The following is a 42,334-nucleotide window of genomic DNA, read 5'->3' on the forward strand; positions in this document are numbered from 1 at the left end:
GGGCACCGTTACCCGCGCCTGGGTGCGCCCCGGTGTGGGGACGGCCGGGGGGAGGGCCCAAGGGGGGGCGCCGGGGGGTCGGGTGGCCCGCCGTTCGCGTGCCCGGGCCGTCCGCGACCGCGGGCTTCGACCCGGGCCGCGCCCCTGGCCACGACCCCGGGCGACGACCCGTCAACCGGGCCGCCGCGGCGGCCGGTACGCCCCAGGTGCTACCCGGACCGGCCCGCGGGTAGCCCCGCGGTAGGGGGCGAGGACCGGTCCACGGTGTGACGCCGCGGAGGGGTCGCACTCCGTACCGTCGGGGACGGGCAGCGGAACGGTTCCGCGGGGGACGCCCTGGGGACGCCCGTCCGCAGCGGATGCGGACGGGCGGCCCCACCAGGACGGCCTCGCCAGGACGGCGCAGAGCCGGGACGGGATCGAGAACGATGGCACGGATGACAGCGGGGCGCACGACCGGACGGACCCCGGAGGGGGCGGCCGGCGGCCCGCGGGCAGGACGCCGGACGGGACGGCCGTCGCACCGCGGCGGGCGCCCGACCGGGAAGGCGGCCGCGGCCCGCACGGTGGCCGCCACCGTGGTGGCGCTCGCGGTGGCCGCGGGGGCGGCGGCACCGGCCCTGGCCGCGCCCGGCGACGCACGCCGCCCCGGGGCGAACCGGCTGGACGGCGTCTGGCAGACGGACGGCTACGGGACCGTCCTGGAGATCGCGGGCGGGAAGCTGACCACCTACGACCTGACCCGGGTCAGCTGCACCGAGGGCGGCGGCCCGGGCCGGCAGTTCGGCGAGCCCGGACGCGACGGGGCGACCCGCTACGGCCCGGAGGGGTCCGCCTTCGCCGAACTGACGATCACCCCGCAGGGCCGGCACCGGGCCGTCCAGCAGGAGGACTCGTCCGTCGGCACGAGGTCGCTGAACCGGCTGCCCGGACTCCCCGCGCTCTGCCGGGAGCCGGTGGAGGACGACGGCCCGCTCGCGGTCTTCGACCGGTTCTGGGCGACCTTCGAGGAGAACTACCCCTTCTTCGCCGCCAAGGGCGTCGACTGGCATGCCGTGCGGGACACCTACCGGCCGCAGGTCACCGCGCAGACCGGACCCGACCGGCTCCAGCAGATCTTCGCCGAGATGCTCGCCCCGCTGAACGACGCGCACGTCGCACTGCGGCGCCCCGTCGGCGGCAAGCCGACGACGGTCTTCTCCGGCTCCCGGCCCGGCACCGTGATGCCGACCCCGGACCTGATGGTGCAGGCCGGCAAGCCCGTCGCCGCCCAACTGCTGGCGCCCGAGCGGACCTTCGGCAGCGGCATGCTGGGCGTCGGCGAACTCCCGGGCGGCCTGCGCTACCTGCGGGTCAGCCTGTTCGGCAACTACGTCCCGGACGGCAGCCACCAGGACGACACGGCCGAACTCGACCGCGCCCTGGACGCCCTGCTCGCCGACCGCGCCGGGCTGCGCGGCCTGGTCGTCGACGTCCGGGTGAACGGCGGCGGCTCGGACGCCCTCGCCCTGCAGATCGCCTCCCGGCTCACCGACCGGCCGTACACCGCCTACCGCAAGGTCGCCCGGAACGACCCCGCCGCCGCCCGCCGCTACACCCGGCCGCAGCCGATCGCCGTCCGCCCGGCCGCCGGCCCGCGTTGGACCGGCCCGGTGGCGGTGCTGACCGCCGGGAGCACCGTCAGCGCGGGCGAGACCTTCACCCAGGCGCTGATGGGCCGCAGCCCGCACGTCACCCGGATCGGCGAGAACACCCAGGGCGTGTTCAGCGACGTCCTGGTCCGCAAGCTGTCCGCGGAGTTCACCGCGGTGCTGCCGAACGAGAAGTTCCTCGCCCCGGACGGCAGCAGCTTCGACGGCCCGGGCATCCCGCCGGACGTCCGCACGCCGGTGTTCACCCCCGAGGAGCTGAACGGGCTGAAGGACTCCGCGCTGACCCGGGCCCGCCGGCTCCTCGGCGGCTGAGCCGGGCCCCCGGCAGTTCCCCGGCGGCCGACCCGGGCGGGTCCGGCCACCGGCGCCGGCACCCGGCCCGCTCCCGGCTACATCAGGTCCACCGCCTTCAGTTCGCCGTCCAGCTCCAGCCAGCGGGTGATGCCGATCCCGCGCAGGAACGGCAGGTCGTGGCTGGCGACGATCAGCGCGCCCTGGTAGGCGGCGAGCGCCTGGGTGAGCTGGCGGACGCTGGCGAGGTCGAGGTTGTTGGTCGGCTCGTCGAGCAGCAGCAGCTGCGGCGGCGGGTCGGCCAGCAGCAGGGCCGCCAGGGTGGCCCGGAACCGCTCGCCGCCGGACAGGGTGCCGGCGAGCTGGTCGGCCCGGCCGCCGCGGAACAGGAAGCGGGCCAGCCGTGCCCGGATCGCGTTGTCCCCCGCGCCAGGGGCGAACAGCTTGACGTTCCCCGCCACGCTCAGCGTGTCGTCCAGCAGGTCCAGCCGCTGCGGCAGGTGGCGCAGCGGCACCGGCGTGGTGACCTCCCCCTCCAGCGGGGCGAGTTCACCGGCGATGGTGCGCAGCAGGGTGGACTTGCCGGCCCCGTTGCGTCCGACCAGGGCGATCCGCTCGGCGCCGCGCAGGTCGAGGTCGGCCGTCGTCCCGTACGGCAGCCGGACCCGGTCCAGCGTGAGGACCGTGCGGCCGGCCGGGACGGCGGTGCGGGGCAGGTCGATGCGGATCTCGGCGTCGTCGCGGACGGCCTCCTCCGCCGTGGTGAGCTTCTGCTTGGCCTCGGCCAGGCGCTCGGTGTGCATGGTCTTCAGGCGACCCGCCGTCTCCTGGCCCTGGCGCTTGAGCTTGCCCGCGAAGATGTGCGGGTCGTTGCGGGTGACGGAGCGCTTCTTGCCGTAGCTCGCGCTGCGCTCCAGCTTCACCCGGGCATCGGCGAGGTCCCGCTTCTGGCGCTGGACGTCGGCCTCGGCGGCGCGCACCATCCGCTCGGCGGTCTCCTGCTGGGCGGCGACCGTCCGCTCGTAGTGCTCGAAGTTGCCGCCGTACCAGGTGACCTCGCCGTCCCTCAGGTCGGCGATCTGGTCGACGTGCTGGAGGAGTTCGCGGTCGTGACTGACGATCAGCATCACCCCGCCCCAGCCGGCCACGGTCTCGTAGAGCCGCCCCCGGGCGGCCCGGTCGAGGTTGTTGGTCGGCTCGTCGAGCAGCAGCACGTCGGGGCGGCGCAGCAGCAGGGCGGCCAGCCGGAGCAGGACGGCCTCGCCGCCGGAGAGTTCGCCGGTGGTGCGGTCCAGCCCGAGGCGGGCCAGGCCGAGCCGGTCGAGGGTGGCGCGGGCGCGCTCCTCGACGTCCCAGTCGTCGCCGACGGCGTCGAAGTGCCGCTGGTCGGTGTCGCCGGCCTCGATGGCGTGCAGCGCCTCCCGGGCCGCCCGGATACCGAGCGCCTCGTCGACCCGCAGACCGGTGTCGAGGGTGAGGCCCTGCGGCAGGTAGCCGAGTTCGCCGCCGACCCGGACGCTGCCGGAGGACGGGGTGAGCTCGCCCGCGATCAGACGCAGCAGGGTGGACTTGCCCGCGCCGTTGAGCCCGATCAGCCCGGTGCGGCCGGGGCCTACCGCCAGGTGGAAGCGGTCGAGGACGGGCTTGCCGTCCGGCCACTCGAAGGAGAGGTCCGTGCAGAGGACGGAGGTGGCGGGCTGGGTGGGTTGCGCCATGGATGGCCTCCCGGGGGGTGGTTGCCTGCAGGGGATCCGACCGGTGCGGTCGTCGAGCAGCACGGGAGACACCGCCGAAGGGGCGGCAGCGGGTGGAGCGGGGGCCGCGGAGTCTTCGGGCCGGCTCACCACTGAGGTCGCACACTCACGCACCGCGCATTCCTGGGCGCGGTGGGGCGGTGTCTCGGGACCTCAGTAGAGCAACGGCCTTCTCCTGTTCTGGCGGCTGACGGGGTCAACGCTAGGAAGCCCGCGGATGTTCCGCAAGCGATTAATCGGCGGGCCCGGCGGCAGCCCGGCGAACGGCCCCGTCGGGGGCGTCGGGGGCGTCGGGGATGTCAGGGGCGTCGGGGTCGGGCGCGGCAGCGGCTCCGGTGGCCGTCGCGTACGGATCCGGTGCCGATCGCGTGACAGGAGTGTCCCGGGGGGCGGGCGGCTCCCGAGGGGTGGGCACGGACATGGCAGACTCCTCCACTGCCGTGCCCGCCCCGAGCGGTGGCACGCGCCACGGACACAGGGGGAACTGAACAGATGTCATCGATACGCCGTACCGCCCGCGCCGCGCTGGGGGCCTCCGTCGTCGCGCTGACGATGGTCGCCGCGACCGCGTGCGGGCCGGAGAACGAGGGCGGCCCGGTCGGGGGCGGGGCGGCGCCGACCGCCGCCGTGAGCGAGAGCGGCAAGCCGGGCGCACTGCCGTTCAAGCTGCCGACCGTCGACGAGCTCAAGGGCTGGAAGTTCGAGGACTGGGACCGCTGGGCCCAGCAGAACGTGATCACGCCGGCCGTCAAGGGCTTCTGGGACCTGCAGAAGATCCTCACCGCCAAGCCGGTCAAGCCGGCCCCCGGCCCGACCACCGCACCCACCGCCGCACCGACGGCCGCCCCGACCGGGCAGCCGACCACCGCACCGACCGCCGCCCCGACCGGGCAGCCCCCGGGCGGCGGCAACGGCACCGACCCGAAGCCGAAGCGGGTCGAGGCCAAGCCCGTCGCGCACCCGTACGCGAAGCAGTTCCACGTCAACGGGAAGATCTTCTTCGACGACGGCAAGCAGAACTACGTCTGCTCCGGCACCGTGGTCGCCGACCCGGCCAACCCCGGCAAGAGCAACCTGGTGTGGACCGCCAGCCACTGCCTGCACAGCGGCAAGGGCGGCAAGTACTACACCAACGTCACCTTCGCCCCGGCGTTCAACAGCTCCGGCGCGGTGAGCGGCGGCAAGAAGGGCACCCTGGCCCAGGCCGCGCCGTACGGCGAGTGGGGCGCGGTCGCCGGCATGGTGTCCCCGCAGTGGGCGGCCGAGGCCGACGCCGGGTACGGCGGCCCGTGGAGCCAGTACGACTGGGGCATCATCAAGGTCGCCAACCCCGAGGGCGGCGGCAAGTCGCTGGAGGAGACCGTCGGCGGCGCCGTCCCGATCTGGTTCAACGCCCCGCGCGACCAGCTGACCTCCGTCAGCAACTACGGCTTCCCCGCGGGCAAGCCCTTCGACGGCATGGAGCTGGAGTACTGCGAGGGCGGCCGGCCGGTGCGCCACTCCCCCGACCCGGCCCGCCCGGCGATGCTCACCATCGGCTGCAACGCCACCGGCGGCGGCAGCGGCGGCGGCTGGTTCGCCACCCGGGACGGCAAGCAGGTCCTGGTCAGCGACACCTCCATCGGCGGCGACGCCTACGACTGGGAGGCCGGCCCCTACCTGGAGGACGTCGCCAAGAACGCGCTGGACTACTTCTCCAAGAAGGCCAGGTAACGCCCACCGGTACCCGCCGGTACGCCCGAGGGCCGCAGCCGCCACGGCTGCGGCCCTCCGCCGTCCCCGCCCGCCGCGCCCGCACCCGCCCGGACCACCCGCCGCGCTCTCTACAATCGGACCATCATGAGCGCCACACTCGTAGTCAAGGACCTCGCCGCCGGCCACGGCGAGCGCACCCTCTTCTCCGGCCTGGACCTGGTCGTCGCCCCCGGTGACGTGATCGGGCTGGTCGGCGTCAACGGCGCCGGGAAGTCGACCCTGCTGCGACTGCTGGCCGGTCTCGACACCCCCGAGGGCGGCTCGCTGCGGCTCAGCCCCGCCACCGCCAACGTCGGCCACCTGCCGCAGGAGCCGGAGCGCCGCGAGGGCGAGTCCGTCCGGGACTTCCTCGCCCGCCGCACCGGCGTCGCCGCGGCCCAGGCCGCCCTGGACGAGGCCACCGAGGGCCTGGTCGAGAGCCGCCCGGGCGCCGACGACGCCTATGCGTCGAGCCTGGACCGCTGGCTCGACCTCGGCGGCGCCGACCTGGAGGAGCGCGCCGAGGAGGTCGCCGACTCGCTCGGCCTCAAGGTCTCCCTCGACCTGCCGATGACCGCGCTCTCCGGCGGCCAGGCCGCCCGGGCGGGCCTCGCCTCGCTGCTGCTCTCCCGGTACGACGTGTTCCTGCTCGACGAGCCGACCAACGACCTCGACCTGGACGGCCTGGAGCGGCTGGAGTCCTTCGTCAAGGGCCTGCGCGCCGGCACCGTGCTGATCAGCCACGACCGCGAGTTCCTGGCCCGGACCGTCACCCGGGTGGTGGAGCTCGACCTGCACCAGCAGCAGGTCAACCTCTACGGCGGCGGCTACGAGGCGTACCTGGAGGAGCGGGCGGTGTCCCGCCGGCACGCCCGCGAGGAGTACGAGGAGTACGCCGACACCAAGGCCGGGCTGGAGGCGCGGGCCCGGATGCAGCGCGGCTGGATGGAGCACGGCGTGCGCAACGCCCGCCGCAAGTCCTCCGACAACGACAAGATCGGCCGGGCGATGCGCGCCGAGTCGACCGAGAAGCAGGCCTCCAAGGCCCGGCAGACCCAGCGCATGATCGAGCGGCTGGACGTGGTCGAGGAGCCCCGCAAGGAGTGGGAGCTGCGGATGGAGATCACCACCGCGCCGCGCTCCGGCTCGGTGGTCGCCACCCTGCGCGGCGCCGTCGTGCGCCGGGGCGACTTCGCCTTCGGCCCGGTGGACCTGCAGATCGACTGGGCCGACCGGGTCGCCATCACCGGGGCCAACGGGGCGGGCAAGTCGACCCTGCTGGCGGCGCTGCTCGGCCGGCTCGAACTCGACGCCGGCAGTGCGGCACTGGGCTCCGGCGTGCTGGTCGGCGAGGTGGACCAGGCGCGCGGGCTGTTCCTCGGCGAGGGGCCGCTGCTGGAGGCCTTCGCCGCCGCCGTCCCCGAGTTCGCCCCCGAGGACGTGCGCACCCTGCTCGCCAAGTTCGGCCTCAAGGCCGTCCACGTGCTGCGCCCGGCGGGCACCCTCTCGCCCGGCGAGCGCACCCGGGCCGCCCTCGCCCTGCTGCAGGCCCGCGGCGTCAACCTGCTGGTGCTCGACGAGCCCACCAACCACCTCGACCTGCCCGCGATCGAGCAGCTGGAGTCGGCGCTCGCCTCGTACACCGGCACGCTCCTGCTGGTCACCCACGACCGGCGGATGCTGGACACGGTGAGCGTCAACCGCCGGCTGGAGGTCCGGGAGGGCCGCGTCCACGAGTCCTGAGCGGGCGGCACGGCCCGATTCCCGGTGGGTCGGCACCGCCCGACGCCCGGCCGGTCGGCGCGGCGCCCCGGGGAGTCGGGAGGTCCAGACCTCTTCCCCGGGGCGCCGTCCTGTGCTGTGCTGTCGGCCATGGTTGAGAGCACAGTGGCGGCCGGCGGCTCGTACCCGAGCGTCGCCCTCCGCCCGATGACCGTGCCCGCCCACGAGGCCGAGGCGCGCAGCAGGACTTTCCACGACGTCATGGCGCAGCGCCGCACGGTGCGCGACTACTCGACGCGCCCGATCCCCGAGGGCGTGCTGGAGTGGGCGGTCCGGACCGCCTCCACCGCGCCGAGCGGGGCGCACGTCCAGCCGTGGCGGTTCGTGGTGATCACCGACCCGGAGCGGAAGCGGCGGCTGCGGGAGGCGGCCGAGACGGAGGAGCGGGAGTTCTACGCGCACCGGGCCTCGCCGGAGTGGCTGGCCGCCCTGGAGCCGATCGGCACCGACTGGAACAAGCCGTTCCTGGAGGACGCGCCGGCCGTGATCGTGGTCTTCGAGGTGCACAAGGGCCCGCAGTCGCCGCGGCCGTACTACACCAAGGAGTCGGTGGGCATCGCGGTCGGGCTGCTGCTCGCCACCCTGCACCAGGCCGGCCTCGCCACCCTCACGCACACCCCGAGCCCGATGAAGTTCCTCAACGAGGTGTGCGAACGGCCCGCCGAGGAGCGGGCCGCCTACGTGATCCCGGTCGGCTACCCGGCCGAGGGGGCGCGCGTACCCGACCTGCGGCGCAAGGATCTCGACGAGGTGCTGGTACGCCTCTGACGCGCCGGAGGGCGGCGCCGCCCTGCGCGCGGGCCCGCGCTGGTGGCAGGTCTGGACCATGGACATAATCGCTGTCATGAGTCACGTCATGCGCCACCCCCGCAGGCGAGCCGCCCTCCTCCGCAGCACCGCCACCACGGCACCCGCACCCGGCCCGACCGGCGGCGCGGGCGGCGGTGCGACGATCGTCGGTGCGACAGCGGCAGCCGTTCGGACGGCCGGGCCCACCGACGGCCGCCCGCCCGAGCTGCTGCCGCTGGCCGACGGCCTCTCCCTGCACCGGCGCACGGTCGTGCACGCCCCCGCGCTCAACGCCGCCGTCCGCGCCGACCTGCGGCACCTGCGCCCGTGGATGGAGTGGGCCGCCGAGGCGCCCAGCCTCGCGTACAGCACCGCGTCGGCCCGCGCCGGGGTCGCCGCCTGGGACGCCGGCACCCACTTCATGTACGTAGCCGTCCCGGACGGACAGCCCGACCGGGTGATCGGCGGCTTCGGACTGCACGGCCGGATCGGCCCGGGCGCCCTGGAGCTCGGCTACTGGGTCGGCTCCGCACACACCGGCCGGGGCATCGCGACCGCCGCGGCCGGGGCGCTCACCGCGGCCGCCCTGGCGCTGCCCGGCATCGTCCGGGTGGAGATCCACTGCGACGCGGCCAACTACGCCAGCGCCGCCGTACCGCGCAAGCTCGGCTACCGGCTGGACCGGGTGGCGGAGGCGCCGGTGAAGGCCCCGGGCGAGACGGGCCGCCAACTGGTGTGGATCCGCGAGCACTGACCCCGACAGGTGGCCCCGGAGGCCTGGCCGGGCGGGGGCCCTGGGGCACCCCGCCCGGCCTGCAGGCCTCCGGTCAGTACCGCTCGCCGGTCGGGGCGGGCAGGCCGTCCAGCTCGGCGAGTTCGTCCGCGCCGAGCACCACGTCGGCCGCGGCCGCGTTGTCCGCCAGGTACTTGGGCGTCTTGGTGCCCGGGATCGGCAGCACGTACCGCCCCTGCGCCAGCACCCAGGCGAGCGCCACCTGCGCCGGCGTCGCACCGAGCCGGGCGGCGATCTCCTTGACCTTGTCGACGATCGCCAGGTTGGCGGCGAGCGCGTCCTGCTGGAAGCGCGGCAGGGTGCGGCGCCAGTCGTCGGCGGGCAGTTCGGCGGCCGAGGAGAAGCGGCCGGCCAGGAAGCCCCGGCCGAGCGGCGAGAACGGCAGGAACGCGATGCCCTGCTCCTCGGTGTACGGCAGCACCTCGGCCAGCGGGTCCCGGGTCCACAGCGACAGCTCCGACTGGACCGAGGCCACCGGGTGGACGGCCTGGGCGCGCCGGATCTGCTCGACGCCCACCTCGGAGAGCCCGATCTGCCGGGCCTTCCCGGCCGCGACCACCTCGGCCAGCGCGCCCCAGGTCTCCTCGATCGGCACCTGCGGGTCGACCCGGTGCAGCTGGTAGAGGTCGACGTGGTCGGTGCCGAGCCGGCGCAGGCTCTCGTCGATCGAGCGCCGGACGTGCTCGGGGCGGCCGTTGTTGCCGACCCGGCGGCCGTCGTCGCCCGGCACCAGGCCCACCTTGGTGGCCAGCACCGCGCGCTCCCGGTACGGACCGGCGAGGGCGGCGCCGACGACCTCCTCGTTGCTGTACGGCCCGTAGATGTCGGCGGTGTCGATCAGGGTGACCCCGAGGTCGAGCGCGGTGCGGATCACCTGCACCGAGGTCTCGTCGTCCCGGTTGCCCGGGTCGTACGCCCAGGTCATCCCCATGCAGCCGAGACCGATCACGCCGACCTCGGGACCGTTGCTGCCGATCGTGCTGGTGCGCATGCTTGATGCTCCTTCAGGTGCGGACGGGGTGTCGGGGCAGCCCGGTGGCCGGGCCTCCGGTGCGGGCTGCTCCCGGCGAACGGCTCAAGCCTCTCCCTTGGAGTGCACTCAAGGTCAAGCGGCCGGTGCGGCCCCATCCGGCCACCGGTTGCGCAACGGGGGTGCGACGGAGGCGCGGGAGCGGCTGCCGATGCTTGACGCGCCCATCTGGTCTAGTCCAGTTTGAAGGGGCGGCGCCCACCCCCACCGGCCCGGCGCCGCGCACCGCCCCCGCACCACGCACCGCCCCGCACCGGACAGCACTCCCCCACGCCCGTCCGCCCGCGCACCCCACCGCCCGCGCGGACGGCCGGCACCGTCCCGAGAGGCACCCCCATGCCGCACGCGCCCCACTCCGACCCGCCCGGCACACCCGATCTGCCCGACCGGCCCGGCGCGTTCGAGGAGCCCGAGCCGACCGGACGGCCGCAGCGGCACCCGCGGCGGGCCTCCCCACGCACCCGGGCCCTCGTCGCGCTGGTCGCGGGCGCCCTGGCCGCCGGCCTGACCGCCCTCGCCGGCAACGCCGGTGCGACGGCCGGCAACCTGCTCGCCGACCCCGGCTTCGAGAGCGGCGCACTCGGGGCCTGGAGCTGTTCCGGCACCACCGGCAGCATCGTCGACAGCGGCGCCCACACGGGCACGTACGCGCTCAAGGGCGCGGTCGGCAGCGGCGACACCGCCCAGTGCAGCCAGACCGTGGCCGTCCGGCCCGGCACCTCCTACACCCTCAGCGCCTGGGTGCGCGGCCCGTACGTGTACCTCGGCGCGACCGGCGGCGGCACCACCGTCCCCGCGGTCTGGACCCCGGGCGGCCCCGCGTGGCAGCGCCTCTCCACCACCTTCACCACCGGCCAGACCACCACCGCCCTCACCGTGCAGTTGCACGGCTGGTACGGCCAGGGCGCCTACCTGGCCGACGACGTGGTGCTCTCCGGCCCGGACGGCACCGGGCCCGCCCACCCGCCGGCCTCCTCGGCACCGCCGTCGCCATCCACCCCCGGCACGCCCGGGGGCCCGACCGCCACGGCGACCCCCACGGCGACCTCGACGGCGACCTCCGCCGGGACGGCGACCTCCGCCGGGACGCCGGCGCAGGGGCCACCGTCCGCGGTGCGGATGCCGGTCGCCCCGTACGTCGACATGAGCGCCCGGCCGACCCCGTCGCTGCCGGCCCTGGCCTCGGCCGGCGGGCCGACGTCCTTCACCATGGGCTTCGTCACCGGCGCGGGCTGCCGGGCCAGTTGGTTCAACGCCCACGACCCGCGCAGCGGTTGGGCCGGCGAGCAGATCGCCGCGGTCCGGGCCGCCGGGGGCGACGTCAAGGTCTCCTTCGGCGGCGCCGCCGGCACCGAACTCGCCGCCGCCTGCACCTCGGTGGACGCACTGTTCGCCGAGTACGACGCGGTCGTGCGGGCGTACGGCCTGACCTACGTCGACTTCGACATCGAGGGCGCGGTCCTCGCCGACACCGCCGCCACCGCCCGCCGCTCCGCCGCGCTGGCCAGGCTGCAGCAGGCCCACCCCGGCCTGCGGATCTCCCTCACCCTGCCGGTCCTGCCCGAGGGCCTGACCACCGATGGCGTCGGCATCGTCCGCTCCGCCCGGGACGCCGGGGTCGACCTCGACCTGGTGAACATCATGGCGATGGACCACCACCGCCCCGGCGCCGACTACGGCGACGCCGCCGTCCAGGCCGCCCAGGCCCTGCACGGCCAGCTGAAGGTGCTCCACCCCGAACGGGACGACGCCCGGCTCTGGGCCACCGTCGGGGTCACCCCGATGGTCGGCGAGAACGACGACCACCAGCGCTACGACCAGGCGGACGCCCGGCAGTTGGTGGACTTCGCCGGCCGGCACCGGCTCGGCATGCTGTCCTTCTGGGACGCCACCCGTGACGCCAACGCCTGCACCGGCCCGCTCCACCGGTGCACCAACATCCCGCAGCAGCCCTCCGAGTTCGCGCGGATCTTCGCGCAGTACCGGGGCTGACCGGGGAGTCCGGTGCCGCGTCCCGGGTGCCCGGGTGCGCGGACGGGCGCCGACCCGGTCCGGCCACCCGGGCGGCCTCGGCGTCCGACCCACCCGGTAGAGTCCCCGCAACGCCCGGACGCAGCGCAGAGGCGGGCGCGCCGCTCCGGCAGGCGGGAGACGCCGGTTCGCCGGTCGGAACCCACCGGGCAGGACGAACAGCGGGCCGGGGGAAGGCAGCGGCAGTGAACCACGGGGGCAGGGGCGGGGAGGGTCGAACGGTCGCGCCCGCGCCCGGCACGGACGACCGCACCACACAGGAACCGATCACGGACGACCCGATCACGGGCGTCGAGCGTGCCGAGGGTGCCGAGGCCGTCGAGGGCACGACGGTCGACGCCGTGGGAACCGGCGCCGCGGAGGTGCCGGGCGAGGAGCCGACCCCGGAGGAACTCGCCGCCTTCAGTCGCACGCTCGGCCGCCTCCGCGGGCTCCCCACCCTGCACCCCGCCCGGCTGCACGCCGAACGGCAGGCCGATTCCTTCGTCCGCGAGAGCCGCAAGCAGCGCCGACGGGCCCGGAAGGAAGCCGGGAGGCTCGCAGACGCGGAACTGCTCGCCACCACCGTCACGGGCGCCCGCGGACGCCGCGAGGACGCAGCGCTCGACCTGCCGGCCCCGGCACCGTCCGCCATCGGAGGGGACGGGGGCGGGCAGGTGCCCTTCGGCGAGCTGCAGCTGGCCCGGCGGTGCTACGTCTGCAAGGCGGCCTACCGGCAGGTCGACGCGTTCTACCACCTGCTCTGCCCCGCCTGCGCCGCCGAGAACGCCGCCCGCCGCGCCCTCTCCACCGACCTGCGCGGCCGACGCGCCCTGCTCACCGGCGGACGCGTCAAGATCGGGTTCCAGCTGGCGCTGATGATGCTGCGCGACGGCGCCGAACTGATCGTCACCAGCCGGTTCCCGCACGACACCGTCCGGCGGTTCCGGGCCGCGCCCGGCAGCGGCGCATGGTGGGACCGGCTCACCGTCGTGGGCATCGACCTGCGCGACCCCCGCCAGGTACTCGGACTGGCCGACCGGCTGCGCGCCGAGGGCCGCCCGCTCGACATCCTGGTCAACAACGCCGCACAGACCCTGCGCCGCCCGCCCGAGTCGTACGCCCTGCTGGCCGCCGGGGAGCACACCGCCCTGCCCGCCCCGGACGCCCGGGCCGTCACCCACGCACCCGGCTTCCGCCCGATGCCGGTGCTCGCCCCGGCCTGGCCCACCGCCGGACTGGGCGCCGGACCGGCCGGACCGACGGACCCGGAGACCCCGGCCCCACCGTCCCCGGACGCGCTGCGGCTGCCGGCCGCCCGGACGGCGCCCGGGGCCCGGCCGACCCCGCCACCCCGGCGGGCCGACGAGGCCGGGCTGCTGCCGGACCTCGCGCCCGCCAACTCCTGGTCCGTCCGCCTCGGCGACCTCGACCCCGGTGAGGTCCTGGAGACCCAGCTGGTCAACGCCCTCGCCCCGGCGCTGCTCTGCGACCGCCTGCTGCCGCTGCTGCTCGCCTCCCCGCACGCCAACCGCTACATCGTCAACGTCACCGCCGTGGAAGGCCGGTTCGAGGTCCGCAACAAGACCGGCGGCCACCCCCACACCAACATGGCCAAGGCCGCGCTCAACATGCTGACCCGCACCAGCGCCGCCGAACTCGCCGCGCAGGGGGTGCACATGTGCGCGGTCGACACCGGCTGGATCACCGACGAGAACCCGGCACCGAAAAAGGCCCACCTCGCGGACCGCGGCTTCCGCACGCCGCTGGACATCGTCGACGGCGCCGCCCGGGTCTACGACCCCATCGTGCGCGGCGAGGCCGGCAGCCCGGTCTCCGGGGTCTTCCTCAAGGACTACCGCGAAGCCGCCTGGTGAACGCCCCCGCCCACACCTGCGCGGCCGGGGTCACACCCCCGGCGTCATGCCCCGGGCACGCAGGGCGCGGACCGCGACCCGGGTGAGCGGGCCCAGCAGCAGGCCGCCCACCGCGCCCAGGGCGAGCCCGAACAGGTTGTCCCAGACGTCCTGGGCGTGGCAGCCGTGCCCGAGGGCCGGCACGGCGTACTGCACGTACTCGACGGCGAACGGCAGGGTCGCCGCGCCGAGCAGCACCACGACGGCCCGGCTCCGGGTGCCGGCCAGGGCCGCGGCGACCCCGACCGGGACGAACAGCGCGGCGTTGAGGCCGACCCGGCTCAGGGCCAGCAGCCCGGCGAGCGGCCGCGGCCCGGCCCCGGTCAGGGTGCACTGCTGCGCGGCGGTCCGGGACAGCTCCCACACCGGCCCGCGGGTGTCGGGGAGCAGGGACAGCGTGACCACCCCGCCGAGGGCGAGCAGCAGCACGAACCCCACCGCCCAGTGCGCCCGCAGCAGCCGCCCGACCGGGCGGTTCAGCAGTGCGGCCGGCACGAGCGAGCAGAGCACCCCCGGCCAGAACAGCGGTACGGCCTCCAGTACGGCTTCGATCACACCCGAACGGACGCCTCGTACATCCGTCCGGTTCTCACCGTCCGCCGCGGGCGGCGACCGCCCGCTTCCGCATACAATCATCCGCCTCCCCCCATCGGGCGAACTGTCCGGCTCCTCCGCATACCGCCTCCCGCGCGGGGGAGCCTCAGCACGTCCGCGCCCGAACGACCCGTGTCCGGGCGGCGGCGCCTCCAGCCGTTCGGGAAGCCCGTGACCGCCGCCGCCCCGTGCGGGACCGTCCGGTACCCGTAGCCCCCCAGGGGGAGGAGCACCCGTGGCCACACTCTGCCGGCCCGCCGTCGCCGTGCCCGAGCACGTCATCACCGTCGAACAGACCCTCGACCTGACCCGCACCCTGCACGCCGGCCACCCCGAACTCCCCCGCGCCCTCCGCCTGATCGAGGACGCCGGGGTGCGCACCCGGCACCTGGTCCAGCCGGTCGAACAGACCCTGCGGCTTCCCGGGCTCGGTGCCCGCGACGCCGTGTACCGGCGGGAGGCCCGGGCACGCGTCCCCGAGGTCGTCGAACGGGCCCTCGGGTACGCCGAGTTGTCCGCCCGGGAGATCGACCTGATCGTCCACGTCTCGTGCACCGGCTTCCTGCCGCCCTCGCCGACCTCCTGGCTGATCACCGCCCTGGGCTTCCGGTCCGACACCCGCCAGCTGCCGATCGCCCAGCTCGGCGGCGCGGGCGGCGGCGCCGCGATCAACCGGGCGCACGACTTCTGCCGCGCCTACCCGGGCTCCAACGTGCTCGTCGTGGCCTGCGAGTTCTGCTCGCTCTACCGCCAGCCGGGCGGCCCCGGGGTCGGCCCGCTGCTCTCCGGCGGACTGTTCGGGGACGCCGTCGCCGCAGCCGTGGTGCGGGGCCGGGGCGGCACGGGCGTCCGGATCGAGCACAACGGCTCGCACCTGGTGCCCGGCACCGAGGCATGGATCTCCCACGACGTCCGGGACTCCGGCGTCCACCTCCTGCTGGACGAACGCCTCCCCGACGTCGCGGAACCGCTCGCCCCCGCACTGCGCGCCCTCGCCGTCGAGCACGGCCGGGACGTCTCCGGCCTCGGCTTCTGCATCGTGCCCGCCGGCAGCCCGCGCCTGCTGGACGACCTGGCCACCCGCCTGCACCTGGCGCCCGAAGCCCTCCGCTTCAGCCGGGCCACCCTCGCCGAACGCGGCGACATCGCCGGCGCGGCGGTGTTCGACGCACTGGCCCGGCTGTTCGGGAGCGGCGCGCCCGAGGAGGGGGCGCCCGGCCTGGTAGCCGCCATCGGACCCGGCATCACCGCCGAACTGACGCTCGGCAGTTGGACGGCCGCGCCGATCGAGCGGACCGTCATCCGCCGACCCGCCACCATCAGCCCGGCCGATCTGACGCTCACCCACGCGGTGGCCCCGCTGCTGCGTCCCGCGGGGACTACGATCTCGGATTGACTTCCTCCCCGTCCTAAGGACGGGGGTTCCCCTCAGCCTCGCAGCTGAGCCGCTGGGCGTGTGCCCTGCGGTGGGACTACTTCCTGCTTCATCGACGACGGCCCGCCCGGAGTGCTCCGTTGAGGTCTTACACCGTCTCCACAGGCTGCGGCCGCCAGCCCGGCGGCCAGGATGTTCTTTGCCGCGTTGACGTCCCGGTCGTGGGCCGTCCCGCAGTCGCACGTCCACTCGCGGACGTTCAGCGGCATCGTGCCGTGCAAGATGCCGCAGGTGGAGCGCAGCTTGGAGGAGGGGAACCAGCGGTCCACCACCACCAGCTCCCGCCCATACCAGGCGGTCTTGTACTCCAGCATCGACCGCATCTCGGACCACGACGCATCGGAGACGGCGCGGGCGAGCGTGCGGTTCTTGATCATGTTGCGGACCGACAGGTCCTCGATCACGACCGTTTGGTTCTCACGGACGAGTCGAGTGGTGAGCTTGTGCAGGAAGTCCCTGCGCCGGTCGGCGATCCGGGCGTGCACCCGACCTACCCTGACCCGCGCCTTCGCCCGATTGTTGGAGTCCTTGGCCTTGCGGGACAGCTCCCGCTGGGCCTTCGCCAGCCGCTCCCGGTCCCTGCTCTCGTGCTGGGGGTTGGTGATCTTCTCCCCGGTGGAGAGCGTCACCAGGCTGGTGATACCGACGTCGATCCCGATGGCCGCGTCGACCGGCGCGGGCATGGTCGGTCGGTCGTCGCACAGCATCGAGACGAACCAGCGTCCCGCGCCGTCCTGCGACACCGTGACCGTGGACGGCGAAGCGCCATCCGGCATCGGGCGCGACCACACGATCGCCAGCGGCTCAACCATCTTCGCCAACGTCAGCCGACCGTCCCGGAACCGGAACGCCGAGCCGGTGTACTCGGCACAGCGGCGGGACTTCTTCCGGCTCTTGAACGTCGGGTACTTCGCCCGCTTCTGCCAGAAGTTGGCGAATGCCCGCTGCAGGTGCCGCAGCGCTTGTTGCAGCGGGACTGACGACACCTCGCAGAGGTATGCCAGCTCCTCGGTCTTCTTCCACGCGGTCAGCATCGCGGAGGTGGCGGTGCAATCGACCCGCTCCCGGCGCAGCGTCCACGCTTCCGTACGAACCTGCAAAGCCAGGTTGTAGACCTTCCTCACGCACCCGAACGTGCGCAACAGCTCAGCCGCCTGCGCATCGGTCGGGTAGAAGCGGTACTTGAAAGCCCGCTTCACGTGGGTGTTCACCACGGATCGGACAATATCAGCCATCTCTGCACCAGGTGACGGATAATCATCTATCAAAACGGCGGAGCCGCTGTCCCAGACCCGCTGAGCGGGCGACCCGATTCCTTCCCGGCCCAGAGGCCGGGGTTTCCTTGGAGGTATCCGATGACAGATACGACGGACCGGACGGACACCTCCGCGGACAGAGCCGACCACACCGAGACCGACCGCACCCGGCGCGCCATCGACGCCGACGTCACGGCGCGCTTCCCCGCGCTGCACGCCCCGCAGTACTGGGCCTGGGGCCGCTACGACGCCCAGTTCTCCACCGAGCTCCCCCCGGACGAGCTGATCACCAACATCCACGTCGTGGGCTTCCAGGACGGCAAGGTCGTGCTGTGCCGCGACGCGCGCGACCACTGGTTCCTGCCCGGCGGCACCCGGGAGAGCGCCGAGAGCATCGAGTCCTGCCTGGTCCGCGAGCTGCGCGAGGAGGCCGGCGCCCGGCTGGTCGGCGCGCCGCACTGGCTGGGCGCGCACCGCTGCGTCACCGACGACCCGGTGCCGTACCGGCCGTGGCAGCCGCACCCGGAGAAGGCCTGGCTCTGGGGCTGGGCCGAGGTCGCGGTCGAGTCCGCGCCGACCAACCCGGACGACGGCGAACAGGTCGTCGAGGTACGGGCGGTGGAGCCCGCCGAGGCGCAGCGCCTGCTGGCGCGCAGCCACGACGCCTGGTGGGGCGAGCTGATCGCGCTCGCCGTCGAGCTGCGCGGCTGAACCCGCGCGCCCCGGCCGCACCGTACCGGGCACGGACCCGGGGCGGTACGGCTGCGGGCCGGTGGACCGTCGGGTCCACCGGCCCTCAGCCGCCTCAGCGCCGTCCGGAGCGGCGGTCGTCGGGGCGGCCCTGCCCGCCGCCGCCCGCCAGGCCGGCCCGGCGCAGCGCGTCCGCCATGGCGCTGTTGCCCAGCGGCGCCGGCGAGCCGGAACCGCCGCCCGTACCGCCGCCGGAGCCGCGGCGGTCCTGGCGGGGCGGGCGCGAGCCGCGCTGACCGCCCCGCTCGCCGCGGTCTCCCCGGTCGCCGCGGTCTCCCCGGTCGCGGGAGCCGCCGCCCGAGCCGCCGCTGCCGCCGCGCCCGACCTCGTCGTCCAGCCGCAGGGTCAGCCCGATCCGCTTGCGCGGCACGTCCACCGTGGTGACCCGGACGGTGACGATGTCGCCCGGCTTGACCACCTCGCGCGGGTCCTTGACGAAGTTCTTCGACAGCGCGGAGACGTGCACCAGACCGTCCTGGTGCACGCCCACGTCGACGAAGGCGCCGAACGCGGCGACGTTGGTGACGACGCCCTCCAGCACCATGCCGACCTCCAGGTCGCCGATCTTGTCGACGCCCTCCTTGAAGGTCGCGGTGCGGAACGCCGGGCGCGGGTCGCGGCCGGGCTTGTCGAGCTCGCCGAGGATGTCGGTGACGGTCGGGATGCCGAAGGTGTCGTCGGCGAAGTCCCCCGGGCGCAGGGCGCGCAGGGCCGCGCCGTTGCCGATCAGCCCGCGCAGCTCCCCGCCGGTGGCGGCGAGGATCCGGCGCACCACCGGGTACGCCTCGGGGTGGACGGCGGAGGCGTCGAGCGGGTCGTCGCCGTCGGGGATGCGCAGGAAGCCGGCGCACTGCTCGAAGGCCTTGGGGCCGAGCCGGGCGACGTCCTTGAGCGCCTTGCGGGTGCGGAACGGGCCGTTGGCGTCGCGGTGGGCCACGATATTGTCGGCGAGCGTGCCGGTGATGCCGGAGACCCGGGTGAGCAGCGGCGCGGAGGCGGTGTTGACGTCGACACCGACCGCGTTGACGCAGTCCTCGACGACGGCGTCCAGCGAGCGGGAGAGCTTCACCTCGCTCAGGTCGTGCTGGTACTGGCCGACGCCGATCGACTTGGGGTCGATCTTGACCAGTTCGGCCAGCGGGTCCTGCAGCCGGCGGGCGATCGAGACCGCGCCGCGGATCGAGACGTCGAGGTCCGGCAGCTCCTGCGAGGCGAACGCGGAGGCCGAGTAGACCGAGGCGCCGGCCTCGCTGACCATCGCCTTGGTGAGCTTCAGCTCGGGGTGGCGCTTGATCAGGTCCTCGGCGAGCTTGTCGGTCTCCCGGGAGGCGGTGCCGTTGCCGATCGCGACCAGGTCGACCCGGTGCCGGGCCGCCAGCGCGGCCAGCGCGGCGATCGAGGCGTCCCACTTGTTGGCGGGCTGGTGCGGGTAGATCGTCTCGTATCCGAGGACCTTGCCGGTGGCGTCCACCACCGCGACCTTCACCCCGGTGCGGAAGCCCGGGTCGAGGCCCATGGTGGCGCGGGTGCCGGCCGGGGCGGCCAGCAGCAGGTCGCGCAGGTTGGCGGCGAAGACCCGCACCGCCTCGTCCTCGGCCTCCTGGCGCAGCCGGCCGCGCAGGTCGATCCCGAGGCGCACCAGGATGCGGGTGCGCCAGGCCCAGCGGACGGTGTCGCCGAGCCACTTGTCGGCCGGGCGGCCGTGGTCGGCGACGCCGAAGCGGGCGGCGATCCGCTGCTCGTAGTCGCCGGCGCCGGGGAGGTCCCCGCCGTCCTCGGCGTCGTACGGGGAGAGTTCGAGGTCGAGCACCTCCTCCTTCTCGCCGCGCAGCATCGCCAGGATGCGGTGCGAGGGGAGCTTGGTGTACGGCTCGGCGAAGTCGAAGTAGTCGGCGAACTTGGCGCCGTCCTGCTCCTTGCCCGCCCGGACGGTGGCGACCAGCCGGCCGCGCGTCCACATCCGCTCGCGCAGCGAGCCGACCAGGTCGGCGTCCTCGCCGAAGCGCTCGACCAGGATCGCCCGGGCGCCCTCCAGGGCGGCGGCCGCGTCGGCCACCGACTCGTTGAGGTAGCCGGCGGCCACCGCGGCCGGGTCCTGCGCCGGGTCGGCGAGCAGCGTGTCGGCCAGCGGTTCGAGCCCGGCCTCGCGGGCGATCTGCGCCTTGGTGCGCCGCTTCGGCTTGAACGGCAGGTAGATGTCCTCCAGGCGGGCCTTGGAGTCGGCGGCCAGGATCTGCGCGCGCAGCGCGTCGTCCAGCTTGCCCTGGGCCTCGACGGACTCCAGGACGGCGGTCCGGCGCTCTTCCAACTCGCGCAGGTAGCGCAGCCGCTCCTCCAGCGTGCGCAGCTGGGCGTCGTCGAGCGAGCCGGTCACCTCCTTGCGGTAGCGGGCGACGAACGGCACCGTCGCGCCGCCGTCGAGCAGTTCGACCGCCGCCTTCACCTGGGCCTGGCGGACGCCCAACTCCTCGGCGATCTTCCGCTCGACGGCCTGCTGAGCCTGCTTGGCCACCTCATCGACTGGCGTGCTCACTGAGCCGGTCACCTTCTCCTACTGTTGCTGTCGCCGTACCCCCTGCATTCTGGCAGGTGCCGGGGACACCGGCGGGGACCGGCGTGGCGGCGGCTCCGGCGGCCCCGCACACCGGCGGGGCTCAGGGCGTGCGGCCGGCCGCGGCGGCGAAGGACCGCCGGTAGTCGGTGGGCGTCACGCCGACCCGGGCGGTGAAGTGGCGCCGCAGGTTGGTCGCCGAGCCCAGGCCGCTGCGCTCGCCGATCTGCTCCACCGGGAGGTCGGTGGCCTCCAGCAGGGTCTGGGCGCGCGCCACCCGCTGGTCGAGCAGCCACTGCAGCGGGGTGGTACCGGTGGCGGCCTGCAGCCGGCGGAAGAAGGTGCGCGGGCTCATCCGGGCCCGGCGCGCCAGGTCGTCGACGGTCAGCGGTTCTTCGAGGTGGGCGGTGGCCCACTCCAGCACCGGCGCGAGGCTGTCGTCGTCCGTCACCGGCACCGACAGGTCGACGAACTGGGCCTGCCCGCCCGGCCGGTGGGCGGGCACCACGAGCCGGCGGGCGAGCCGGTTGGCGACGTTCGCGCCGAGGTCGCGGCGGACGATGTGCAGGCAGAGGTCCAGTCCGGCGGCGGCGCCCGCGCTGGTGAGCACGTCGCCGTCGTCCACGTACAGCACGCTGTCGTCCACCGTGACGGCCGGGTGGCGGCGGGCGAGTTCGGCGGTGTGCGCCCAGTGCGCGGTCGCGCGCCGCCCGTCCAGCAGGCCCGCCGCCGCGAGCGCGAACGCGCCGGTGCACAGCGACACCATGCGCGCCCCCGCGTCGGCCGCCCGCCGCAGCTGCGCCACCAGCGCCGGGGGCACCTCGCGCACGCCCTCCACGATCTCCTCCGGCAGGGCGGCGACCAGCACGGTGTCCGCCTCCGCCAGTTCCTCCCAGCCGTGCGGGGCGCGCAGCGAGAAGCCGGAGCCGGGACGGCCGGGGGCGGGGCCGTCGGGGGCGGGGCCGTCGGGAGCGGGACGGCCAGCGGCGGGGCCGTCGGCGGCGGGGCGGCCGTAGGGGTCCGGACGTTCGGCGCAGAGGCGCAGGTCGTACCAGCGGTCGCTGATGGTCGGCTGCGGGGTGCCGAAGACCGCGCAGGCGATGCCGAGTTCGTAGAGGTCCCAGAACGGGAGCTCGTCGTGGTCGACCACGGCGACGGCCACCGTGCCGGGTCCGTTCCGCGGTACCGGATCCGCCCGGACCGTCCCCGTGGGTTGCTCCGGTCGGTCGAACTGCTCGCCCATGCTGCCCCCCTGGCAGGAAACGTACGCCCAAGGGCAATCCTGCCACTGTCGGCGGGCCCGCCGGGCCACGAGAGTGGGGACTGTTCGATCAACGGAGCCCCGGCCCCTCCCACCACGGGCCCCGGCCCCTCCCACCCCCCTCCCGAGGAGCGCACACCCATGTCATCCACCACCACCCCCGCCACCGCCGGCGTCGAGGTCGGCGTCCTCGGCCTCGGCGCGATGGGCACCGCGCTCGCCGACGCCCTCCTGACGGCCGGTCACCGCGTCACCGTCTGGAACCGCACCCCCGCCCGCGCCGAACCGCTGGTCGCCCGCGGCGCCGTCCGGGCCGCCGACGTCACCGGGGCGGTCAGCGCCGCCGACCTCGTCGTCGCCTGCGTGCTCGACTACGACGCGCTGCGCGCCCTGCTGGCCGGCAGCGAACCGGCCCTGGCCGGCCGCACCCTGGTCAACCTCACCTCCGGCTCGCCCGAGCAGGCCCGCGCCACCGCCGACTGGGCGGCGGGCCTGGGGATCACCTACCTCGACGGGGCGATCATGAACACCCCGCCCAACATCGGCTCCCCCGGCACCATGCTGCTCTACAGCGGCGCCCCGGACGCCCTCGCCGCCCACCGCGGCACCCTCGCCGCGCTGGGCGACCCGATCGACCTCGGCACCGACCCGGGCAGCGCCTCCCTGTACGACACCGCGCTGCTCGGCCTGATGTGGTCCACCCTCGGCGGCTGGCTGCACGGCACCGCCCTCACCCGGGCCGACGGCGTGCCGGCCACCGAGTTCACCCGGGTCGCCAACCGCTGGCTCTCCGACGCCGTCACCGGGTTCCTCACCGCGTACGCCCCGCAGGCCGACGCCGGCGCGTACCCCGGCGACGACGCCACCCTCGACGTCCACCTCGCCGCCATGGAGCACCTGCTGCACGCCAGCCGCGACCGCGGCGTGGACACCGCCCTGCCCGAACTGTTCCACCGCCAGACCGCCCGCGCGATCGCCGAGGGCCACGGCGCCGACAGCTACGCCCGCCTGATCGAGGTGATCACCAATTGACCGCGCCCGCCCCTGTCCCGTCCGGTGCCGGTCTCGTCGACACCGACTGGCCGACGCTGCTCACCGCGACCGCCGGCGCCACCACCGGTGCCCTCGCCGGGGCCGCCGACGCCGACTGGTCGCAGCGCCCGCCCGGCAGCGACTGGACGGCCCGCGCCACCCTGGACCACCTCGCCCTCGGCCTGCTCGGCTACGCGGGCCTGCTCACCGCCCGCCCGACCGACCGCTACATCACCCTGTTCGGCTCGCTCGACCCGGCGGCCCCGATCCCGCACTGCCTGGAGGGCGTGCGGATCGCCGGTTCGCTGCTCGCCACGGTCGTCCGCGACACCGAACCCGAGGCCCGCGCCTGGCACCCGTGGGGCCCCTCGGACGGCCCCGGCTTCGCCGCCATGGGAACGGTCGAACTCCTCGTCCACACCCACGACCTGGCCCGCGGCCTCGGCCTGGACTGGACGGTCCCGGACGACCTCGCCGCCCCCGCGGTCGCCCGCCTCTTCCCGGACGCACCCTCCCGGGACGCCGCCGGACTCCTCTGGTCCACCGGCCGCACCGCCCTCCCCGACCACCCCCGCAAGGCGCCCGGCGCCTGGAGCTGGGACGGCCGGGTGCGCTGACGGCCGGCCGGCACGGGCCCGGCAGGGCGCCTCCCCGCATGGACCGTTCCGGCTGCCGCGGCTCGGTCAGTCCTGCCAGTAGAAGAGCAGCGTGTGCAGGTCCATCGGCCCCCGGTGCCCGAAGTAGTAGACGTACAGGTCGGTGACCGTCGTCGACCCGAGGTCCTGGTCGATCCAGCGGAACCCGGCCGCCTCCAGCGCCGCCCGGGCTGGCAGTTCGTCCTCGTCGACGAGTCCCGCCGCGGCGGCGAAGCGCCCGAGGGTGCTCACGTGCACCGCCCCGCGGGCGTGCTCGATCAGGTGGTAGGTACCCTCGCCCTGCTGGTGCTCCTCGCCGCAGGAGACCGCCGGCTTCGGATCGAGACCGGCGGCGGCCAGCGCCGCACCGGCACGGGCGAGTTGGGCCTCCGCGTCCGGCGGCTCCGGGGGCTCGGTGGCGAGCGCCTCCACCAGCCAGCGCGGATCGCTCCGCTGGTGGCCCTCGGAGCCGTACTCGCGCAGGACGGCGAACCGCAGTTCCTCGTCGAGGTCCTCGACCTCCACCCGGGGTCGACCCAACGCCTCGTAGTGGGCGCGGAGTTCGTCGCGGTCCTCGGTGATGCGGTAGAGGGCGAGGGCGGTCCGGAGCGCGGCGGTCACGGTCGGCGCCTGCGGCAGGTGGGCGCGGAGCAGCGCCGGGTCGTCGATCAGCCAGGCGGCCAGGTCGGCGACGGCGGAATCCGGGTCGGCGAGCCCGTCGGTGACGTCCTCGCCCGCACGCTCGCGCACGAGCAGCCGGAACGCCCGGACCTCCGGCCCGTCCTCGCCCAACTCCGCTGCCACCAGCTCGATCCCGCGCCGGTCGGCCAGCAGGTCGAGCCCGTCCACCCCGGCGAGCCTGCGGTCCCACCGCCCGCTGGTCGCCAACGCCGCCAGCGCGGGCGCCGCAGTGAGGTCGCCCAGCCGCGCCCGGCCCCTCAGGAACGCCTCCGGCATCCGGTGCGCGTACTCGTCCGCCCGCTCCGGCGCCGTCAACCAGGGCAGCAGCTCGACCCGGTCTCCCAGCACGTCCAGCAGCGCGAGGCGCACCCCCTTGACCTCCCCGGTGTCCCGGATCCGGTCCAGCAACGCCGGTACGTACGCCTCCGGCACCCGCCCCGCGAGCGCCAGCGCACACGGCACGCGCCGCCACCCCTCGTGCGACGGGTCGGCCACGTACCGGGCGAGCCGCCCGGGGTCGAGGGCGCGCAGACCGGCCTCGTCGGCCTGCCCGGACGGCGGAATCAACGCATCGATACTTGCCATCGGAGCATGCTAGTGATCCGCACCCACCGCGCCCCACCCGATTCCGGCGGCGGGCCCGTCAGTCCGCGGCCGCCGCGTCCGGCGCCAGCTGCGCCCAGGCCTCCGCCACCTGGCGGAGCACACCGTGCGCCCCTGCCCGCTCGGCCAACCCGGCGGCCTCGGCGAGCAGTCGGCGGGCGTCGGGGTGGCGATCCTGGACGGCCGCGAGGTGGGCAAGGCCGACCAGGTTGGCGCCGAATCGGGGCCCGCGAACCGGTGCGATCCTACCCGGCGACGCCTAATCTGTTGATCATGATCCGACACATCGCCTTCGAACGACTCCACAACTTCCGTGACCTGGGCGGCTATCGGGCCGTCGACGGCCGGGCGGTCCGGTGGGGGCTGCTCTACCGTGCGGACTCGCTGGGCAAGCTCACCGAGCCGGCCGACCTGGAGCGGTTCCGGGAGCTGGGCGTGCGGACGGTGATCGACCTGCGGTACCCGTGGGAGATCGAGGCCCGCGGGCGGGTGCCGCAGGGCGAGGCGCCGGCGTACCACAACCTGAGCATCGAGCACCGCCCGTACGACCAGGCCGAGATCGACCCGGAGCTCGACCCGTGGCGCTACCTCGCCGACCGCTTCGCCGAGGTCGCGGACGACGGCGTGGTGGAGATCCGGCAGGCGCTGGACGTGATCGCCGGCGCCGACGGGCCGCTGGTGTTCCACTGCGCCTCGGGCAAGGACCGCACCGGGCTGATAGCGGCGCTGGTGCTCGCCCTGCTCGGGGTCTCCGAGGACGACATCGCCGCCGACTTCGCCCTCACCGAGCTGGCCTCGCCGCGGTTCGTCGCCGACTGGCACGCGGCCAATCCGGGCCGGGAGCTGCGCTGGCCGGGCTTCGGGCGGGCCCCGGAGGACGTCATCCGGCACGTCCTGGCGGACTTCACCGCCGCGCACGGCTCGACGTACGGCTACGCGGTCGAGCGGCTCGGCGTGGACGAGGCGCTGGTGGCCGAGCTGCGCGGACGGCTGCTCCCCCCGGCGTAGCAGCGGCGGGCCGGTGGGGTGGCGGCGGTTGGGCGGCGGCGGGGCGACCGCTTGACTTGAAGCTCGCTTGAACTCCTACGGTTGCGTCCATCAGCGATCACCCGACAGGGAGCAGCGAGATGACCGACCGTCAGACCACCGCCGTCGAAACCGTCGTCGAGCCCACCGACGCCGAAATCGCCGCCCAGCCGGCCGCGTACTGGACCGGGGTCGCCTACGAGGCCCTGATCGCCTTCACCCGCGCCCGGCAGGCCGAACTCGGCTGGACACAGCCCCAGTACTGGCTGTTGCGGAACCTGTCGAAGCACGACCTCTCACCGGACGGCCGGGGCATGACCGTACCCGAGCTGTACCGGGCGATGGCCTCCTACCTCCGGCCCGAGGACGACCTGCGGGCCGAGGCGGAGGTCCTGGCCGAACGCGGCTGGCTCACCCGCGACGCCGACGACCGCCTGTGGATCACCGAGGCCGGGGACGAGGCCCGCGCCGCGCTCAAGCGGAACGCCCCCGCGATCCGCGACCGCATCCACGAGGGCATCGACGACGCCGACTACGCCACCGCCCTGCGGGTACTCCAGCGGATGATCCGCAACACCACCGGCGCTGCCGCCTGAGCCCGCCGGCTACCCGGCCGGCCGGCCGCCGCCCTTGCCGGGCTGCTCCCGCCGGCCGGACTGCGGGGGCTGCTGCTTCGGCCCGCGCCGGGCCCGCCCCTTCTCCGGTGCCTGCCCCCGGCCCTGACCCTGGCCCTGGCCTTGGCCTTGGCCCTTGGGCCGGCCCTGTTCCTGCGCCCGTCCCTGTTCCTGCGCCCGGGGCGACTGCCGGTCGCGGCCCGACTGCTGGGCGCGTGCCCCGCCCGACTTCCCGTCCCGTCCCGGCCTGGCGTCCCGGGCCGGCCTGGCGTCCCTGGACGGTCGGGCGGCCGCCACCGGACGCGCCTCCGGCGACCAGTGGCCCGGCCGCGTCAGGCTGCGCGGGATCTTGGTCCCGGCGTCGCCGCGCGCGGCGTTCAGCTGGAGCTGGGTGAGGAAGACCGCGTCCGTGAGGTCGGCCCCGGAGAGGTCGGCGTCACGCAGGTCGGCGCCGATCAGGTCGGCCAGCCGCAGGTCGGCGCCGGCCAGGTCGGCCGCGACGAGCAGGGCGCCGCGGAGGTTGGCGCCGCGCAGGTCCGCCCCGCGCAGCCGGGCACCCATGAGGTCGGCGCCCCGGTGCTCGCGGCGGCGCGGCACCGCGGCCCGGACCAGCTCGCTGGCCCGCAGCAGCAGCTCGCCGACGGCCTGCCGCCGGGCGGGCACGTCCACCGCGAGGATCTCCTCGGCGCTCCCCCGGCCGAGCCGCTCGACCTCGTCGTACGCGCGGTCCAGCTCGCGCCGCAGCGGCCGGGCGGCGGGCAGGCCCTGCGCCTCGTCCAGGTACCGCAGCAGTTCGTGCAGCTGCCGCACGACCGGGAAGACCGCGAACATCGACGACGCGCTGCCCGGTTCCTCCCGCCAGCTCCGGCCGCCGAAGGTCACCTGGGAGACGTGCTGGCCCGCACCGAAGCAGTCGTACACGGTGCAGCCCTGGTAGCCGGTCTCGCGCAGCCGGGTGTGGATGCCGCAGCGGAAGTCGTCCTGCAGGTTGCGGCAGGGCGTGCCGGCGGCCTTGGTCGCGGCGAAGTCCGCCCCGGCCACGAACGGCAGCGCCGCGCAGCACAGGCCGAAGCAGCTCGCACAGTCGGAGACCAGTTCCAGCCGTCCGGTCCGGGGCGCGCCGGCCCCGGTCGGCGGCGGCTCGGCGCCGGACCGCAGCGGCCCTGGCCCCGTCCGCGGCGGCGCGGGCGGGGCCTGGTAGGGCGCGCTCCGCTCCGGCGCGTTCCGGTGCGGCTCCGGTGCGTTCCGGTGCGGCTCGGGCGCGTTCCGGTGCGGCTCGGGCGCGGTCTGGTGCGGGTCGGGCACGGTGCGGCTGTCCTCCACTCGGCGGGGGCACCGACCTCCGGGGCCCCGAACCGAGCCAGCCTACTCGTACGGCAGCAGCTCGCCGCGCTTCGGCGGGCGGCCGTCCCCCGAGGAGCGGCCGGTCAGCCGGCGTCCGACCCAGGGCCCCAGGTGGGTGCGCAGCCAGCGGGCGTCGGCCCCCAGCTGCTCGGTGCGGGTGGGCGGCGCGGCGGTCGGCAGCGGTGCCCGCCAGTCGAACGCGGCGGGGCGGCCGAGGGCTTCCAGGACGCCCTCGGCGACCCGTCGGTGGCCCTCCGGCGAGAGGTGCAGGCGGTCCTCGTCCCAGAGCCGGCGGTCGTCGAAGCACGGCGCGGAGTACAGGTCGACCACCGCGATGCCCGGGTCCTGGGCCAGCTCCTGCACGAAGGCCTTCATCCGCAGGATCGTCGGCAGCAGTCGGGCGCTGCCCGCCATCCGGCGGGTGGGGTCGGTGCTGGTGAACATGACCACGGTCGCGCCGGCGGCCCGCAGTGCGGTGGCGGCGCCGCCGAGCAGCCGCTCGACCTCCGCGATGTCGCAGCGCGGGCGCAGCACGTCGTTGAGGCCGCCGGCCAGGGTGACCAGGTCGGGGGCCATGGCGGCGGCGTCGGCGACCTGTTCGCCGTGGATCTGGCCGATGAGCTTCCCGCGGACCGCGAGGTTGGCGTACCGGAACGTCCCGGCGGGCTGCTCGGCGGCGAGCCGCTCGGCGACCCGGTCGGCCCAGCCGCGGTACTGGCCGTCGGGCAGCAGGTCGTCGCACATGCCCTCGGTGAAGGAGTCCCCGACGGCGACGTAGCTGGTGTAGCCCCGGTGCGGCCCGAACGGCCCGGGGGCGGCAGTGTTCTCCATGATCCGTCGATGTTACGCGCCGGTAGGGCGGCGCCCCGCCCACCGGGGGCGGGACTGCGCGGGGATGAACGCCGGGATGAACGGCGGCGCTCATCGGCCGTCGATCGGTCGTTTATCGGTCCGGTCCACTCTGGTGGTGCGCCGGGCGGGCACCACCCCCGGCGCCGCCGGCCGGCGGCCGTGATCAGCCTCGGGGGAGTTGATCACCGACACCCCCCGCCGGCCCGGACGGGGTTCGCGCAGCTCGGGGGGAGACTGCGCGAACCCCTCCCACGCCGCGCCCGCCACCCGCACCCGCGCCCGCATGCCTCCGGCACCCGCGCCGACACCCGCACCCGCTCCTGCAGCGCCCGCGCCCGAACCCGCACCCCGCCCGGCTACGCGTCGGCGGTGACCCAGTGCTCGCGGACCGCGTCGGTGGGCCGCTGCTCGCCGAGGGCGGGGACGCCCCAGGCGCCGAGGGCCGTGATGACGGGGTGCAGTCCGGTGCCGCGCTCGGTGAGCTCGTAGACCGTGGCGTTGGCGGGGCGTTCGAGCTTGCGGCGCACGACGACGCCGTCGCCTTCCAGCTGCTTGAGCCGTGCCGCGAGGATGTCGGTGGAGACGCCGGGCAGGTCGGCGTGCAGGTCGGTGTAGCGGCGCGGACCGGCCAGGAGTTCACGGACGATCAGGAGGCTCCAGCGTTCGCCGACGGTGTCGAGGGCGCGGGCGACGGCGCAGTACTGGTCGTAGCTTCGACGTGGCATGGTGATCAGCATAGCCAAAAGGTTGGACTTTCCAAGTGCTTACTTGGTAGAACAAAGTAACCACGATGGGCAGGTGACGGTCGGGAGGCCGCAGATGGAGTTTCGGCAGTCCAGCAAGCTGACGAACGTGTGCTACGAGATCCGCGGGCCGGTGGTCGACCGGGCCAACGCGCTGGAGGAGGCCGGGCACAGCGTGCTCCGGCTGAACACCGGGAACCCGGCGCCGTTCGGCTTCGAGGCGCCCGAGGAGATCGTCCAGGACATCATCCGCAACCTGCCGAACGCCCACGGCTACAGCGACTCCCGCGGCATCCTGCCCGCCCGCCGGGCCGTCGTGCAGTACTACCAGCAGCGCGGCGTCAGCGGCGTCACCGTCAACGACGTGTACCTGGGCAACGGCGCCTCCGAGCTGATCCAGATGGCCGTGACCGCGCTGGTCGACGACGGCGACGAGGTGCTCGTCCCGATGCCCGACTTCCCGCTCTGGACGGCGGTGGTCCGGCTGGCCGGCGGCAAGGCCGTGCACTACCTCTGCGACGAGCAGGCGGACTGGTACCCGGACCTCGACGACATCGCCGCGAAGATCACCGACCGCACCAAGGCCATCGTGGTGATCAACCCCAACAACCCCACCGGCGCGGTCTATTCGAAGGAGCTGCTGGAGGGAGTCCTCGACCTCGCCCGCCGGCACCAGCTGATGGTGCTCGCCGACGAGATCTACGACAAGATCCTCTACGACGGCGCCGAGCACCACTGCCTGGCCGCGCTCGCCGAGGATGTCCTCACCCTCACCTTCAACGGCCTCTCCAAGTCCTACCGGGTGGCCGGCTTCCGCAGCGGCTGGCTGGTCGTCTCCGGCCCCAAGCAGCACGCGAGCAGCTACCTGGAGGGCCTCACCATGCTCGCCGGCATGCGGCTGTGCCCCAACGTCCCCGCCCAGTACGCGGTGCAGGCGGCGCTCGGCGGCCACCAGTCCATCGAGGACCTGGTGCTGCCGACCGGCCGGCTCGCCGAACAGCGCGACGTCGCCTTCCGGGCGCTCAACGAGATCCCCGGCGTCAGCTGCGTCAAGCCCAAGGGCGCCCTGTACGCCTTCGCCAGGCTCGACCCGGCGGTGCACCGGATCGTCGACGACGAGCAGTTCGTCCTGGACCTGCTGCTCCGCGAGAAGATCCACGTCGTCCAGGGCACCGGCTTCAACTGGCCGCGCCCCGACCACTTCCGCTTCGTCACCCTCCCCCGGGCCGACGACCTGGAGACCGCCATCAACCGCATCGGCCGCTTCCTCGCCACCTACCGCCAGGTCTGAGCGCCGGCCTGCACGGCCGGGCCGGCGCCGCGGTCCCGCACCCCTCGCGAACGGGCCCGGCCCGGCGTACTGAAACACCGTCACGGACGGTGCCGCTGTGCCATCATGAGCCCATGGGGGACACAGTCGAACTGAAGCTGGCGGACGGCACCGGCGTACTCCTGGAGGTCGTCGGCGGCCCGCCGCACCTCGCCGCGGCGCCCGCCTCCGCCCCGGCCGGGCTTCCCGCCGGCACCGCACCCGTCGTGCCGGTCGGCGTCGGCCGGGCCCGCCGCGCCGCCGAGGCGACCGGGCAGGCCCTCTCCGACGTGCTGCGCCCGCTCGGCGGCGTCCTGGACTCGGTGCACGCGGCCGTCACCTCGGCGGTCCGTCCGCCGGACGAGGTCTCCGTCGAACTCGGGATCAGGCTCAGCCACGACCTCAAGCTCGGCATCACCTCGGCCGCGGGCGAGGCCACCATCACCGTCCGGGCCACCTGGACGCCGGGCGGCCGGGACGCCGACAGCACCGCCACCACCGGAATCAGCACCGGCACCACCGTCCCGAGGCCCGCCGACGCCGTCCGCAGGTAGCCGGATGGCCCCGGACGACCCGGACCGCGCCGTCAAGCTCGCCCACGCCGCACTCCACTGGCAGTCCGACGCCGAGGCGTACGGCGGGGGCGTCCTGCTCACCCCGGACACCGTCCTCACCTGCGCGCACGTCGTCAACCAGGTCTTCGGGCGGGACGACTTCGCCCAGCAGCGCCCCGACGGGCTGGACGGGCTCACCGTCGCGCTGCCCGGCACCGACCCTCGGCTGCGCCTGCACGCCGCACTCGTCGCCTGGCTGCCCGCGCGCCGCCCCGACGGCAGCCCGGCACAGGCGGGCGACATCGAATGGGCGGGCGACCTGGCGCTGCTGCGCCTGCTCCACCCGCCGGCCGCCGCCCGCCCGGCCCCCGTGGGCCGCTGCCGCCCGGGCCGCACCGCGTACGCCTGGTTCGGCAGCGGCGCCCCGAGCACCATCGCCGCCGCCGTGGTGCAGGGGGTCACCGAGCGGTGGATCGTGCTGGACTCGCCCGGCTCCGCCCAGGCCGTCGTCGAGGGCTACAGCGGTTCGCCGCTGTGGGACCGGGAGCAGCAGCGCGTGGTGGGCCTGGTGGTCGGGCGCAGCGGGCTGCGCGCGTTCGCCGTGCCGACCTGGGACCTCGGGCGGCTGTTCGCCGAGGCCGGTGAGCCCGTCCCCGCACTGGCCGGGCCCGAGGAGGCCCCGCTCGACCCGCTCGTCCAGCAGTTGCTGGGGCCGATCCGGGCGGTGCTGCCCTCGCCCGCCGGCCTCGCCGCCCTCACCGCGCAGTTCCTCGCCGACCTCGGCCCCGACGGGCCCGAGAACCCCGGCGGGCCCGAATACCCCGGCCGACCCGAGAACCCCGACGGGCCCGAGGACCCCGGCCGGCCCGGGGACCCGCCCGGGCCGGGCGGACACGACCGCGCCGCCGTCACCACCCCCGAGCAGCTCGCCCGGCTCGCCGCCGCCGCCCCGCACGGGGTGCCGACCCTGCTCGCCCGGCTGGCGGCAGCGGCCTCCGGCACCGAGCAGCGGCAGTGGATCGCCACCACCGGCGTCCTGGCCTCGCCCGAGCGGTTCCTGACCGCCGGCGAGCACCGCGAACTCCTCGACCTGCTCGCCGCCGGTGCCCCGGACCCCCGCCGCTGCGCCGCCGAGGCGCTGCCGCTCGGACCCGACCTCCGCTCGCCCGACTGGCCCGCCGCGGTGGCCGAGTTGGAGCGCTACCGGCCACGGCACGGGCGCGTCCCGCAGCTGCTGCGCACCGTGGAGTTCGCCGCCGCCCGGGCCGGACAGCCCGCCACCGCCCGGGCGCTGACCGCCTGGAACGACGCGGTCGCGCACCGGCTGGGACTCGCCGAGGCGCTGCCCGAACACCGGGCGCAGGCCCTGGAGTCGGCGGAGGCCCGCCGGACGGCGGCCGGGGCCGCGGGCCGGCCCGGCGGCGCACCGGCCGCACCCGTGGTACAGGTGCAGCTGTGGCGGGCCACCGGCACCGACACCTTCGGCTACACCCTGCACGCGGCCGACGCCGACGGGCTGCCGCTGCACCGCAGCACCTGCGACACCCCGGTGCCGCGCAGCCGGCTGCTGGCGGAACTCGGAGCGCTGCTGGAGGACCTGACCCGGCACACCGAACCCGGCGCGGTGCCGACGGTCGAGTGGTTCGTCCCCGCCGACGAACTCGACCTGGCCGTCGACCAGTGGGTCTACCGCCCCGACGAGCTGTTCCCCGGCGTGCTCGGCCAGGACTTCCTCTGCGTGATCCGCAGCCCGGAGCTGCGCCGCGCCGCCTTCCTGCCCGAACTGCGCTACCGCTGGCAGGCGTTGAGGTCCGGGCGGGTCGCTCTGCTGGAACGCCACGACCCGGCGGTGCAACAGCGCGGAGCCCCCGTCCCGGTCTGCGGTGTGGCGCTCTGCTGCCCGAGCAGCGAACTGCCCCGGCTGCGGGCCATCGCCCTGGCGGTGGGCGTCCCCGGGGTCGTCTGGCTGCGACCGACCGCACCCGGCCCGGCCCCCGGGCGGCTGCGCGAGCTGGTCGACGGCTCGGCCCCGCACGAGCTGCCGCGGGTGGTGTACGAGGCCCGGCTGGGCGAGTCGCCGGACGGTCTGCACCGCAATCTGGCCCTAGTCTGGGACGGCCCGGAGGGCCACCCGGACACCCTGCGGCTCGGCGACCCCCGGGACTGAACCCCGGGCTGTGGAAGGGAGATCGGCGATGACCGACGAGGCATCCGGCGGCGCGCCCGACCGGGTCGGCGACGGCCCGGCGGACCGGAGCGGGGCGGACGGCGAGCGCCCCGCGGCGCCGCACCGCACGGACGGCGACGGCCCGGACGAGTGGCGGATCTACCGCGGCAACGGCGGGGTCCGCACCCTCCCGCTGCCCGCCGCCCCGCCGTGGCGCCGCTTCGGCGGGGCCGCACCCGGCCCGTCCGGCCCGGTCGGGGACCTCCCCGCAGCGCGCCGCCCGGCCGCCGACTACCGGATCGGCCCGCAGGAGGTGGACGTGGTCAACGCCGCCCTGCACCTGCGCCGCCCGCTGCTGGTCACCGGCCGCCCCGGCACCGGCAAGTCCTCGCTGGCCGCCTCGGTGGCCGCCGAGCTGGGCCTCGGCCCGGTGCTGCGCTGGCCGGTCAACAGCCGCACCGCGCTGCAGGACGGCCTCTACCGCTACGACGCCGTCGGCCGGCTCCGCGAGACCGGCCGGGCCCGCGAACTCGGCGCCGCCGAACCGGACATGGGCAGCTACGTACGGCTCGGCCCGCTCGGCACCGCGCTCGCCACCGGCCGCCCGGGCCGGCCCCGGGTGCTGCTGGTCGACGAGCTCGACAAGGGCGACCTGGACCTGCCGAACGACCTCCTGGTGGTCTTCGAGGAGGGCGAGTTCGAGATCCCCGAACTGAGCAGGCTGCCCGACGACAGCCCCGACGTCCGGGTGATGCTCACCGGCACCCGGGCGCGGCACGCCGTCCACCACGGCGTGGTCTCCTGCCACGAGTTCCCGGTCACCATCCTGACCAGCAACGGCGAACGGGACTTCCCGCCCGCGTTCCTGCGCCGCTGCCTGCGCCTGGACCTGCCCGAGCCCGGGGAGCAGCGGCTGCGCGAGATCGTCCGCACCCACCTCGGCGAGGACGGCCTGCGGGCCGGCGAGGACCTCATCGAGGCGTTCCTGCACCGCCGCGACCACGACCGCGCCGCGCTGGCCACCGACCAACTGCTCAACGCCGTCCACCTGCGGATCAGCGGGGTGGACCTGGGCCGCGACGGACTGCTCGCCGCCGTCCTGCGCCCGCTGGAGGACGCGGAGCCCGGCCTCGGATGATCGAGCGACTGCAGGAGGCACTGGCCCCGGCCGGCCTCGCCCTCACCCCGGGCGAGCTGCTGGACGTCCTCTGGCTGGCCGACCGCATCCCCGCGGGCGGACTCGGCCACCCCGCCCCGCCGGCGCCCGCCGACCCGCCCGGCACCGACGCCCCCGCCCGCGGCGCGGCCCTGCCCGGCGGCGCGCCGCCGCCGGGCGCCGCACCCCACCCGGCCGACCTCTACGCCCCCACCGCGGGCGGCGCACCGGGGTCGTCGGCCCGGGCGGTGCGGGTCCCGGCCGGCCGCGCGCTCCCCGACGCCCTCCCGTTCGGCCGCGCCCTGCGCCCGCTCAAACGCACCGCGCCGTCCCGCCACGCACAGCGGCTGGACGAGGGAGCCACCGCCGAACTGATCGCCGAGACCGGGGTGCTGGACCTCGTCCTGCGCCCCCGCCCCGAACGCTGGCTGAGCGCGGCCCTCGTGGTCGACGACGGCCTGTCGATGGAGCTGTGGCAGGACACCGCCGCCGCCCTGCGCGAGGTCCTGGAGACCGTCGGCGTCTTCCGCACCGTGCGCTGCTACGGCCTGGACAGCCGGGCCGAGGACGGGCCGGTGCTGCGCGCCCGCCCGTTCTCCCGGAGCGCCGCGCCGGTCTCCCCCGGCTCGGTCTGCCCGGCCGACGGGCGCGGCGCCGTGCTCGTGGTCTCCGACGCGATCGGCGCGGGCTGGCACCGGGGACGGATCGCGCCCCTGCTCGCCCGGTGGGGCGGCCGCTGCCCCACCGCGGTCGTCCAGCCGCTGCCGCAACGGCTCTGGGCGGGCAGCGCCCTGGCCCCCGAACGGCTGCTGCTCCGCGCCCGCCGACCGGGCGCCGCCAACGCCGCGCTGGACGCCGCCGACCCGGTGCTGCCCGAAGTGACGCCGCCCGGGATGCCGGTGCCGGTGCTCGACCTGCAGCCGGCCGCGGTCGCCGCCTGGGCCTCGCTGGTCACCGCCGGCCGGCCCGCGGTGCTGCCGAGCATCACCCTCGGACCGGCCACCGCCCCGGACGCCGGCCCCGGGCCCTCGGCCACCGCCGCACCCGCACCCGCACCCGCCCATCTGGCGGGCCGGCTGGCGCACTTCCGCCGCGCCGCCTCACCCGAGGCGTTCCGGCTGGCCGGGCACCTGGCCGCCACCAGACCGCTGACCCTCGGACTGATGCGGCTCGTCCAGCGGGCCGTGCACGGCCGGGTCGACCCGGCCGTACTCGCCGAGGTCCTGCTCGGCGGGCTGCTGCGCCGCACCCCCGGCCCGGTCGGCCGCGGCCCGGCCGCGTACGAGTTCCGGCCGGGCCTGCGCGAACTGCTGCTGGAGACCGTGCCGGTGGCCGACCTGCTGGCGGTCACCGACCTGGTCACCGAGGCCCTGCGGGCACCCCGGTCGAGCGGGCCGACGCTGCCCGCCCTGCGTGCCGACCTCACCGGACCGGACGCCCTCGCCCCCGGCGCCACCGCCTTCGCCGCCTCCTCGGAGCCACTGCTGCGGCACTTCGCCACCTCCGCGGAACGGCCCGCCGCCGGTGGGACGGCCCCGGGCAGCTTCGAGGTGCTGACCCTCCAGGACGCCGAACTCGCCGCCCTGGTCGCGGCCGAGGACTGGCGGGGCGCCGTCGAGCGCGGCGAGGAGGTGCTGGAACAGCTGATCGCCCGGCACGGCCCGGACGACCTGCGGGTGCTGGCCGGCCGGCTCGACCTCGCCGAGTGGATCGGGCGGGCCGGCTCGCCGCAGACCGCCCGTGCCCTCGCCCGCGAGCTGCACACCCGACTCGCCCGGCTGCTCGGCCCGTACGACGGGCGCACGCTCGCCGCGCTGACGGCGGCCGGCGACTGGGCCGGACGCGCCGGGCACACCCTCGAGGCGGTGGACGCCCACCGGGAGGTCCTGGCCGCCCGGGAGGCGGACCTCGGCCCGCTCGACCCGCGCTGCGTGGAGACGCTGGCCCTGCTCGCCTACTGGACCGGCGAGCAGGGCAAACCGCAGGACGCGCTGACCGGCTACGGCGAACTGCTCCGGCGCCAGGAGCAGGTGTACGGCGCGGAGGACCTGCGCGCCCTCAACACCCGGGCCAACCTCGCCTCCTGGACCGGCCAGGCGGGCCGAAGCGAGGCCGCCCTGCAGCTCTGGCACGACCTGCTCGCCGACGTCGGGCGGCACGCACCGCCCGAGCACCCGCTGCGGCTGATCGCCGCGACCGAGCTCGTCCACTGGCGGGCCGAGTGCGGCGATCCCGCGGACACCCTCGATACCCTCGGCCGGCTGCTGCCCCGGCTCACCGAGGCCCTCGGCCCCCTGCACTCCTACCCGTACGGGGTGCGCTGGCGGCTCGCCCACTGGACGGGGGAACTCGGCGACCCCGAGGGCGCACGGGAGCAGATGCGGGCCCTGCTGGCCGAACTGGGCACCGTGTTCACCCCGGAACACCGGATCTTCCTCAGCTGCCGGGTCGAGTTCGCCGAGTGGACCGCGCGCACCGGCGACCCCGTCACGGCACTGCGACTGCTGACCGAACTGGTGCCCGAGATCGAGGCGGTGCTCGGCCCGGCGCACCCGCAGGTCGTCCGGGCCCGGGAACTGGAGGCAGCCCTGCGGGACGCCGGGGAGTGAGCGGGCGGGCACTCGCGCAACGCGTCCGCCGCTCCCGGGAGCGGGCCGTCGGCGGGCTGCCGACCGCCTTCTGGTGGCTGTGGAGCAGCACCCTCGTCAACCGGCTCGGCACCTTCGCCGTCCCGTTCCTGACGCTCTGCCTGACCGTCGAGCACGGCCGGTCGCCGGCCTTCGCCGGAGCGGTCGCCGCCGTCGCCGCCGCCGGTGGCATGGCGGGCGCCCTGCTCGGCGGCCTGGCCGCGGACCGCTTCGGCTGCCGGCCCACCCTGCTCACCGCCCACCTGGGCACCGCGGCGGCCACCACCGCACTCGCCCTCGCCCCGGGCGAGCGCCCGCTGATCGCGGCCGCACTGCTGCTCGGCTGCTCCGCCGCGGCCGCGCGCCCGGCCTCCGCCGCGCTGATGACGGCCCTGCTCGACCCGCGCGACCGGGTCCGGGCGTTCGCGCTCGACTACTGGGCGGCCAACCTGGGCTTCTCCGCCTCGGTCCTGCTCGCCGGGGCGGCGGTCCGCTTCGGCTACACCCCGCTGTTCCTCGCCGACGCCGCGGCGACCCTGCTCTGCGCCGCCCTCGTCCTGCTCCGGGTCCCGGCCGCCGGACCGGATCCCGGGCCGGCGACCGCCGGACCGACCGCGAGAACCGGGAGCCGCGGCGGACTGCGGGAACTGCTCGCCGACCGGCCGTTCCTCTGTTGCGCGGCGCTGTTCGTCCTGATCGCCGGGATCCTCCAGCAGCTGACGACCACCCTTCCGGTCGCCATGGCCGACGCCGGGCTCGGCCCCGCCGCCTGCGGAGCCGTACTCGCCCTGAACGGGGTGCTGGTCTGCCTGGCCCAGGTGCCGGTGGGCGGACTGGTCGCCGGCCGGCCGCCGTTCGCCCTGCTGGCGCTCGCCGCCCTGCTCTGCGGCACCGGCTTCGGCCTGACCGCGCTCGCCGGCTCGGCGGCCGGCTTCGCGCTGACCGTCGTCGTGTGGACCGCCGGCGAGGTGGTCAGCGGCCCGGTCTCACTGGAGGTCACCGCCCGCTTCGCCCCGGCCCGCAGCCAGGCCCGCTACCAGGGCGCCGGGGCCTTCGCCTGGTCGGTCGGCGGAGTGCTCGCGGCGGCGGTCGGCGGCTGGACCTACGACCGGTGGGGCGGCGGCACGCTCTGGACGGGCTGCGCGGCGGCCGGGCTGGCCGCCGCCGCGGGGTTCCTGCTGCTGGGCCGCCGGGTCGCGCCCTGACGACGGCGGGCCGGCGCCGCTCAGGTCGCGGCGGTGTCGCCCCACGCCGTCGGGGCGCGGTTGCCGGTGCCGTCGCAGGTACGGCAGACCTCGTCGCGGTAGGCGTGCTTGGCGCCGGTCGCGTCGACCCGGTAGCGGACGTAGACGCCGGTGCCGTCACAGAGGAAGCAGTTGCCGCCCCCGCCGCCGACCTCGGTGGTGCCGGTGCCCTGACAGGTGCGGCAACTGAGGCCGGCGGTACGTCCGGTGCCCGCGCAGATGCGGCAGACCGTGGTCACGGCGGATTCCTCCCGGGTCGGGGCCACCGGTCATGCTAGTGCCAGCGCCGCCGTGAGAGGACGGCCTCCGCGGTTCCGGCCCTCCCGGCCCTCCCCGGTCAGCCCGGCAGGCCGTCCCGGACGCGCCGCGAGACGCTGATCCGCTGGAGATCGAGCAGGCCGGGCGGTTCGGCGATCCCCGGACCGCCAGCGTGCACCCACTCGGCGACCTCGTCGACCATGTCGTCCTGCAGCACCCAGCCCAGCCAGACCGGCCTGCCGCCCGCCTCCCGGCCCTCGCGGGAGGGGCCGACGACGACCACGTTCGACTTCTCGCAGACGTCCAGGCACTTGACCGCCCGCACCGTGCCGGCGCTGCCGACGGCCTGCCGCAGGCGCTCCAACTGGGCGGCGTGGTCGACCTCCGGGTGCTTCCTGACGCTGCCGCAGCAGCAGTCGCGGCAGACGGTGACCGTCACCGGGGCGGTGGCCGGCCTGCGCTCACGGTCTCGACGAGCCATCAGGGTCCTCTCCTCAGTCCAGTGCGACGGCCCGCCGCCCCGCGCACCCGCGCGGCAACCGCAGGCCGTTGGGCCGACGACGACGGTGGAACCCTCGTGCCCGGCGACTCCGAGCGGCAGCGGCGGCGTACCGGCCGGCTCCCGGGCGGCCCGGGCCGCGACGGACGCCCCCGCGATCACCAGATTCTGCCCCACCGCCCGCCGGCCCGTGCCCCCGGGTGCACACCCGGGGGCACGGACGCGGGTTCAGGCCAGGGCGGCTGCGGCGGCGCGGCCGGCGGTGCGGCCGGAGAAGAGGCAGCCGCCGAGGAAGGTGCCCTCCAGGGAGCGGTATCCGTGGACTCCGCCGCCGCCGAAGCCGGCCGCCTCGCCGGCGGCGTAGACGCCGTCGAGCACCGTGCCGTCGGCGCGCAGGACGCGGGAGGACAGGTCGGTCTGCAGTCCGCCGAGCGACTTGCGGGTGAGGATGTGCAGCCGAACGGCGATCAGCGGGGCGGCGGCGGGGTCGAGCAGGCGGTGCGGGGCGGCGGTGCGGATGAGCTTGTCGCCGAGGTAGCGGCGGGCGCCGCGGACGGCGGTGAGCTGGAGGTCCTTGCCGTACGGGTTGGCGAGTTGGCGGTCGCGGGCCTCGATGGTGCGGCGCAGGTCGTCGGCGTCGATGAGCTGCTGCCCGGTCTTGCCGTTCATGCCGCGGGCGAGGTCGGCGACGTCGGAGGCCACCACGAAGTCGGCGCCGTGCCGTTTGAACGCCTCGACGGGGCCGGGGGCGCCGGGCAGGGCGCGGCCGAGGACGCCGCGCAGGGAGCGGCCAGTGAGGTCGGGGTTCTGTTCGGAGCCGGAGAGGGCGAACTCCTTCTCGATGATCTTCTGGGTGAGGACGAACCAGGTGTGGTCGTGGCCGGTGGTCCTGAGGTGTTCGAGGGTGCCGAGGGTGTCGAAGCCGGGGTAGAGCGGGACGGGCAGGCGGCGGCCGCGGGCGTCGAGCCAGAGCGAGGAGGGGCCGGGGAGGATGCGGATGCCGTGCCGGGCCCAGATCGGGTCCCAGTTCTCGATGCCCTCGGTGTAGTGCCACATCCGGTCGCCGTTGACGAGGTGGCCGCCGGCGGCTGCGGCGACGTCGAGCATCAGCCCGTCGACGTGGGCGGGCACGCCGGAGAGCATCCGGGCGGGCGGGGTGCCGAGGCGGGCGGGCCAGGCCTTGCGGACGAGTTCGTGGTTGCCGCCGATGCCGCCGCTGGTGACGATCACGGCCTGGGCGCGCAGTTCGAAGGCGCCCGCCACGTCGCGTGAACTGGCCTGCCCGCGGGCCGCGCTGCTGGGGACCAGCACCTCGCCGGTGACGGTGTCGGTGACGCCGGCGTGCGCGGCGAGGCCGGTGACCCGGTGGCGGAAGCGCAGGTCGACCAGCCCTCGGTCGGCGCCGGCCCGTACCCGGCGGACGAAGGGTTCGAGCAGGCCGGGGCCGGTGCCCCAGGTGATGTGGAAGCGGGGCACCGAGTTGCCGGGGCCGTCGGCGTGCAGTCCGCCGCGTTCGGCCCAGCCGACGACGGGGAAGAAGCGGACGCCCTGGGCGTGCAGCCAGGCGCGCTTCTCCCCGGCGGCGAAGTCGACGTAGGCCTCGGCCCAGCGGCGCGGCCAGTCGTCCTCGGGGCGGTCGAATCCGGCGGTGCCGAACCAGTCCTGCCGGGCGAGGGCGTGCGAGTCGCGGATGCGCATGCGGCGCTGCTCGGGCGAGTCGACGAGGAAGAGGCCGCCGAAGGACCAGTGCGCCTGCCCGCCGAGGGAGGCCTCGGGTTCCTGGTCGAGCAGGATCACCTTCCGTCCGGCGTCGGCGAGTTCGGCGGTCGCGGCGAGTCCCGCGAGTCCGGCTCCGATGACGATGACGTCGGCGTCCAGGGCCATGCGGGGGTCCTCCGGGGTCGCGCGGGAAGGCGGAACGGGCGGCGGTGGGGCGGAGCGGGCGACGGGGAAGGCGGGTGGCGGCCGGGGCGGGCGGTGCCGCGGTGGTCCGATCCTGGGGCCTGCGCCCGCACCCGTCAACCGGTCGGTAACAAGCCGGTGCGGGAATTCCGCTCCACGGTGTACGGGAAATACCTCCGCTCCACAGTGGAGCGTAATTCGAAATATCCGGAGACGAGTTTAGCGAATTCCGCGCCATCCATGGACGAAAGCGAAACCTGACAGTAACTTACTTTGCAGTAGTAGAAGCTGCGGCCCGGCTGGCACGACCCCCCACCCCGTTCTTCTCCCCCAGGAGGAACCGTGCTCCGCCCTGCCCGGAAGCTCCGTGCTGCCCTGAACCGCCCGACCGGCCCCGGCTCCTCGACCGGCCCCGACTCCTCGACGGGCTCCGCCGACGCGCCCGGTCCGGCCCGCCCGGCCACCCCGCGGTCCCGCCCCGTCCTACTGGGCGCCGTCGTACTGGCCGCCGCCCTGGCCCTGACCACCACCGACGCCCGGGCCGCCACCGTCGCCTCGCCCCGGCACTACGTCGCGCTCGGCGACTCGTACGCCTCCGGGGCCGGTGTGCCCGGGCAGTCGGCCGGGCTCTGCCTGCGCTCGGACCGCAACTACGGGCGCCTGGTGGCGCGGGCGCTGGGCGCCGCCAAGTACACCGACGTCACCTGCGCCGCCGCCAAGGTGAAGGCGATGACCGAGCCGCAGTACGACGCGTTCATCCGGGTCAACGACGCCCAGCTGAACGCCGTCACCGCGGACACCGACCTGGTGACCCTGACCGTCGGCGGCAACGACCTGGGCGTCACCGACCTCGGGGTCGGCGACGTGATCGCCACCTGCATGGCGGGCGCGCTGGTCAACCCGCTCGGCACGCCGTGCAAGGACGTCTTCCACCACGGGTACTGGGACTGGGGCAGCTGGTCCTGGCGGTACGGGAACGACGACCTGGCCGACCGGGTCGCGGGCGCCGCACCGCGCATCGCGGACGTGCTGAAGAAGATCCGCGCCAAAGCGCCGGGGGCGCGGATCGTGCTGGTCGGCTACCCGTCGGTGCTCCCCGCCGACGAGTGGAAGTGCTTCGCCCGCCAGCCGGTGACCGTCGGCGACGTCGCCTACCTGCACGGGGTGCTGGTGAAGCTGAACACCATGCTGAAGAACACCGCCGCGGCCAACGGCGCCACCTACGTGGACACCGCCACCCCGACCGCCGGGCACGACGTCTGCTCGGACGACCGCTGGATCGAGGGCGCCCTGCCGGGCTCCCCCGCGGTGCCGTTCCACCCGAACGCCACCGGCGAGAAGGTCATGGCGGACGCGGTGCTCGCCGCCCTGCGCTGAACCCCGGCCGAAAGGCCCCGAGGGGGTGGGGGCGGAGACCCGGGCGGACCCCCGCCGTTGGGGGGCGGGGCTCTTTTTGACAACTCCGGGGCCACGCGGCGGCGCTTGAGGTG

At 75.5% G+C, this 42,334-nt stretch carries 31 protein-coding genes and 2 pseudogenes; 20 read left to right on the top strand and 13 right to left on the bottom strand.

Annotated features, from left to right (window positions below; genetic code table 11):
* Positions 1–437 precede the first annotated feature (437 nt).
* Complete coding sequence (locus tag ACWGB8_RS18195) at positions 438–1,964, top strand: S41 family peptidase (RefSeq protein WP_452214500.1); 1,527 nt, start codon at positions 438–440, stop codon at positions 1,962–1,964.
* Between the two features lie 77 nt (positions 1,965–2,041).
* Here the strand turns inward: ACWGB8_RS18195 and ACWGB8_RS18200 are convergent, their stop codons facing one another.
* Positions 2,042–3,658, bottom strand: coding sequence for an ABC-F family ATP-binding cassette domain-containing protein (locus ACWGB8_RS18200; protein WP_452214501.1), 1,617 nt, complete (start codon positions 3,656–3,658; stop codon positions 2,042–2,044).
* 531 nt (positions 3,659–4,189) lie between these two features.
* Between ACWGB8_RS18200 and ACWGB8_RS18205 the strand changes: the two genes are divergently transcribed.
* The 4 genes from ACWGB8_RS18205 (at position 4,190) to ACWGB8_RS18220 (ending at position 8,756) form a co-directional block, all read left to right on the top strand.
* Positions 4,190–5,410 (top strand): trypsin-like serine peptidase, encoded by a 1,221-nt coding sequence (locus ACWGB8_RS18205; protein WP_452214502.1) that lies wholly within the window; start codon positions 4,190–4,192, stop codon positions 5,408–5,410.
* Between the two features lie 126 nt (positions 5,411–5,536).
* Positions 5,537–7,174, top strand: coding sequence for an ABC-F family ATP-binding cassette domain-containing protein (locus ACWGB8_RS18210; RefSeq protein WP_452214503.1), 1,638 nt, complete (start codon positions 5,537–5,539; stop codon positions 7,172–7,174).
* Positions 7,175–7,303: 129 nt separating this feature from the next.
* Positions 7,304–7,981, top strand: a complete 678-nt coding sequence (locus ACWGB8_RS18215) for a nitroreductase family protein (protein WP_452214504.1) — start codon at positions 7,304–7,306, stop codon at positions 7,979–7,981.
* Positions 7,982–8,057: 76 nt separating this feature from the next.
* Positions 8,058–8,756, top strand: a complete 699-nt coding sequence (locus tag ACWGB8_RS18220) for a GNAT family N-acetyltransferase (protein ID WP_452214505.1) — start codon at positions 8,058–8,060, stop codon at positions 8,754–8,756.
* Between the two features lie 73 nt (positions 8,757–8,829).
* Here ACWGB8_RS18220 and ACWGB8_RS18225 read toward each other — a convergent pair whose 3' ends face one another.
* Complete coding sequence (locus ACWGB8_RS18225) at positions 8,830–9,786, bottom strand: aldo/keto reductase (protein WP_452214506.1); 957 nt, start codon at positions 9,784–9,786, stop codon at positions 8,830–8,832.
* Positions 9,787–10,161: 375 nt separating this feature from the next.
* Here ACWGB8_RS18225 and ACWGB8_RS18230 point away from each other — a divergent pair, with 375 nt between their 5' ends.
* The gene (locus tag ACWGB8_RS18230) at positions 10,162–11,817 is read left to right on the top strand and encodes a carbohydrate binding domain-containing protein (protein WP_452214507.1); all 1,656 of its coding nucleotides are present in this window, start codon (positions 10,162–10,164) and stop codon (positions 11,815–11,817) included.
* 380 nt (positions 11,818–12,197) lie between these two features.
* Positions 12,198–13,712 (top strand): SDR family oxidoreductase, encoded by a 1,515-nt coding sequence (locus tag ACWGB8_RS18235; protein WP_452214508.1) that lies wholly within the window; start codon positions 12,198–12,200, stop codon positions 13,710–13,712.
* A gap of 30 nt (positions 13,713–13,742) precedes the next feature.
* Here the strand turns inward: ACWGB8_RS18235 and ACWGB8_RS18240 are convergent, their stop codons facing one another.
* Positions 13,743–14,306, bottom strand: coding sequence for a VanZ family protein (locus ACWGB8_RS18240; protein ID WP_452214509.1), 564 nt, complete (start codon positions 14,304–14,306; stop codon positions 13,743–13,745).
* A 274-nt stretch (positions 14,307–14,580) separates the two neighbouring features.
* On the opposite strand from ACWGB8_RS18240, the gene ACWGB8_RS18245 reads away from it, so the two are divergent.
* Entirely contained in the window at positions 14,581–15,741 is a 1,161-nt protein-coding gene (locus tag ACWGB8_RS18245; protein WP_452214510.1) for a type III polyketide synthase, read from the top strand.
* 32 nt (positions 15,742–15,773) lie between these two features.
* On the opposite strand, the gene ACWGB8_RS18250 is transcribed toward ACWGB8_RS18245, so the two are convergent.
* Positions 15,774–17,015, bottom strand: coding sequence for an RNA-guided endonuclease InsQ/TnpB family protein (locus ACWGB8_RS18250; RefSeq protein WP_452214511.1), 1,242 nt, complete (start codon positions 17,013–17,015; stop codon positions 15,774–15,776).
* Positions 17,016–17,135: 120 nt separating this feature from the next.
* Here ACWGB8_RS18250 and ACWGB8_RS18255 point away from each other — a divergent pair, with 120 nt between their 5' ends.
* Positions 17,136–17,747: an NUDIX hydrolase gene (locus tag ACWGB8_RS18255; RefSeq protein WP_452214512.1), complete on the top strand. Its 612-nt coding sequence runs from the start codon at positions 17,136–17,138 to the stop codon at positions 17,745–17,747.
* 94 nt (positions 17,748–17,841) lie between these two features.
* Here the strand turns inward: ACWGB8_RS18255 and ACWGB8_RS18260 are convergent, their stop codons facing one another.
* Positions 17,842–20,319 carry a Tex family protein gene (locus ACWGB8_RS18260; protein WP_452214513.1) on the bottom strand — a complete coding sequence of 826 codons (2,478 nt, stop codon included), beginning with the start codon at positions 20,317–20,319 and terminating at the stop codon, positions 17,842–17,844.
* A gap of 121 nt (positions 20,320–20,440) precedes the next feature.
* Positions 20,441–21,499 carry a GlxA family transcriptional regulator gene (locus ACWGB8_RS18265; protein WP_452214514.1) on the bottom strand — a complete coding sequence of 353 codons (1,059 nt, stop codon included), beginning with the start codon at positions 21,497–21,499 and terminating at the stop codon, positions 20,441–20,443.
* Between the two features lie 240 nt (positions 21,500–21,739).
* Here ACWGB8_RS18265 and ACWGB8_RS18270 point away from each other — a divergent pair, with 240 nt between their 5' ends.
* Complete coding sequence (locus ACWGB8_RS18270) at positions 21,740–22,630, top strand: NAD(P)-dependent oxidoreductase (protein WP_452214515.1); 891 nt, start codon at positions 21,740–21,742, stop codon at positions 22,628–22,630.
* Positions 22,627–23,247 carry a maleylpyruvate isomerase N-terminal domain-containing protein gene (locus ACWGB8_RS18275; RefSeq protein ID WP_452214516.1) on the top strand — a complete coding sequence of 207 codons (621 nt, stop codon included), beginning with the start codon at positions 22,627–22,629 and terminating at the stop codon, positions 23,245–23,247. Before ACWGB8_RS18270 ends, ACWGB8_RS18275 begins: the two co-directional genes overlap by 4 nt.
* Positions 23,248–23,313: 66 nt before the next feature.
* On the opposite strand, the gene ACWGB8_RS18280 is transcribed toward ACWGB8_RS18275, so the two are convergent.
* Positions 23,314–24,531 carry a hypothetical protein gene (locus ACWGB8_RS18280; RefSeq protein ID WP_452214517.1) on the bottom strand — a complete coding sequence of 406 codons (1,218 nt, stop codon included), beginning with the start codon at positions 24,529–24,531 and terminating at the stop codon, positions 23,314–23,316.
* A 291-nt stretch (positions 24,532–24,822) separates the two neighbouring features.
* Between ACWGB8_RS18280 and ACWGB8_RS18285 the strand changes: the two genes are divergently transcribed.
* Both ACWGB8_RS18285 and ACWGB8_RS18290 read left to right on the top strand, forming a co-directional pair.
* Positions 24,823–25,557, top strand: a complete 735-nt coding sequence (locus ACWGB8_RS18285; protein WP_452214518.1) for a tyrosine-protein phosphatase — start codon at positions 24,823–24,825, stop codon at positions 25,555–25,557.
* 119 nt (positions 25,558–25,676) lie between these two features.
* Complete coding sequence (locus ACWGB8_RS18290) at positions 25,677–26,171, top strand: MarR family transcriptional regulator (protein ID WP_452214519.1); 495 nt, start codon at positions 25,677–25,679, stop codon at positions 26,169–26,171.
* Positions 26,172–26,501: 330 nt separating this feature from the next.
* On the opposite strand, the pseudogene ACWGB8_RS18295 reads toward ACWGB8_RS18290, so the two are convergent.
* The 3 genes and pseudogenes from ACWGB8_RS18295 to ACWGB8_RS18305 form a co-directional block, all read right to left on the bottom strand.
* Positions 26,502–27,290: pseudogene (locus tag ACWGB8_RS18295) on the bottom strand (pentapeptide repeat-containing protein); the annotation flags it as partial.
* Between the two features lie 264 nt (positions 27,291–27,554).
* The gene (locus ACWGB8_RS18300; RefSeq protein ID WP_452214520.1) at positions 27,555–28,364 is read right to left on the bottom strand and encodes an SGNH/GDSL hydrolase family protein; all 810 of its coding nucleotides are present in this window, start codon (positions 28,362–28,364) and stop codon (positions 27,555–27,557) included.
* 395 nt (positions 28,365–28,759) lie between these two features.
* Positions 28,760–29,110: pseudogene (locus ACWGB8_RS18305) on the bottom strand (winged helix-turn-helix transcriptional regulator); the annotation flags it as partial.
* 94 nt (positions 29,111–29,204) lie between these two features.
* Here ACWGB8_RS18305 and ACWGB8_RS18310 point away from each other — a divergent pair.
* The 6 genes from ACWGB8_RS18310 to ACWGB8_RS18335 all read left to right on the top strand — a co-directional run bounded on the left by ACWGB8_RS18310 (position 29,205) and on the right by ACWGB8_RS18335 (position 38,146).
* Positions 29,205–30,419 carry a pyridoxal phosphate-dependent aminotransferase gene (locus ACWGB8_RS18310; protein WP_452214521.1) on the top strand — a complete coding sequence of 405 codons (1,215 nt, stop codon included), beginning with the start codon at positions 29,205–29,207 and terminating at the stop codon, positions 30,417–30,419.
* 113 nt (positions 30,420–30,532) lie between these two features.
* Entirely contained in the window at positions 30,533–30,991 is a 459-nt protein-coding gene (locus ACWGB8_RS18315) for a CU044_2847 family protein (RefSeq protein WP_452214522.1), read from the top strand.
* 4 nt (positions 30,992–30,995) lie between these two features.
* Positions 30,996–33,158, top strand: coding sequence for a VMAP-C domain-containing protein (locus tag ACWGB8_RS18320; protein WP_452214523.1), 2,163 nt, complete (start codon positions 30,996–30,998; stop codon positions 33,156–33,158).
* Positions 33,159–33,186: 28 nt separating this feature from the next.
* Positions 33,187–34,296: an AAA family ATPase gene (locus ACWGB8_RS18325; protein ID WP_452214524.1), complete on the top strand. Its 1,110-nt coding sequence runs from the start codon at positions 33,187–33,189 to the stop codon at positions 34,294–34,296.
* Positions 34,293–36,923, top strand: a complete 2,631-nt coding sequence (locus ACWGB8_RS18330) for an SAV_2336 N-terminal domain-related protein (protein WP_452214525.1) — start codon at positions 34,293–34,295, stop codon at positions 36,921–36,923. The genes ACWGB8_RS18325 and ACWGB8_RS18330 overlap by 4 nt, the downstream gene beginning before the upstream one ends.
* On the top strand, positions 36,920–38,146 hold the full coding sequence (locus ACWGB8_RS18335; protein ID WP_452214526.1) for an MFS transporter: 1,227 nt from the start codon (positions 36,920–36,922) through the stop codon (positions 38,144–38,146). The genes ACWGB8_RS18330 and ACWGB8_RS18335 overlap by 4 nt, the downstream gene beginning before the upstream one ends.
* A gap of 20 nt (positions 38,147–38,166) precedes the next feature.
* On the opposite strand, the gene ACWGB8_RS18340 is transcribed toward ACWGB8_RS18335, so the two are convergent.
* From ACWGB8_RS18340 to ACWGB8_RS18350, 3 genes are all read right to left on the bottom strand, one after another.
* Positions 38,167–38,424 carry a hypothetical protein gene (locus ACWGB8_RS18340; protein WP_452214527.1) on the bottom strand — a complete coding sequence of 86 codons (258 nt, stop codon included), beginning with the start codon at positions 38,422–38,424 and terminating at the stop codon, positions 38,167–38,169.
* A 98-nt stretch (positions 38,425–38,522) separates the two neighbouring features.
* Positions 38,523–38,924, bottom strand: coding sequence for a (2Fe-2S) ferredoxin domain-containing protein (locus ACWGB8_RS18345; RefSeq protein WP_452214528.1), 402 nt, complete (start codon positions 38,922–38,924; stop codon positions 38,523–38,525).
* Between the two features lie 246 nt (positions 38,925–39,170).
* Complete coding sequence (locus ACWGB8_RS18350; RefSeq protein ID WP_452214529.1) at positions 39,171–40,826, bottom strand: FAD-binding dehydrogenase; 1,656 nt, start codon at positions 40,824–40,826, stop codon at positions 39,171–39,173.
* 360 nt (positions 40,827–41,186) lie between these two features.
* Here ACWGB8_RS18350 and ACWGB8_RS18355 point away from each other — a divergent pair, with 360 nt between their 5' ends.
* Positions 41,187–42,221, top strand: coding sequence for an SGNH/GDSL hydrolase family protein (locus tag ACWGB8_RS18355; RefSeq protein WP_452214530.1), 1,035 nt, complete (start codon positions 41,187–41,189; stop codon positions 42,219–42,221).
* Positions 42,222–42,334: the final 113 nt, after the last annotated feature.

It is taken from the genome of Kitasatospora sp. NPDC054939 (genome assembly GCF_053610105.1).

Excerpts from the sequence above, each read along its gene's own strand:
- ACWGB8_RS18195 (WP_452214500.1), top strand. The coding sequence starts at position 438 with ATGACAGCGGGGCGCACGACCGGACGGACCCCGGAGGGGGCGGCCGGC.
- ACWGB8_RS18200 (WP_452214501.1), bottom strand. The coding sequence starts at position 3,658 with ATGGCGCAACCCACCCAGCCCGCCACCTCCGTCCTCTGCACGGACCTC.
- ACWGB8_RS18205 (WP_452214502.1), top strand. The coding sequence starts at position 4,190 with ATGTCATCGATACGCCGTACCGCCCGCGCCGCGCTGGGGGCCTCCGTC.
- ACWGB8_RS18210 (WP_452214503.1), top strand. The coding sequence starts at position 5,537 with ATGAGCGCCACACTCGTAGTCAAGGACCTCGCCGCCGGCCACGGCGAG.
- ACWGB8_RS18215 (WP_452214504.1), top strand. The coding sequence starts at position 7,304 with ATGGTTGAGAGCACAGTGGCGGCCGGCGGCTCGTACCCGAGCGTCGCC.
- ACWGB8_RS18220 (WP_452214505.1), top strand. The coding sequence starts at position 8,058 with ATGAGTCACGTCATGCGCCACCCCCGCAGGCGAGCCGCCCTCCTCCGC.
- ACWGB8_RS18225 (WP_452214506.1), bottom strand. The coding sequence starts at position 9,786 with ATGCGCACCAGCACGATCGGCAGCAACGGTCCCGAGGTCGGCGTGATC.
- ACWGB8_RS18230 (WP_452214507.1), top strand. The coding sequence starts at position 10,162 with ATGCCGCACGCGCCCCACTCCGACCCGCCCGGCACACCCGATCTGCCC.
- ACWGB8_RS18250 (WP_452214511.1), bottom strand. The coding sequence starts at position 17,015 with ATGGCTGATATTGTCCGATCCGTGGTGAACACCCACGTGAAGCGGGCT.
- ACWGB8_RS18255 (WP_452214512.1), top strand. The coding sequence starts at position 17,136 with ATGACAGATACGACGGACCGGACGGACACCTCCGCGGACAGAGCCGAC.
- ACWGB8_RS18270 (WP_452214515.1), top strand. The coding sequence starts at position 21,740 with ATGTCATCCACCACCACCCCCGCCACCGCCGGCGTCGAGGTCGGCGTC.
- ACWGB8_RS18280 (WP_452214517.1), bottom strand. The coding sequence starts at position 24,531 with ATGGCAAGTATCGATGCGTTGATTCCGCCGTCCGGGCAGGCCGACGAG.
- ACWGB8_RS18285 (WP_452214518.1), top strand. The coding sequence starts at position 24,823 with ATGATCCGACACATCGCCTTCGAACGACTCCACAACTTCCGTGACCTG.
- ACWGB8_RS18290 (WP_452214519.1), top strand. The coding sequence starts at position 25,677 with ATGACCGACCGTCAGACCACCGCCGTCGAAACCGTCGTCGAGCCCACC.
- ACWGB8_RS18300 (WP_452214520.1), bottom strand. The coding sequence starts at position 28,364 with ATGGAGAACACTGCCGCCCCCGGGCCGTTCGGGCCGCACCGGGGCTAC.
- ACWGB8_RS18310 (WP_452214521.1), top strand. The coding sequence starts at position 29,205 with ATGGAGTTTCGGCAGTCCAGCAAGCTGACGAACGTGTGCTACGAGATC.
- ACWGB8_RS18315 (WP_452214522.1), top strand. The coding sequence starts at position 30,533 with ATGGGGGACACAGTCGAACTGAAGCTGGCGGACGGCACCGGCGTACTC.
- ACWGB8_RS18320 (WP_452214523.1), top strand. The coding sequence starts at position 30,996 with ATGGCCCCGGACGACCCGGACCGCGCCGTCAAGCTCGCCCACGCCGCA.
- ACWGB8_RS18325 (WP_452214524.1), top strand. The coding sequence starts at position 33,187 with ATGACCGACGAGGCATCCGGCGGCGCGCCCGACCGGGTCGGCGACGGC.
- ACWGB8_RS18330 (WP_452214525.1), top strand. The coding sequence starts at position 34,293 with ATGATCGAGCGACTGCAGGAGGCACTGGCCCCGGCCGGCCTCGCCCTC.
- ACWGB8_RS18345 (WP_452214528.1), bottom strand. The coding sequence starts at position 38,924 with ATGGCTCGTCGAGACCGTGAGCGCAGGCCGGCCACCGCCCCGGTGACG.
- ACWGB8_RS18350 (WP_452214529.1), bottom strand. The coding sequence starts at position 40,826 with ATGGCCCTGGACGCCGACGTCATCGTCATCGGAGCCGGACTCGCGGGA.